General features: G+C 64.2%; 58 protein-coding genes (2 of these 58 cut by a window edge). 17 read left to right on the top strand and 41 right to left on the bottom strand.

Annotated features, from left to right (window positions below; all coding sequences use genetic code 11):
- The 22 genes from J3E64_RS16955 to J3E64_RS17060 all read right to left on the bottom strand — a co-directional run.
- On the bottom strand, positions 1 to 275 hold the beginning of the coding sequence (locus J3E64_RS16955) for a mycofactocin-coupled SDR family oxidoreductase (RefSeq protein WP_253344223.1). It extends 679 nt beyond the left edge of the window; 275 of the gene's 954 nt are visible here — the first part of the coding sequence; its start codon is at positions 273 to 275; the stop codon falls past the left edge of the window.
- 71 nt (positions 276 to 346) lie between these two features.
- On the bottom strand, positions 347 to 1282 hold the full coding sequence (locus J3E64_RS16960; protein WP_253344224.1) for an alpha/beta hydrolase: 936 nt from the start codon (positions 1280 to 1282) through the stop codon (positions 347 to 349).
- A gap of 6 nt (positions 1283 to 1288) precedes the next feature.
- Positions 1289 to 2848 (bottom strand): FadD3 family acyl-CoA ligase, encoded by a 1560-nt coding sequence (locus J3E64_RS16965; protein ID WP_253344225.1) that lies wholly within the window; start codon positions 2846 to 2848, stop codon positions 1289 to 1291.
- A gap of 9 nt (positions 2849 to 2857) precedes the next feature.
- Complete coding sequence (locus J3E64_RS16970) at positions 2858 to 4033, bottom strand: acyl-CoA dehydrogenase family protein (protein WP_253344226.1); 1176 nt, start codon at positions 4031 to 4033, stop codon at positions 2858 to 2860.
- Between the two features lie 3 nt (positions 4034 to 4036).
- Positions 4037 to 5239: an acetyl-CoA C-acyltransferase gene (locus tag J3E64_RS16975; RefSeq protein WP_253344227.1), complete on the bottom strand. Its 1203-nt coding sequence runs from the start codon at positions 5237 to 5239 to the stop codon at positions 4037 to 4039.
- 11 nt (positions 5240 to 5250) lie between these two features.
- The gene (locus J3E64_RS16980) at positions 5251 to 5625 is read right to left on the bottom strand and encodes a nuclear transport factor 2 family protein (RefSeq protein ID WP_253344228.1); all 375 of its coding nucleotides are present in this window, start codon (positions 5623 to 5625) and stop codon (positions 5251 to 5253) included.
- Positions 5626 to 5630: 5 nt separating this feature from the next.
- On the bottom strand, positions 5631 to 6092 hold the full coding sequence (locus J3E64_RS16985; RefSeq protein WP_253344229.1) for a MaoC family dehydratase: 462 nt from the start codon (positions 6090 to 6092) through the stop codon (positions 5631 to 5633).
- A gap of 1 nt (position 6093) precedes the next feature.
- The gene (locus J3E64_RS16990) at positions 6094 to 6888 is read right to left on the bottom strand and encodes an SDR family oxidoreductase (protein ID WP_253344230.1); all 795 of its coding nucleotides are present in this window, start codon (positions 6886 to 6888) and stop codon (positions 6094 to 6096) included.
- Positions 6885 to 7937, bottom strand: coding sequence for an NADP-dependent oxidoreductase (locus J3E64_RS16995; RefSeq protein WP_253344231.1), 1053 nt, complete (start codon positions 7935 to 7937; stop codon positions 6885 to 6887). The genes J3E64_RS16990 and J3E64_RS16995 overlap by 4 nt, the downstream gene beginning before the upstream one ends.
- Positions 7934 to 9022, bottom strand: coding sequence for an acyl-CoA dehydrogenase family protein (locus tag J3E64_RS17000; RefSeq protein ID WP_253344232.1), 1089 nt, complete (start codon positions 9020 to 9022; stop codon positions 7934 to 7936). Before J3E64_RS17000 ends, J3E64_RS16995 begins: the two co-directional genes overlap by 4 nt.
- 4 nt (positions 9023 to 9026) lie before the next feature.
- Positions 9027 to 9932, bottom strand: coding sequence for an SDR family oxidoreductase (locus J3E64_RS17005; RefSeq protein WP_253344233.1), 906 nt, complete (start codon positions 9930 to 9932; stop codon positions 9027 to 9029).
- 24 nt (positions 9933 to 9956) lie between these two features.
- Complete coding sequence (locus J3E64_RS17010; RefSeq protein WP_253344234.1) at positions 9957 to 10400, bottom strand: nuclear transport factor 2 family protein; 444 nt, start codon at positions 10398 to 10400, stop codon at positions 9957 to 9959.
- Positions 10397 to 11047, bottom strand: a complete 651-nt coding sequence (locus J3E64_RS17015) for a gamma carbonic anhydrase family protein (protein WP_253344235.1) — start codon at positions 11045 to 11047, stop codon at positions 10397 to 10399. Before J3E64_RS17015 ends, J3E64_RS17010 begins: the two co-directional genes overlap by 4 nt.
- A gap of 17 nt (positions 11048 to 11064) precedes the next feature.
- Complete coding sequence (locus J3E64_RS17020; RefSeq protein WP_253344236.1) at positions 11065 to 12219, bottom strand: acetyl-CoA C-acetyltransferase; 1155 nt, start codon at positions 12217 to 12219, stop codon at positions 11065 to 11067.
- Complete coding sequence (locus J3E64_RS17025) at positions 12212 to 13243, bottom strand: acyl-CoA dehydrogenase family protein (protein ID WP_253344237.1); 1032 nt, start codon at positions 13241 to 13243, stop codon at positions 12212 to 12214. The genes J3E64_RS17020 and J3E64_RS17025 overlap by 8 nt, the downstream gene beginning before the upstream one ends.
- Positions 13244 to 13257: 14 nt before the next feature.
- Positions 13258 to 14412 carry an acyl-CoA dehydrogenase gene (locus J3E64_RS17030; protein WP_253344238.1) on the bottom strand — a complete coding sequence of 385 codons (1155 nt, stop codon included), beginning with the start codon at positions 14410 to 14412 and terminating at the stop codon, positions 13258 to 13260.
- On the bottom strand, positions 14412 to 15161 hold the full coding sequence (locus tag J3E64_RS17035; protein WP_253344239.1) for an enoyl-CoA hydratase family protein: 750 nt from the start codon (positions 15159 to 15161) through the stop codon (positions 14412 to 14414). Before J3E64_RS17035 ends, J3E64_RS17030 begins: the two co-directional genes overlap by 1 nt.
- A gap of 11 nt (positions 15162 to 15172) precedes the next feature.
- The gene (locus J3E64_RS17040; protein ID WP_253344240.1) at positions 15173 to 16261 is read right to left on the bottom strand and encodes a nitronate monooxygenase family protein; all 1089 of its coding nucleotides are present in this window, start codon (positions 16259 to 16261) and stop codon (positions 15173 to 15175) included.
- Positions 16261 to 17163: an enoyl-CoA hydratase gene (locus J3E64_RS17045; RefSeq protein WP_253344241.1), complete on the bottom strand. Its 903-nt coding sequence runs from the start codon at positions 17161 to 17163 to the stop codon at positions 16261 to 16263. The genes J3E64_RS17040 and J3E64_RS17045 overlap by 1 nt, the downstream gene beginning before the upstream one ends.
- Position 17164: 1 nt before the next feature.
- Positions 17165 to 17962, bottom strand: a complete 798-nt coding sequence (locus J3E64_RS17050) for a CoA-transferase subunit beta (protein ID WP_253344242.1) — start codon at positions 17960 to 17962, stop codon at positions 17165 to 17167.
- A gap of 15 nt (positions 17963 to 17977) precedes the next feature.
- Positions 17978 to 18877 carry a CoA transferase subunit A gene (locus J3E64_RS17055; protein ID WP_253344243.1) on the bottom strand — a complete coding sequence of 300 codons (900 nt, stop codon included), beginning with the start codon at positions 18875 to 18877 and terminating at the stop codon, positions 17978 to 17980.
- A gap of 8 nt (positions 18878 to 18885) precedes the next feature.
- The gene (locus tag J3E64_RS17060) at positions 18886 to 19800 is read right to left on the bottom strand and encodes a VOC family protein (RefSeq protein ID WP_253344244.1); all 915 of its coding nucleotides are present in this window, start codon (positions 19798 to 19800) and stop codon (positions 18886 to 18888) included.
- A 272-nt stretch (positions 19801 to 20072) separates the two neighbouring features.
- On the opposite strand from J3E64_RS17060, the gene J3E64_RS17065 reads away from it, so the two are divergent.
- The 9 genes from J3E64_RS17065 (at position 20073) to J3E64_RS17105 (ending at position 28403) form a co-directional block, all read left to right on the top strand.
- Complete coding sequence (locus J3E64_RS17065) at positions 20073 to 21293, top strand: acyl-CoA dehydrogenase family protein (RefSeq protein ID WP_253344245.1); 1221 nt, start codon at positions 20073 to 20075, stop codon at positions 21291 to 21293.
- Positions 21294 to 21483: 190 nt separating this feature from the next.
- The gene (locus J3E64_RS17070) at positions 21484 to 21984 is read left to right on the top strand and encodes a flavin reductase family protein (RefSeq protein ID WP_253344246.1); all 501 of its coding nucleotides are present in this window, start codon (positions 21484 to 21486) and stop codon (positions 21982 to 21984) included.
- A 5-nt stretch (positions 21985 to 21989) separates the two neighbouring features.
- A complete protein-coding gene (locus J3E64_RS17075) occupies positions 21990 to 22775 on the top strand; it encodes a fumarylacetoacetate hydrolase family protein (protein ID WP_253344302.1) in 786 nt (261 codons plus the stop codon).
- A gap of 10 nt (positions 22776 to 22785) precedes the next feature.
- Positions 22786 to 23733 carry an acetaldehyde dehydrogenase (acetylating) gene (locus tag J3E64_RS17080; RefSeq protein ID WP_253344247.1) on the top strand — a complete coding sequence of 316 codons (948 nt, stop codon included), beginning with the start codon at positions 22786 to 22788 and terminating at the stop codon, positions 23731 to 23733.
- Entirely contained in the window at positions 23730 to 24788 is a 1059-nt protein-coding gene (gene dmpG, locus J3E64_RS17085; RefSeq protein WP_253344248.1) for a 4-hydroxy-2-oxovalerate aldolase, read from the top strand. The genes J3E64_RS17080 and dmpG overlap by 4 nt, the downstream gene beginning before the upstream one ends.
- A gap of 10 nt (positions 24789 to 24798) precedes the next feature.
- A complete protein-coding gene (locus J3E64_RS17090; RefSeq protein WP_253344249.1) occupies positions 24799 to 25602 on the top strand; it encodes a sugar phosphate isomerase/epimerase in 804 nt (267 codons plus the stop codon).
- A 31-nt stretch (positions 25603 to 25633) separates the two neighbouring features.
- Positions 25634 to 26452: an SDR family NAD(P)-dependent oxidoreductase gene (locus tag J3E64_RS17095; protein WP_253344250.1), complete on the top strand. Its 819-nt coding sequence runs from the start codon at positions 25634 to 25636 to the stop codon at positions 26450 to 26452.
- 102 nt (positions 26453 to 26554) lie between these two features.
- Positions 26555 to 27445, top strand: coding sequence for a sterol desaturase family protein (locus J3E64_RS17100; protein WP_253344251.1), 891 nt, complete (start codon positions 26555 to 26557; stop codon positions 27443 to 27445).
- 13 nt (positions 27446 to 27458) lie between these two features.
- Positions 27459 to 28403 carry an alpha/beta hydrolase gene (locus tag J3E64_RS17105; RefSeq protein ID WP_253344252.1) on the top strand — a complete coding sequence of 315 codons (945 nt, stop codon included), beginning with the start codon at positions 27459 to 27461 and terminating at the stop codon, positions 28401 to 28403.
- A 39-nt stretch (positions 28404 to 28442) separates the two neighbouring features.
- Here the strand turns inward: J3E64_RS17105 and J3E64_RS17110 are convergent, their stop codons facing one another.
- Complete coding sequence (locus J3E64_RS17110) at positions 28443 to 29411, bottom strand: aldo/keto reductase (protein ID WP_253344253.1); 969 nt, start codon at positions 29409 to 29411, stop codon at positions 28443 to 28445.
- 305 nt (positions 29412 to 29716) lie between these two features.
- Here J3E64_RS17110 and J3E64_RS17115 point away from each other — a divergent pair, with 305 nt between their 5' ends.
- On the top strand, positions 29717 to 30199 hold the full coding sequence (locus J3E64_RS17115; protein WP_253344254.1) for an Lrp/AsnC family transcriptional regulator: 483 nt from the start codon (positions 29717 to 29719) through the stop codon (positions 30197 to 30199).
- Positions 30196 to 30684 (top strand): Lrp/AsnC family transcriptional regulator, encoded by a 489-nt coding sequence (locus tag J3E64_RS17120; protein ID WP_253344255.1) that lies wholly within the window; start codon positions 30196 to 30198, stop codon positions 30682 to 30684. Before J3E64_RS17115 ends, J3E64_RS17120 begins: the two co-directional genes overlap by 4 nt.
- An 11-nt stretch (positions 30685 to 30695) precedes the next feature.
- Here J3E64_RS17120 and J3E64_RS17125 read toward each other — a convergent pair whose 3' ends face one another.
- The 7 genes from J3E64_RS17125 to J3E64_RS17155 all read right to left on the bottom strand — a co-directional run bounded on the left by J3E64_RS17125 (position 30696) and on the right by J3E64_RS17155 (position 37099).
- Complete coding sequence (locus J3E64_RS17125) at positions 30696 to 31370, bottom strand: SDR family oxidoreductase (protein ID WP_253344256.1); 675 nt, start codon at positions 31368 to 31370, stop codon at positions 30696 to 30698.
- A 117-nt stretch (positions 31371 to 31487) separates the two neighbouring features.
- The gene (locus J3E64_RS17130; RefSeq protein WP_253344257.1) at positions 31488 to 32423 is read right to left on the bottom strand and encodes an AEC family transporter; all 936 of its coding nucleotides are present in this window, start codon (positions 32421 to 32423) and stop codon (positions 31488 to 31490) included.
- A gap of 65 nt (positions 32424 to 32488) precedes the next feature.
- Positions 32489 to 33340, bottom strand: a complete 852-nt coding sequence (locus J3E64_RS17135) for a sugar phosphate isomerase/epimerase (protein ID WP_253344258.1) — start codon at positions 33338 to 33340, stop codon at positions 32489 to 32491.
- On the bottom strand, positions 33337 to 34092 hold the full coding sequence (locus J3E64_RS17140) for an SDR family NAD(P)-dependent oxidoreductase (RefSeq protein WP_253344259.1): 756 nt from the start codon (positions 34090 to 34092) through the stop codon (positions 33337 to 33339). The genes J3E64_RS17135 and J3E64_RS17140 overlap by 4 nt, the downstream gene beginning before the upstream one ends.
- Positions 34093 to 34107: 15 nt before the next feature.
- Entirely contained in the window at positions 34108 to 35007 is a 900-nt protein-coding gene (locus J3E64_RS17145) for an NAD(P)-dependent oxidoreductase (RefSeq protein WP_253344260.1), read from the bottom strand.
- Between the two features lie 47 nt (positions 35008 to 35054).
- Entirely contained in the window at positions 35055 to 36302 is a 1248-nt protein-coding gene (locus J3E64_RS17150) for a CaiB/BaiF CoA-transferase family protein (RefSeq protein WP_253344261.1), read from the bottom strand.
- A complete protein-coding gene (locus tag J3E64_RS17155) occupies positions 36299 to 37099 on the bottom strand; it encodes a crotonase/enoyl-CoA hydratase family protein (protein ID WP_253344262.1) in 801 nt (266 codons plus the stop codon). The genes J3E64_RS17150 and J3E64_RS17155 overlap by 4 nt, the downstream gene beginning before the upstream one ends.
- A gap of 106 nt (positions 37100 to 37205) precedes the next feature.
- Between J3E64_RS17155 and J3E64_RS17160 the strand changes: the two genes are divergently transcribed.
- From J3E64_RS17160 to J3E64_RS17175, 4 genes are all read left to right on the top strand, one after another.
- Positions 37206 to 38075 (top strand): LysR family transcriptional regulator, encoded by an 870-nt coding sequence (locus J3E64_RS17160; protein ID WP_253344263.1) that lies wholly within the window; start codon positions 37206 to 37208, stop codon positions 38073 to 38075.
- Between the two features lie 101 nt (positions 38076 to 38176).
- Positions 38177 to 39331: an acyl-CoA dehydrogenase family protein gene (locus J3E64_RS17165; protein WP_253344264.1), complete on the top strand. Its 1155-nt coding sequence runs from the start codon at positions 38177 to 38179 to the stop codon at positions 39329 to 39331.
- 13 nt (positions 39332 to 39344) lie between these two features.
- The gene (locus J3E64_RS17170) at positions 39345 to 40268 is read left to right on the top strand and encodes an acyl-CoA dehydrogenase family protein (RefSeq protein WP_253344265.1); all 924 of its coding nucleotides are present in this window, start codon (positions 39345 to 39347) and stop codon (positions 40266 to 40268) included.
- 124 nt (positions 40269 to 40392) lie between these two features.
- Positions 40393 to 41829 carry an NAD-dependent succinate-semialdehyde dehydrogenase gene (locus J3E64_RS17175; protein ID WP_253344266.1) on the top strand — a complete coding sequence of 479 codons (1437 nt, stop codon included), beginning with the start codon at positions 40393 to 40395 and terminating at the stop codon, positions 41827 to 41829.
- A gap of 88 nt (positions 41830 to 41917) precedes the next feature.
- On the opposite strand, the gene J3E64_RS17180 is transcribed toward J3E64_RS17175, so the two are convergent.
- From J3E64_RS17180 to J3E64_RS17190, 3 genes are all read right to left on the bottom strand, one after another.
- On the bottom strand, positions 41918 to 43060 hold the full coding sequence (locus J3E64_RS17180; RefSeq protein WP_253344267.1) for an LLM class flavin-dependent oxidoreductase: 1143 nt from the start codon (positions 43058 to 43060) through the stop codon (positions 41918 to 41920).
- A gap of 75 nt (positions 43061 to 43135) precedes the next feature.
- Complete coding sequence (locus J3E64_RS17185; protein ID WP_253344268.1) at positions 43136 to 44206, bottom strand: helix-turn-helix transcriptional regulator; 1071 nt, start codon at positions 44204 to 44206, stop codon at positions 43136 to 43138.
- Positions 44207 to 44243: 37 nt separating this feature from the next.
- Entirely contained in the window at positions 44244 to 44777 is a 534-nt protein-coding gene (locus J3E64_RS17190) for a nuclear transport factor 2 family protein (RefSeq protein ID WP_253344269.1), read from the bottom strand.
- A 191-nt stretch (positions 44778 to 44968) separates the two neighbouring features.
- Here J3E64_RS17190 and J3E64_RS17195 point away from each other — a divergent pair, with 191 nt between their 5' ends.
- Complete coding sequence (locus J3E64_RS17195) at positions 44969 to 45742, top strand: SDR family oxidoreductase (protein WP_253344270.1); 774 nt, start codon at positions 44969 to 44971, stop codon at positions 45740 to 45742.
- A gap of 41 nt (positions 45743 to 45783) precedes the next feature.
- On the opposite strand, the gene J3E64_RS17200 is transcribed toward J3E64_RS17195, so the two are convergent.
- From J3E64_RS17200 to J3E64_RS17220, 5 genes are all read right to left on the bottom strand, one after another.
- Positions 45784 to 46644: an SDR family oxidoreductase gene (locus J3E64_RS17200; RefSeq protein ID WP_253344271.1), complete on the bottom strand. Its 861-nt coding sequence runs from the start codon at positions 46642 to 46644 to the stop codon at positions 45784 to 45786.
- 31 nt (positions 46645 to 46675) lie between these two features.
- Positions 46676 to 47470 carry an SDR family NAD(P)-dependent oxidoreductase gene (locus tag J3E64_RS17205; protein WP_253344272.1) on the bottom strand — a complete coding sequence of 265 codons (795 nt, stop codon included), beginning with the start codon at positions 47468 to 47470 and terminating at the stop codon, positions 46676 to 46678.
- Positions 47471 to 47494: 24 nt separating this feature from the next.
- Positions 47495 to 48439, bottom strand: a complete 945-nt coding sequence (locus J3E64_RS17210) for an SDR family NAD(P)-dependent oxidoreductase (RefSeq protein ID WP_253344273.1) — start codon at positions 48437 to 48439, stop codon at positions 47495 to 47497.
- Between the two features lie 77 nt (positions 48440 to 48516).
- Entirely contained in the window at positions 48517 to 49830 is a 1314-nt protein-coding gene (locus J3E64_RS17215; RefSeq protein ID WP_253344274.1) for an MFS transporter, read from the bottom strand.
- A gap of 23 nt (positions 49831 to 49853) precedes the next feature.
- A complete protein-coding gene (locus J3E64_RS17220) occupies positions 49854 to 51446 on the bottom strand; it encodes a GMC family oxidoreductase (RefSeq protein WP_253344275.1) in 1593 nt (530 codons plus the stop codon).
- A gap of 284 nt (positions 51447 to 51730) precedes the next feature.
- Between J3E64_RS17220 and J3E64_RS17225 the strand changes: the two genes are divergently transcribed.
- Positions 51731 to 52243, top strand: a complete 513-nt coding sequence (locus J3E64_RS17225; protein ID WP_253344276.1) for an SRPBCC domain-containing protein — start codon at positions 51731 to 51733, stop codon at positions 52241 to 52243.
- A 62-nt stretch (positions 52244 to 52305) separates the two neighbouring features.
- On the opposite strand, the gene J3E64_RS17230 is transcribed toward J3E64_RS17225, so the two are convergent.
- The 3 genes from J3E64_RS17230 to J3E64_RS17240 all read right to left on the bottom strand — a co-directional run.
- Positions 52306 to 54252: an NAD(P)/FAD-dependent oxidoreductase gene (locus J3E64_RS17230; RefSeq protein WP_253344277.1), complete on the bottom strand. Its 1947-nt coding sequence runs from the start codon at positions 54250 to 54252 to the stop codon at positions 52306 to 52308.
- 184 nt (positions 54253 to 54436) lie between these two features.
- Positions 54437 to 55522, bottom strand: a complete 1086-nt coding sequence (locus J3E64_RS17235) for a Rieske 2Fe-2S domain-containing protein (protein ID WP_253344278.1) — start codon at positions 55520 to 55522, stop codon at positions 54437 to 54439.
- A gap of 24 nt (positions 55523 to 55546) precedes the next feature.
- Positions 55547 to 56132 carry the final stretch of a flavin-dependent monooxygenase gene (locus tag J3E64_RS17240; RefSeq protein ID WP_253344279.1) on the bottom strand. It continues 608 nt past the right edge of the window, so the window shows 586 of its 1194 coding nt (coding positions 609–1194); its start codon lies off the right edge, out of view; the stop codon is at positions 55547 to 55549.

Genomic DNA, 56132 nt, shown 5'->3' on the forward strand with positions numbered 1-56132 from the left:
ATGTCGGACTGCCGCGCCATCGGATAATCGATCGAACCTACATCCTTCAGGCTGTCGGACAGGATGATGTCGGCGCCTTCAGCCGCCAGCCTTTGCGCATGGCTGCGTCCCTGTCCGCGTGCGCCGCCGGTGATCCAGGCCACCTTGCCTGCGAACCGTCCGCGCCGTTCCCCGGACGATGCGGCGGACACCGAACTTGCCGCCCCTGCGGCGGCAACGGCCCCGGCGGCCCCTACGAAATGCCGGCGTGACATGACCTTGTCATCCATCGTCATAACATCCTCCTCACCTGTGGCGAACTTCGCGTCCGCGCAGAAGGAAGTGTCAAGGCGCAGGAGCCGTAGCGTCAAGCCTTTGCGAGATATTTCCGGGCAAAAGCGCAGGCGTCGCGCATCGATTCCTGGGCACCGGGGAGGAATCCGATCCAGGATACGAAGCCGTGAACCATGCCGGGGTAGCGCTTAACCTCCACCGGAACGCCGGCCTGTTGCAACACCGGTGCATAGGCCTCGACCGCGTCGCGGATCGGATCGCATTCGGCGCTGGCGATATAGGTGGGCGGCAAGGCTTCGTGGCTGGCCGCCTTCATCGGGCTGGCGCGCACATCGTCGAAATCGGACGCGTCGCGGATATGCAATTCCCAGAAATAATGCGCGTCGTCGAGCCGCAGCACCGGGCCATGCTCGAATTCCAGTGCTGATCCTTCTTCCGGAATCGGGTGGATACCCGGACCGTACCAGTTGATCACGACGGAAAGTTTCGGCGCGCCCGCCTCCTTTGCGAGCAGGGCGCAGGCGCTGGCAATCACGCCGCCGGCACTGTCACCCGCAACGCCGATCCTGTCAGGATCACCGCCCAGGTCGGCCGCGTGCGCGCCGACCCATTGTGTCACGGCCCAACCGTCTTCGAAGGCGGCGGGAAATTTATGTTCGGGGGCCAGGCGATAATCGACCGACACCACCAGCGACTGCGCGCCGCCTGCCAGCCCCCGCGCGATCATGTCTTGCGTATCGAGGTCGCCGACGACAAAGCCGCCGCCGTGGAAATAAACGATCACGGGGAAAGGGCCCGCGCCTTCCGGCGTGTAGACGCGAACGCCTATCTCGCCCGCCGGTCCCGGCACCACGCGGTCCTCCACCGATGCCAGCGTGACCGCTGGCGGCGGCAGCTGGAGCGAACTGGACCGTACCGCCTGCCGCAATGCGTCAACAGGGAAGTTTCGGACCGATGGCCATTCGGGCTGTCCGGCGAACATGGCTTCCAATTGGGGATCTAAAGGCATGGGTCGTTATTCCTTGTCGATTTCCCGCAGCGCCGTACGCAGCACCTTGCCGCCGGCGTTGCGGGGCAGAGCATCCACGAACGCCACTTTTCGCGGCGTCTTGTAATTGGCCATATGCTCGCGCGCCCAGCCGATGATGCCGCGCTCGTCCGCCTCGGCGCCGGGACGCAGCACGACGAAGGCCTTGCCGATCTCGCCCATGCGCTCGTCCGGAATGCCGATCACCGCCGCCGTTTCGATCGCCGGATGCGCCGCGAGCAGCTTTTCGATCTCGGCCGGATAGCAATTGAAGCCTCCCGAGATGTACATGTCCTTCTTGCGATCGGTGATCTTGAGGTAGCCGCGCGCGTCGATCGTGCCGATGTCGCCGGTATGCAGCCAGCCGTCCGGATCGATCGCTTCGGCCGTCGCCGTCGCATCATCCAGATAGCCCTTCATGACGGAATGACCCCGGACCCAGAACTCGCCCGCTTCGCCGATGGGGACGTCCTTCCCGTCATCATCGACGCAACGTATCTCCATGCCCGGCATCGGATAGCCGCAGGTATGCGCCACCGTCTCTGCATCATCCCCCTGGCACGTCATCGAAATGACGCCGCATTCGGTCATGCCATAGCCGTTGACGATGTTGGACATGCCCAGTTCCGTGCGCATGCGGTCGACCAGTGATGGCGCGACCGGGGCGGCACCGGTCACGGCCACGCGAAGGGATGAAAAGTCGCGCGGCTTGTCGCCGGCCAGCTCCTGCAACAGTGTCAGGTAGATTGTCGGCGGTCCCGGCAGGAAGCTGATGCGGTTCTGTTCGATCTGGCGCACCATTTCCGCGCCGTCGAACATTGCCATGGGCACGATGGTGGCCCCGCGCGTCAGGCAGTTCACCCATCCGGCCTTGTAGCCGAATGTGTGGAAGAAGGGATTGACGATCAGATATTTGTCGCCCTCGCGCAGGTCTACCCGCACTGCCCAGTCGCCGAAGGTCTGGACTACCTGCCGGTGGGTGGCGATCGCCCCCTTTGGGCGGCCGGTCGTTCCGGAGGTGAAGATGATATCGCTGATGTCGTCGCCAGACAGGCGGTCGAAGGCGGCATCGACGGCCGGATCGTCCGGCCCCTTGCCCCGCGCGAGAAAGGCCGCGAAACCGGTATCGGTATAGATTACTTCCTGCATGTCGGGCAGGTCTTCGGCGGAAAGCAGGGTCTTGTAATCGGTGTCCAGGAAATTCTGCGGCGCGAACACCAGCTTCGCGTGGCTGCGGCGTATGATGTCGGCCGCTTCCTGCCCCTTGAACCTGGTATTGAGCGGAACGATAGCGGCCCCCACGATGTGCGCGCCCAGAGCAGCGATGACCCACGCGCGGCAATTGGGTGCCCAGATGGCAACCCTGTCGCCATGGCCGATACCCATGCCCAGCAGTGCCGATGCGGACAGCCGCGCATCGGCCCAGATCTTCGCGAACGTCCAATGCCGGTCGCCCTCGATCAGTCCGACCGCATAAGGCCATTTTTCGGCGGCTGCCTTTGCGGAGGCCGGTATCGTCTCCGGCCATGTGCCCATTTGATCGGTCATTCGCCCGCCCTATTTGCCCCGCGGCTCGCGCGGCATGCCCAGCCCGCGTTCGGAGATGATGTTGCGCTGAATCTGGTCGGTCCCGGCATAGATGGTGTCGGACCGGCTCATCAGATACATGTTGGGCAGGCCGTCGAACCGTTCCTCACTGGCGCCGATCTCGCCTTCCTGTCCCAGCACGTCCATTGCGAGTTCGCCCAAGTCACGGTGCCATTGCGACCAGTAAAGCTTGTAAGTATAGGCCGCTCCCGACAGGTCGGCGCCGCCTTCCCCGTCTGACAACATGCGCAGGCCGTTGTAGCGCATGATCTTCAGGCCCGCGTGGGCTTGCGCGATCTTCTGGCGGATAATGGGGTCGTTCGCCTTGCCGTTGCGGCGGGCAATTGCGATCACCTCGTCCAGTTCGTTGCGGAAATGCATCTGCTGAGCCAGCGTCGAAACGCCGCGCTCGAACCCCAGCAGCGCCATCGCCACGCGCCATCCGTCGCCCTCGTTGCCGATGCGATCAATGGCGAGCGCCTCCGCGCCGTCGAAGAAAACCTCAGCGAATTCCGCCTCGCCCGTCATCTGGCGGATCGGGCGGGCGTCGACGCCCGGCTGGTCCATCGGCACCATCAGAAAGGACAGGCCCTTTCCGCCGACGCTGCCCGGCTCGGTCCGCGCGACGACGAAGCACCAGTCGGCGATCGTGCCCATCGACGTCCAGATCTTCTGCCCGTCGATGATGTATCGATCGCCTTCCAGCCGCGCCTTGGTCTTGACGTTGGCCAGATCGCTGCCCGCGCCGGGCTCCGAATAGCCCTGACACCAGATCGCCTTGCCGCCCGCGATGTCCGGCAGGAAGCGTTGCTTCTGGTCGTCATTGCCCATCGCGATCAGCGTCGGCCCCATCAACTCGACGCCCAGATGGCCAGCACGCGGCGGCCCCTTGGCCCGGGCATATTCCTCCGCGAAGATGATCTGCTGCGCGATGGATGCGTTGCGCCCGCCCCATTGTTCCGGCCAGCCGATAACGCTCCAGCGCGCCGCGCCCAGCGCGGCTTCCCATGCCCGGCGTTCCTCTACATTGTCGACCTGGTTGGTCTGGCTGCGGATCGCCTTGAAGGGGCCGTTGAGCTGGCTGTTCAGCCAGTCGGCGGCCTCTTCACGAAAGGCTTTCAGTTCAGGGGCGAAAGCGAGCTGCATGGGTCAGGCGACCTCGAACAGGCCGGCCGCGCCCATGCCGCCCGCGACGCACATCGATACGACGACATATTTGACGCCGCGGCGCTTGCCCTCGATCAGCGCGTGGCCGACCAGGCGGCTGCCGGTCATGCCGAACGGATGGCCGATGGCGATGCCGCCGCCGTTGACGTTGAGTTTTTCCGGATCGATGCCCAGTTCGCGTTGGCAGTAGATAGCCTGACTGGCGAACGCCTCGTTGATTTCGAACAGGCCGATATCGTCCATCGTCAGCCCGGCGCGCTTCAACAGCTTGGGAATGGCGAAGACCGGGCCGATGCCCATCTCCTCCGCCTTGCAGCCGGCGACCTGGAAGCCGCGATAGACGCCCAGGATGGGCAGGCCTTCCTTCTGCGCGGTGGCCAGGTCCATGACGACCTGCGCCGATGCGCCGTCCGACAGCTGGCTGGCGTTGCCCGCGGTGACATGCTTGCCTTCCTTGATGACGAGGCCATCCTTGAACACGGGCTTCAACGCGGAAAGCTTTTCAAAGGTCGTGTCGCCGCGCACGCCTTCGTCGCGGTCGAGCGTCACTTCCTCCTTGCCGCTTTCGGTCCCGTCCTTTTCGAACAGCGCCTTGGTGACGGTGATCGGCACGATCTCGTCGGCGAACTTGCCCGACGCCTGCGCCGCGCCGGCGCGCTGCTGGCTGAGCGCGGAAAAGCGGTCCTGGTCCTCGCGGCTGACGCCATAGCGTTCGGCTACGATCTCGGCCGTTTCGATCATCACCATATAGGCGTGAGGATCGGCCGCCTTGATGAATTCCGACCGGTTGCGGAAGGCGGGGGCATGCTTGTTGATGGTGAGCGAAATGCTTTCCATGCCGCCGGCGACCGCGACGTCGATCTCGTCGGCGATGATGCCGCGCGCTGCGAGGGCGATCGCGTTCAGGCCCGAGGAGCATTTGCGGTCGAGCGTGAATCCGCCGGTCGTGTCGGGCAGGACGGAACCGTGCACGGTCAGCCGGCCCAGATTGTAGCTCTGCGTGTTCCAGTGATTGCCGACGCCCAGATAGACATCGTCGACGCGCGCCGGATCGATCCCGGCGCGTTCGATGGCGGCGTTGACGACATGGCTGGACAGGACCGGCGCTTCGGTATCGTTGAACGCGCCGCGATAGGCTTTGCCGACGCCCGTCCGGGCGGTGGAGATGATGGCTGCTTCACGCATGGGTAATTCCTTCAAAAACCGGTCATGTTGGAGGGCCCCCAAAAGGCCCGCATTTCGGTTACTTCATTGGCTTCGTTGAAGCGGAACGTGTCGATCACATCGATGCGCTTGGCGCCGCCGTCAAAGTTGAGGTGAACCGCGAAGGGGAACACCGCATAATCGCCAGCGATGCGTACAGGCCCTTCCAGGGTCAGCTTCGCGCCCGTCTTCATGCTTTCGGCATAGAAGGCGCGAACCGCCTCCCGTCCGTGATGGATCGGCGCGCCGATCGGGTCTTCCACCGTTGCATCTTCGGCATATAGGGCGGCGACCTGGTCGGCGCTACCGGCCTCGAACGCGGCGACATAGGCGTGGACGGCGGCTTCCATCTTTTCTGGGTTGGGCATCGCTTCTACTCCGGGAAATAACGGGTGATGGCGTCGACCACGAGCGCCGGCTTGTCTGCACCCTCGATCTCGACGGTGATGCGGATGACGCACTGGATGGTGTCGCCCTTGGCCTCCTCGACCGACTGGATGACGCCGGTGCCGCGGATGCGCGATCCGACCGTCACCGGCATCAGGAAGCGGGTGCGGTCCATGCCGACATTGAGGCCGCTCTTGAACCCGCGCACCTCGATCATCTGCGGCATGAACAGGTTGGTGAGGCTGAGCGTCAGATAGCCGTGCGCGATGGTCGCACCGAACGGGCCGTCCTTCGCCTTGACCGGGTCCACATGAATCCACTGATGGTCGCCGGTGCAGTCGGCGAAGGCGTCGATGCGCGCCTGTTCGATCGTCAGCCACTCGCTGGGATGGAGCGGGGTGCCCTCCTGGCCCAGCAGGTCGCGCGGATGTTCGAAAATCAGCGGCATGTCAGGCCCTCTGGCTCGACACGGCGACGATCTCGCCCGTCATGTAAGAGGAAAGGTCGCTTGCCAGGAACATCATGACATTGGCGATTTCCCAGACCTCCGCCGGGCGCTTGAACGCTTCCTTCTCGACCAGCTTGTCGAGCGCTTCCTGCGTCGTCACCTTGGCGAGGAAGGGGTGCATCGCGAGAGACGGGGAGACCGCGTTGATCCGCACGCCATGTTCGGCCGCCTCTATCGCGGCGCAGCGGGTGAAGGCCATGACCCCCGCCTTGGCGGCGGCATAATGGGCCTGCCCCTTCTGCGCGCGCCAGCCAAGGACCGAGGCGTTGTTGACCATGACGCCCGCCTTGGCCGCATACATGGGCGGCAGGAAGGCGCGGGTCATGCGGAACAGGCTGGTCAGCGTCACGTCGAACACGCGGTTCCACTGGTCGTCGGTCATGTCGACGATGTCGGCCTCGCCGCCTAGGCCGGCGTTGTTGATGAGGACGTCGACCTGGCCGAGCGCCGCGATCGCCGCGTCGCGCAGGCCCTGCACCGCCTCCTCGCTGGTCACGTCGCACACGAACAGGCCGGGGCGTTCGCAGCCGACTTCGTCGGCGATCCGGTCAGCAGCTTCGTTCAGGCGGCGCTCGTGAAAATCGCTGATGAAGACCCTGGCGCCTTCCTCGGCCGCGCGCCGCGCGGCGGAAAAGCCGATGCCAGTGCCGGCCGCGGCGGTGATCACCACCGTCTTGCCCGTCAGCAGGCCGCGCGGCGTGGGATAGGGCGGAACGGGGGAGGTCGGGGTTATCATGCGAAGTCCTTCACTGTTGCCGGGGCGTTCGCGGCCCCTTCTTGATCTTCCTGCACGGTCAGCACGATCTTGCCACGGACATGACCGTCGCGGACACGGCCCATGGCCTTGGCGGCATCGGCCAGCGGCATGATTTCCACGGGCGGCACCTGCATCTTGCCGCTGGCTACCGCGTCGACCAGCGCGGCAAGGTGGGCACCGAGCCTGGGAAAGCTCGCCGACGCACGGATGGCGCGGATGCCCTTTGCGTCGAAGGCGTCGCTTCCCGGCGTCGTCTCATCCGGCAACATCGTCTCTATCGCGACATAACGACCGCCGGGACGGATCAGCGCTGCGGGATCGCCCAGGCTGCCCTGGCCCACCGTGTCGAGCAGCAGGTCGACGCCGCCGGGCGCCCAGTCCGCGACACGGGCGGCCACATCCTCGTTGCGATAGTCGATCGGACGAGCGACACCCAGAATGTTCAACAAATCCTGATTGGCGGGACCGGCCGTCGCGGCCACCTGCGCGCCCGCATTCCGGGCGATCTGGATGGCCCATATGCCGGTTCCGCCCGATCCGCCGTTGATCAGCACCTGCTCGCCAGCCTTCAGGCCACCCTGATCCAGCGCTTCGCGCGGGGAAATGCCCGCCACGGGGATGGTCGCCGCCGCCGTGAAGGACAGGGCGTCTGGCAGGCAAGCCGCAAGCCCTGCCGGGCAGATTGCATATTCGCTCCATGTACCGCCGCGCCCCAGTGGCAGTCCGGACATGAAGGCGACCCGGTCACCGATCTTCAGTTGCGTGACATCCTCGCCCAGGGATACGACGGTGCCGGTGCCGTCGAACCCAGGCACCAGCGGCAGCCAGCTTACGGGCAGGAAGGGCAGAAAGCCCGCGCAGGCTTTCCAGTCGGCCGGATTGACGCCGACCGCCGCTACCTTCACCAACACTTCGCCTGCCTGTGCCACGGGTACCGGCAGTTCGCGCAGGCGGATGGAGCCCGGACCGGCAAAGCCGTCGAGCGCCATCGCCTGCATGGTGGCGGGAAGGGCGGCCTGAACGGTCATGCGGCCACTGCATCTCCGCCCAGGATCAACGCGGCCAGCATTTCGCGATGCGAGTCCGGCGTGCCCAGCCAGCTGCTCGTCGCCCGCGCGCGTTTGAAATAGAGATGGGCATGATGTTCCCAGGTAAAGCCGATGCCGCCGTGCAACTGGATCGCGTCGCCGGTAAGCGAACGGTAGGCATCCGACACATAGGCGCGCGCCACGTGGCAGGCTTCGGCCAGTTCGGAGCCATTCTCATCGATCGCCGCGGCAGCGTAGTAGGCGGCGGAACGCGATGCCTCGACCAGCAGCATCATGTCCGCCACCATGTGCTTGTAGGCTTGAAACGACCCGATCAGCCGACCGAACTGCACGCGCTGCCCGGCATAATCGACCGTGGCATCCAGGCTGAACTGCATCCCGCCGGTCTGTTCCGCAGCCAGCAGTCCGGCGCCGATGGTCAGAATTCGCTCGATCGCCCCCTTCGCGCCGCCCGGAGCACCCAGCAGCATGTCGGGCGTGACCGCGCAATCGAAGGTCAGGGTGGCGAAGCGTCGGGTGCGATCCAGGCTCGGCAGCGCCTCGATCGTCAGGCCGGGCGTGTCTGCTTCCAGCACGATCAGGCTGTCGTCGGCGCTGGCAACGATGATGATGTCGGCCACATGGGCGAATGTGGCGAAATCGGCGATGCCTGTCAGCCGGCCATCCTTTAGCACCGGACGCGCCGCCGTACCGGCAAAGCTCGCTTTCGTGCCCGAAGCGAGGCGAGGCAGCAGTGCCGATTTCTGGTCGTCGTTCCCGGCGGCCAGCACCGCCTGCACCGTCAGCACGGCGGTCTCGAAGAAAGGCACGGGGGCCAGACACCGGCCCGTCTCTTCCAGCACGAGCGCCATTTCGACCGCGCCCAGCCCCAGACCGCCGAAATCCTCCGGCACCATCAGGCCGGTGAAGCCCATCTCACCCGCCAGGCTTTGCCACAGCGCCTCGTCAAAGCCGGTCGGGCCTTCCACCGCGGCGCGGATGACGTCGGGATTGGCCGCGTCGGTCAGGAAGTCGCGTGCGGCTTCCTGGATGGCGCGCTGGTCGTCGGTCAGGGCGAAGTTCATGGTGTCACTGCGCTCCGTAAACGGGCTTGGCGGGCTCGCGGTCGGTCAGCAGCTTGCGAACGATGGCGTCCATCTCGGCCGCTTCGAGCCGCGCGCCCTTGTCATAGGCGGGGCTGTCGGTCCATCCCTGCGACAGGAACACCTGACCGCCCTTCAGTTCGAATATCTGCCCGGTAACGCCCTTCGACTGTTCCGACACCAGATAGGCGACCAGCGGCGCCATATTCTCCGGCGCGAACAGGTCGAATTCGCCTTCCTTCGCGTCCATGTCGAACGCGCCGGTATTGGTCATGCGGGTGCGCGCGTTGGGTGCCAGCGCGTTGGCGGTGACGCCCAGACGTCCCAGTTCCGCAGCCTGCACCAGCGTCAGCCCGGCGATCCCGGCCTTCGCCGTGGAATAGGCGGACTGCCCGACCGATCCCTGGAGGCCCGCGCCGCTGGTCGTGTTGATGATGCGCGCGTCGACCGGGTTGCCCGCCTTGCTCTGCGCCCGCCAATATTCGGCGGCGTGGCGGCTGGTGCAGAAATGGCCGCGCAGATGGACGCGGATGACGGCGTCCCATTCTTCCGGGCTGCAGGTGAAGAACATGCGGTCGCGCACGAAGCCGGCGTTGTTGACCACCGCATGCAGCGCGCCGAAGCTGTCCAGCGCCTGTTCGACCATGCGCTTGCCCGCGTCCCAGTCGGCGACGTCGTCGGTGTTGGCGACAGCCTCCCCGCCCATCGCCCTGATCTCGTCCACCACCTTTTCGGCCGCGCCCTTGGTCTCGCCCGCCTCGCCATGGGTTCCTACGCCCAGATCGTTGACCACGACCTTGGCGCCTTCGGCAGTCAGACCCAGCGCATAGGCTTTGCCCAGGCCATTGCCGGCCCCGGTCACGATCGCAACACGTCCTTCGCAGATACCCACTATGCTCACTCCTTCAAAAGCCTGTCACGCGGCGACCGGGATCAGCAGATGCTGGCTGAGGTCGCCTACCAGATCGAGCATCGAATAATCGCGCTCTGAAAAATGCCATTGCCCGTCCGCGCGGACGAAGGCGTCATGGTAACGGCCCGCGCAGATCGCCTGCAAAGGCAGGTCGTCGGTCTGCTGCAACACCGTGTAATAGGACCGGCATGTTGCCGTCCCCGCCGCTTCGTCCACCTCGACGATCGGGTTGGTGATGACATGTTTGGTGCGCGGCGTGCCGTCGGGAAAAATGCGCACATGCGCGCGCCACAGCGCCAGCATCGGCGCCGATCCCTCGACCACCTCGCCCCCGCCGGTTTTGATCCGGGCGCGTTCGAACAACGCGGCGACCGCTTCCAGATCGCCCGCGTCCATCAGTTCGGCATAGCGATAAAGCAGGTTGGTGATCGCGGTTGCAGCGCTCATGATTTTGCCTCCGCCTGCGTGGTCTTCGCCTCGCGCGCGGCTGCGGTGTCGCCGCTCAGCCGCACCGCGATCGCTTCCGAAGCGACGCGCTGCGCCTGCCGACCGGCGTCGGCTGCGGCAAGCGGTGCCGCCTGGATCAAATCGGTCAGCGCGGCGCGGGCCAGCTTCTGATATTCGCCCTCGCCATTGTTGCGCCACGTCACCTGATGCGGCTCGAACGTCTTGACCACCTTGGCCGGATTGCCGACGACCAGACTGCGCGGCGGCGTTTCCATGTCCGACTTGACCAGACAGAGCGCGGCGACCAGATTTTCCGGTCCGATCACCGCATTGTCCAGAATGACGGCGTTCATGCCGATGAGCGCATTTTCGCCGATTTCGCAGCCATGGATGATCGATCCGTGGGCGATGGTCGCGCCGCGCCGGATGATCGTGTCGCGCAACTGGTTCGCATGGACCGACACATTATCCTGTATCGAGCTGTCGCCTTCCACCACGATCCGCCCGAAATCGCCGCGCAGCGACGCACCCGGCGCGATAAAGCATCCCGGCCCGACGATCACATCGCCGATCAGCGACGCCAGTGGATGGACGTAGCTGGTCGGATCGACGACGGGAACGATCCCCTGATAGGCGTAGCAGGGCATGGCCGGGCCTTCCTCGCTTACAGCCGCTCGATGATGGTAACGTTGGCCTGGCCGCCGCCTTCACACATCGTCTGGAGACCGTAGCGGCCGCCGGTGCGCTCCAGCGCATTGAGCAGCGTCGTCATGATGCGCGCGCCGGTGGCGCCGATGGGATGGCCGAGCGCGACGGCGCCGCCCTGCACATTGACCTTCTCATGCGGCACGCCCAGTTCCTTCATCCACGCCATCGGGATGGAAGCGAACGCTTCATTGCATTCGAACAGGTCGATGTCGTCGACGCTCATGCCTGCCTTGGCCAGCGCATGTTGCGTCGCCGGGATCGGCCCGGTCAGCATCCACACCGGATTGGCCGCCCGCACCGAGATATGGTGGATGCGCGCGCGCGGCTTCAGCCCATATTCCCTGACTGCGCGCTCGCCCGCGATCAGCAGCGCGGCGGCACCGTCGCAATTCTGGCTGGCGACCGCCGCCGTCACCTTGCCGCCCTCACGCACGGGGTTCAGGCTGGCCATCCCTTCCAGCGTACTGTTGGGACGGATCGTCTCGTCCTTCGCCAGCCCCTCGAAAGCCACAACTTCCTTGTCGAACCAGCCATTGTCCCAGGCGGCCTGCGCACGCAGATGGCTGGTGAGCGAGAATTGCTCCATCGCCTCGCGGCTGATGCCCCACTTGTCCGCGATCATTTCGGCTGAGCGGATCTGGTCGACCTCTTCGTCGCCATAGCGCGCGTCCCAGCCCTTCGAGCCGCGGAACGGCCCGTCGTTGAAACCGAATTGCGGGCCGACGATCATGGCGGAGGAGATGGGGATCTGGTTCATCGCCTGGCTGCCGCCGGCGACGACGATATCCTGCGTGCCGCTCATCACCGCCTGCGCCGCGAAATGCACCGACTGCTGGCTCGACCCGCACTGGCGATCGATGGTGACGCCCGGCACATGCTCTGGCAGGCCGGCAACCAGCCATGCGGTGCGGCCGATGTCGCCCGCCTGTCCGCCCAGCGTATCGTTGCAACCCCAGATGACGTCATCGACCAGATTGGCGTCGACGCCCGTGCGGCGGATCAGTTCGGCAATGGGAAAAGCGGCCAGATCGGCCGGGTGAACATGGGCCAGGCTGCCCTTCTTGCGGCCGATGGGCGCGCGGACGGCGTCGATGATATAGGCTTCAGGCATTCTGGGCTTCCCGTGCAAAGGTCTGGTCCGGCCCCATGGGCTGGGTGAAGATGCGCGCGGCGATGCGCGCGCGATGATAAGCGGGGGTTCCCCATGCCTGTGTCAGCGCAAGGGTCCGCTTCAGGAACAGATGGACATCCACTTCCCAGCTATAGCCCATGGCGCCATGCACCTGGATGGAGGCGCGGGCCGCCTTGTCCGCGGCTTCCAGAGCGATCAGCTTGGCGTGGCTGACGCGGGCGCGGGCCTGAACGTCGCGGGCGCCGATCTCGGCAGCAGCCGCCGCGACGACGGGCTTGGCGAATTCGATCGCGACCTGCGCGGAGGCAAGGTGATGCTTCACCGCCTGATAGCTGCCGATCGGCTTGCCGAACTGTTGCCGTTCCTTGGCATAGTCAACCGCCATGTCGACCGCGCGCTGCGCCAGGCCCAGTCCCATGGCGGCGTTGAAGACGCAGGCGCGATCCAGTGCAAGATCCCAGTCCGCCTTGCCGAGCGGCGCAGCATTCTCCGGGCTCCACTCCACCTTGAACAGGCGGCGGAAGGGATCGATGCTGGGCTGGGCTGTCAGCGTCACCTGATCGGGCGTGGCCAGATAGGCTTCGCCATCCTTTTCCAGCAGGATCGCCGCCGCGCTGTCGGCATTGGCGACGAAGGGATTGAGCGGGTGGGCGATGGCAATGGTTGCTGCCGGATCGCCCAGCAGGTCATGGCCTGGCGCCAGTGCGGCCAGCATCGGCATCGCCACGCCCGCGCTTTCCACCAGCGGTTCGGGCAGCGCGACATAGCCCGCTTCCTGCGCGATCAGCGCGAAGTCGGTTTCCGAAAGCCCGATGCCGCCTGCGTCTTCCGGCAGCAGAACCAGCGTCAGGCCGGTTTCCACGATGGAAGCCCAGCGCGCATCGTCCCGCACGACGCCCTGTTCCATCATCTTGCGCCAGTGATCGGGCGTGCAGCTGTCGGAAAACAGCGTCCGCGCCGTTTCCGCGAACATCATCTGTTCGTCGTTGAGGGTGAAGTCCATGTCCGTTCCTCCCCTTAACGCGGCAGGCCGAGCATGCGCTCGGCAATGATGTTGCGCTGAATCTCGTTCGACCCGGCATAGATGGGGCCCGCGAGCGCGAAGATATAATCGTCGATCCAGTCGACCGGGCAGGCGTCGGGCGCCTCGTGGGTCAGTTCCGCCGTGGGGCCGAGGATCGAAAGCGCCGTCTGCGTCAGGTGGATGTCCAGTTCCGACCAGAAGATCTTGTTGGTGCTCGCTTCCGGCCCGATTTTCGCGCCCGCGATCAGGCGCGAGGCCGTCTGGTAGATGTTGAGCGCATAGGCGTCCGCATTCATGTGCGCGCGCACCACATCGGCTTCCAGCGAAGGATCGGCGCTTTCCTTGTGCGCTTCCCAGAGTTCGGCGAGCTTCCTCGCGGCCACCTGATAGCGGGCAGGAGAGCGCAACATCAGCCCTCGCTCGAACCCGGCCGTCGCCATGCAGATATGCCAGCCCTGACCTTCATCGCCCAGCCGGTTGAACGCGGGCACGCGGACATTTTCCAGGAAGATTTCGGCAAAGCCGACATGGCCGTTGATCTTCTTGATCGGGTTCACCGTCACGCCCGGCGCGTCCAGCGGGAAGAATATGAGGGAGAGGCCCTTGTGCCGCTCCGTCCCCGGCGTGCGGAACAGGCCGAACGCCCAGTCGGCGAACACGGCGCGGCTCGACCAGATCTTGTGGCCGTTCAGCACATATTCGTCGCCCTCCAGAACGCAGGTCGACCGCACGCCCGCCAGATCGCTGCCCGCCATCGGCTCGGACCAGGCCTGGGCCCAGATTTCCTCGCCGCTCGCCATTTTGGGCAGGAAGCGCTGCTTCTGTTCATGCGTGCCGAATTCGATCAACGTCGGACCCAGCAGGAAGATGCCGTTCTGATTGACGCGCCCCGGCGCGCCCGCACGGTAATATTCCTCCTCGAAGATCAGCCACTGGATCAGGTCAAGCCCGCGCCCGCCATATTCCTTGGGCCAGGTGACCATGCCCCAGTCTCCGGACTTGAGCGTCTTTTCCCATGCACGATGCGCTTCGAACCCTTCGCGGGTCGCGTCGAAATGCTCCAGCGGCTCGCCGGGGACATGGGCTTCCAGCCATGCGCGCACTTCGGCGCGGAATGCCTGCTGCTCGGGAGTATAAGTCAGGTCCATCAGAACTTCGCCGTGCCCTTTCCTTCGGCAAAGGCGTCGCGCGCCTTCTGGCTGTCTTCATGCATATACATTTCCAGGGTGAAGCCCTGTTCGATGCGATAATGGTCGGACGGGTCGGTCGGCTCGATCAGGTTCAGCGCCTGCTTGGCGATGACCAGCGCGGCGCGGCTCTTCGACGCGATCACCTCGCAGAAGGCGTAGGCTTCTTCCTTCAGCTTTTCGAGCGGCACCACCTTGTGGATCGAACCGTGGCGATGCGCATCCTCGACCGAGATACGTCCGCCGGTGAAGAAATTGGCGCGCACCATCTGCACGGGCAGCATCCGGCTCATGAAGGCGGCGCCGCCCATGGCGCCACGATCGATCTCCGGCAGCGAGAAATAGGCGCCCTCCGCCGCGATCAGGCAGTCGCATGCGCCCGCGATATTGACGCCGCCACCGATCACGAAGCCGTGCAGCGCGCCGACAACCGGGATCTCGCAATCGCGGATCGCCTTGAAGGTCAGGTAATTATCCTTGTTCAGCTTCGCGATGCGTTCGGGATGGGCGGCCATCTCCTTGATGTCGACACCGCCGCAGAAGCCGCGCCCTTCCGCACGGATCAGGATGCAGCGCACGTCGGGATTGCGCGATGCCTCCCAAACCAAAGCGGGAATGGATTCCCATCCCGCCGTGTCGAAAGCATTGACCGGCGGATGATCGAACAGGATTTCGGCGATCTTGTCCTTGATGGTGAGCGTAATCGGCATGTTTTCTCTCCTCAGGCGACCGGGGCCGGTTCTTTGCCCAGCGCAGCCAGCGCGCTCAGCCGTTCGTGCGCTTCCGCCACAATGCGATCGACCAGTTCCTGACAGGTCGGGATCTCCCCGATCCGCCCGCCGACGACGCCCGTCGCCATCACGCCATGTTCGATGTCGCCGTCGACCACGGCCTTCTGGATCAGCATCGGCATGGTCGCGGCCATCATCGCCTGCTTCAGCGGCATCGCGCCATGCGCGGTCATGCCGCGCGCGGATTTCACGAAATCCATCCAGCTTGCGCCGGTCTGCTTCTTCATCGCTGCGCCCGCTTCGATCGCGCGCAGCCACATGCCCAGCTTCCCTGATTTCTCGATCTTGTCCATCAGCCGCGTGCGCACCATCCGCTGCGGGATGCCGTCCAGCTTGGTGGTGACGACGATGCGGTCGGTGCTGGCTTTCAGATATTCCGCCTTGGCACTGTCGGGCACCGGGCTTTCCTTCGTCAGCAGAAAGCGCGTCCCCATGGCGATGCCGACCGCGCCATAAGCGAGCGCGGCGGCCAGACCCCGGCCGTCGGCCATGCCGCCACTGGCGATCACCGGCACCTGTACCGCGTCTAGCACCTGCGGCAGCAGCACTGTGGTCGGCACCGATCCGGTATGGCCGCCGCCTTCGCCGCCCTGTACATTGACCATATCGACGCCCAGTTCGACCATCTTCTGCGCATGCTTGACCGCGCCGACGGTCGGCACGCACAGGATGCCCGCATCCTTGAAGCGGCCGATCATCTTGGCGTTCGGACCGCGTCCGAAGCTGACGGCGCGAACCTGCTCCCTGTTCTCCAGAATCAGTTCGACAATCTGGTCGGCGCCCGGCTGGAAACTGTGGAAATTGACGCCGAAGGGCTTGTCCGTGCCCTTACGGACCAGCAGGATTTTTTCGCGCGCCTCGTCGGGCGTCATGACCGCTGCGCCCAGAAAACCGAAGGCCCCCGCATTGCTGGAACCAATGACCAGCGAGGGTTCGGCCACCCAGCCCATCGCCGTCTGGATGATCGGCCAGCGACAACCCAGCCGCTCGACCATGATCGTGTGCAGCGGTTCGCCCATTATTCGCTCGCCTGCTTCTTGTTGGCTTCGGCCATCTTCTTGGCGTCGAGGCCCGCGATGGAGCTGCCCTGCGTCAGGTCGTTCTGCGCATGGGCGAAATGGTGCATATGATATTGCGCATCCATCGCGTTGCGCTTGCCCATCAGCTCCTCGACATGGTTGATCGCCTGCTTGGTCAGCCAGTTGCCCAGACGCGGCTGCGCCACCAGCTTGGCCGCCATCGCAGCGACTGTCTCGCGCAGCGCCTCGCGCGACACGACCTTGTTCACCATGCCGAACTGTTCGGCGCGCTGCGCGCTCATCCGCTCGCCCAGCAGCAGGAATTCCTTGGCAACACGCGGCGGCAGTTCATAGGCGTGGGCGAAATATTCGACGCCCGGAATGCCCATGCGATTGACCGGGTCCTGGAAAAAGGCGTCGTCGGTCGCGACGATCAGGTCGCACACCCATGCCAGCATCAGCCCGCCGGCGACGCAGGCGCCCTGGACCATGGCGATGGTCGGCTTGGGGGTGTCGCGCCAGCGTCGGCACATGCCGACATATTGCTCCTTCTCGCGGGTGTAGAGCAGCTCCGCGGCGGGCTTGTTGACATGGCCGGGAACCATCAGCCGGTTCTCGAAATGCTTGTGCACGTCGCGGCCGGGCGTGCCGATGTCATGCCCGGCCGAGAAATGCTTGCCGTTGCCGCCCAGCACGATGCAGCGGACGTCGTCGTCGTTCGTCGCCTTGATGAAGGCGTCGTCGAGCGCGTAGGTCATCTGGCCGTTCTGGGCGTTGTTGAAGCCCGGACGGTTCAGCATGATCCATGCGACATTGTCGATCACCTCATAGGTGACCGGCTCGTCGGTCTCGTAGACGATGTCGACCTTTTGCGGTTCGACCAGGCGATCGGCTTCGTTCATGTCAGGCTGCCTTCCTGTCGCCGGCCGGATTGTCCTTGAACACGGTGGCCCGCACATTGTTGGGGTCGAGCTTTGCGATGATCTCCAGCTGCTCGGCGGTCGGGGCGGGCGTTGTCGGGATATCGTCTGCGATCTTCGCCAGCGGGAAGCCGGTATTGTCCTGCACTTCATCGAATGTGACGCCCGGATGCAGCGACACGACGCGGATCTGATGGTCCGGCCCGCCGAAATCCATGACGCACAAATTGGTGACGATGATGCGCAGGTCGAGACCCTTGGGCGGCTGGCCGTTCAGGTAGCGGGCCGGGTTGTAACCCGCCATGCAGACGAAATCGACCTCCCCCTCGATGAAGGCCCGCTTGTTATGGTTGGGGAAGAAGAAACTGTTGGGATGGCTGATCGAATTGCCGGGGAAGCCGCGCGCGCCCAGCATCGCGATCTTGGGCTTCTTGTGGTCGCCGATGGAACTGATGTTCGCCTGGCCATAACGGTCGATCTGCACCGGGCCGACCAGAGCATGACGCTTGCCGCTCCACAGCGCGGAAAAGACCCGGTCATAATTGGCGATACCCTCGAACTCCGGTTCGGCGGTGCGCTTGCCGGGGCCGACGGGTTCGGTTGTGTACCAGCATTCGCCATCTGTGGTCTGGATCGCCGGTGCGAAGGTCAGCTTGGCGAGTCCCGCGCCGATACGGGGCAGGGGGCCGATGCCGGTCGCCATCACCTCGCCATTATCGCGCCACGCCTCTGCACAGGCGACGATGACCAGTTCGGCGAGCGAATAGGAAATGTCTGTCATGGTTGCGGTTCTCGCTCAGTAAATGGGGACGGGCAGGGCGGCGACAGCTTCGGCGCCGCCGATTGCGGCCTGATATTCGGCCTCCGGTACATCGACATATTTCGCCTTATATTCGGCCCAGGCTTCGGGCGAAGCGGCGCTGTCGACATAGGTTTTGATGTGCTTGAGATCGAGCTGATAGTCCGGGTCGGCGCTGCTGGGATGGGCGCCAAGCGGCGCTTCGGCGACGCCGGTGATCATCGCCCGCTCGACCAGATTGTAGCGGCTGTTATGCTTCATATCCAACTCTGCGGTCGGCACGATCTTCTCGACGGTGGCGAAGCTCCTGGTCGCAGCGCGGACCAGCAATTCGTCGAACAGCGCATCCTTGCTCTGCGTTAGCAGATTACCCTTCTCGTCGGATCGATGGGCGTGGATCAGCGCGACGTCGGGAACCAGCGCGGGCATGGCGACCAGTTGTTCGCCATCGCCATAGGGGCTGGTCACGAATTTGAAGTCGAAGCCGCTCTGCGTGATGATGTCGGTGCCGATGCCGACGCGAGTCGGCAGGAAGGGCAGCTTCATGGCCCCGGCGCGCAAGCCCCAGTGATACAGGCCCTCGTCCAGTTCCAGCACCTCGAACGCGCCGGCCTGGCGTGCGTTGCGGAAATGCGGTTCCAGCGGGAAATGATCGAGACTGGCGAAGGCAAAGACGAGCTTGCGGATCTTGCCCGTCGCCGCGAGCATCCCGATGTCCATGCCGCCATAGCCGGCCATCAGCGTCAGATCCTTCAGGCCGGACCGGGCGATCGCGCGGATCAGCGCCATCGGCTTGCGGCGGGTGGCCCAGCCGCCAACACCGATCGTCATCCCGTCGGAAAGTTGGTCGACGATGTCGTCGATCGTCATGCGCTTGTCGAGCATAGTGTCATTCATCCTTTGCGTCAGTCTTGCTCGTGGGCCCATTTATGGCCCCAGTCGCTTACGGCCAAGCTGGTCGTCGGCACCCAGGTCGCGGGGTCGATTACCAATCCGTTCCAGCCATATTCAATGTCGAACCCGCCCGGTGTCTGCATGTAGAAGGATGTCATCTTGTCATTGACATGCCGACCCAGCGTGGCCGAAAGGGGAATTTTCCCCTTGCTCCGCAGTACTCGGTCATACGCGCGCCCGACATCCTCCAGCGCGCCGACCTCGACCATCATATGCACCGCGCCATTGGGGCTTTCGGGCATCTGTCCCAGCGCCAGGCTGTGATGTCGGCTGTTGCAATGCAGGAATGCGAAGCCTACGCCCGGATCGTCGGGCCCGCCGCCCATAAGGTAGAAGCGGCCGAGGTCGGTGTCGCCGAACCCCAGCACATCCTTGTAGAACCGGTGGGTCTCGTCGAAATTGGGCGCGGTCAGCACGACATGTCCCAGGCCCATGTCGCCATTGTCGCCCGTGACGAAACGGCTGACCGCGGCGGGCGATACGAAGGGCGCATAATCGACGAACCGCCCGTAGAAGAGTTCCATGGCGTTGCCCGCCGGGTCGGACGAGCGTGCCAGTTCATAAACCTTCCGTGCGCGTGCCTCCATGATGTCGGCGCGTTCGACGGGGCGGCCCGCCGTTTCCAGCGCAGCAAGCGCCGATTCGAAATCTTCGCGAGTCGCAAACTCCCAGCCCGGCGCCACGAAGCGATTCTGTTCGCCCTGCTGCACCCACAGGCGGAAAGGGCGGTCGTCCATGCGAAAAAGCGCTACATCCTCCCGGTCCGAATCCGCGGGCATCAGCCCGGCAATGTCGCAGGCGAAGTCACGCCAAGCAGACAGGTCCTTCGCCTCTATGATCACATAGCCCAAGGATTTTACCGCCATTCCTGCTGCCTCGCCCTCATTGTCTTTGCCTCAACGAAGCCACCACCTGTTCGCTCGGTCAACCGCCAATAGGACTACGCGAATACAAAGACTGCGAGTATGTCCTTTCGGGCGGTCGGCCCGGTCGGCAATGGCAATTCGTTCGCAAATCGCCTATAAGCATCGTGCAAAATGCGCAAGCCCCGTTTGTCTTGACGTTTTGCGTAACGAAGAATTATATGTGCTACGCATATGGCAAGTTTCGCCAAACGCGGCCCGATATGGAGATGATGATGACCGGCGCTGTAGCTACCAAGTCGATCGGAATTGCGGAGGAGGCTATCCCCTCGCCCGAAACGCTCATCGAGCGTGCCCGCGCCATGATCCCCGTTTTGCGGGAACGCGCACGCGCCTGCACATTGGCGCACAATGTTCCGGACGAAACCGTGTCGGAAATGAAGGCGGCGGGGTTTTTCCGCGTTCTCCAGCCGAAACGCTGGGGCGGGTATGAAATGCACCCGAATGTCTTTTTCGAAGTTCAGAAGGCCTTGGCGGAAGGCTGCATGTCGACCGGCTGGATTTACGGCGTGCTCGGTTGCCATCCCTATGAGCTTGCCCTGTTCCATGACGAGGCGCAGCGCGAAGTCTGGGCAGACAATCCGGACATGCTGGTGTCGTCGACCTATCAGCCGGTGGGCAAGGTGGAAAAGGCCGAGGGCGGCTTTTATCTGTCGGGCCGCTGGGGGTTTTCGTCGGGGTCGACCCATTGCGGCTGGGTGTTGCTGGGCGCGATCAATTTCGACACGGACGGCGGCCCGCCCGATATGCGCACCTTCCTGCTGCCGCGATCCGATTATCAGGTGATCGAGGGCACGTGGGATACGTTCGGCCTTCAGGGTACGGGCAGTTTCGATATCGTCGTGGATCGCGTGTTCGTGCCCGACTATCGCACGCACAGGGCGATCGACGGTTTCCACTGCGCCAATCCGGGGCAGAAGGAAAATGACGGCCCGCTCTATCGCCTGCCCTGGGCGCAGGTGTTCATGCGTTCCGTGTCGACGGCGGCGTTCGGGGGCATCCGTGCCGCGACGCAGGCCGCGCTCGACATCATGGCGAGCCGCGTATCGACCAATACCGGCAAGGCGGCGAAGGCCGATCCGGTGCTGCATGCGGCGATCGCCCGTGCCATCGCCGAGACCAGCGAGATGGAAATGACGCATCGCGCGACATTCGATGAACTCATGGAATATGCCGAACGCGGCGAGGATATCCCCATGGCCCGCCGTGGCATGTTCGCCTACCAGTCCGCCAGCGTGGTGCGCCGGATGGCGGACCTTGCCGACGACATGATGAAATTGATGGGTGGCCGCGCGATCTACATGTCGAGCGCGATCATCCAGCCCTGGCTGGACCTGAATGCGGCCCGTGCGCATGTTGCCAACGATCCGGCGAACCGCACCAGCGACCTGATCGGCACGATGCAGGGCGAAGCGCCGTCCTTCACCTTCCTTTGATCTGGCGAGCGGGCCGGGCGCGCCTTATCGGGCGTGCCTGGCCCGCGTCGCAATGAAGGGTCGATTATCTTGACATCATGCGCGATGATGAGGCCATGGTGGCTGTCATTCACGTGGACAATTATATGGGGCATCGGGTGCAAATGGACCGGACATCGAAGCAGAACTCACGGCGGGCCGGGTCAGCCGCATGACCGACGCGTCTCTCCAGCCGGTTCCGGTCGACGATGTGGTCGTTGGCCTGAAGGGTGCGATGCGGCGCCTGGCATCCGGCGTCGCGATCATCGCGGCGCTGGGCGATGACGCGCCGGTAGGCATGGCGGCGACGTCTATCACGTCGCTGACCATGGACCCGCCGGCCATATTGGTGTGCGTCAACCGTTCGGCGAGCATTCACGCGCATCTGTCGGCGGGATGCCCGATCAGCATCAATCTGCTTTCGCGTCATCAGCGGGAAGTGTCTGCGGCTTTCGGCGGTGCGGTCGCGCGCGAACTGCGGTTCGGCGTCGGCAGCTGGTCCCGCGATCATCATGACTTGCCGATCCTGGAGGAGGCGCAGGCCAATCTGTCCTGCACCATCGACAGTCTCATTCCCTACGGCACGCACAGCATCGTCATCGCCCGTGTGGAGGCTGTCCGGATCGGCGAGGCGGTCGACCCTCTCATCTTCCAGGATGGAGCCTATTTGTGAACGATATGGTTGATCAATCCCTGAACGAAGCGCTTGCCGAAGAACTCTATCTTGCCCTGCGCGAGGGACGGACGGTAACGCCGCTCATGGCGCGTCATCCGCACCTGACCATCGACGACGCCTATGCGATCTCGCTCGGCGCTCTGGAACGGCGCAAGAGCGATGGCGAACGGGTTATCGGCAAGAAGATCGGCGTGACGTCGAAGGCCGTGCAGGACATGCTGGGCGTGCATCAGCCCGATTTCGGCTTCCTCACCGATCGCATGTTCGTGGAAGGCGCCATCGACGTGGCGGCCAACGGACTGATCCAGCCGCGTGCCGAAGCAGAGATCGGCTTCATCCTGAAGGACCGCCTCAAAGGGCCGGGCGTGACCGCCGATCAGGTGATCGCCGCGACCGAATCGATCGTCCCCTGCTTCGAAATCGTCGACAGCCGGATTCAGGACTGGAAGATCGGCATCGTCGACACCGTAGCCGACAACGCGTCCTGCGGCGTCTATGTGCTGGGTGAGGCGCGTGTCGATCCGCGCGCGCACGACCTGCCGAACCTGCATGTCACCGTCACCAAAAATGGCGAGCCGCTGTCCGAAGGCTATGGCCATGCGGTCCAGGGGTCGCCCGCCGAGGCTGTGGCCTGGCTCGCCAACACGCTGGGCGCCTATGGCGTCGTGCTGGAAGCGGGCGACGTGATCCTGTCGGGCAGCCTGGTGCCGCTCGAACCGGCAAAGGCCGGCGATGTTTTTGAAATGCAGTTGCATGGCGTGGGCGCCTGCACCGCGCGCTTCGTGTAAGGAGTAAATGATGGCTGACAAGGTCAAGGCGGCAATCATCGGATCGGGCAATATCGGCACCGACCTGATGATGAAGATGGTCAAATATCCGCAGAATATGGAACTGGCCGTCGTGGTCGGCATCGACGAGGCGTCGGAAGGGCTGGCCATGGCCCGCGAACGCGGCGTGGCGACCACGCATGAAGGGCTGGAAGGCCTGATGAAGATGGATGTCTACCCCGAGATCGGCATCGTCTTCGACGCGACGTCCGCCTACGCGCACAAGGTGCATGACGAAGCGCTGCGCAAGGACGGCAAGCAGGTGGTCGACCTGACCCCCGCCGCGATCGGCCCGTTCACCGTGCCCCCGGTCAACATGGAGGAAAATCTCGCTGCCGGTAACGTCAACATGGTGACGTGCGGCGGCCAGGCGACGATCCCCATGGTCGCTGCCGTCAGCCAGGTAGCCAAGGTCCATTATGCCGAAATCGTCGCCTCCGTCTCGTCGCGTTCCGCCGGGCCGGGCACGCGCGCCAATATCGACGAATTCACCCGCACCACGGCCAACGCGATCGAAAAGGTCGGCGGAGCCGACAAGGGCAAGGCGATCATCATCCTCAATCCCGCCGAGCCGCCGATGATCATGCGCGATACGGTCTTCACCCTGTCAGAAGGCGCCGACGAAGACGCCATCCGCGCTTCTGTGGAAGCGATGGTGAAGAAGGTCCAGGCCTATGTTCCGGGCTATCGCCTGAAGCAGGAAGTGCAGTTCGAACGCTTCGGCGACAACAACAAGTTGAAGATTCCCGGACGCGGCGAGTTCACCGGCATCAAGACGATGGTCCTGCTCGAAGTCGAAGGGGCGGGCGATTATCTGCCCAGCTATTCGGGCAATCTGGACATCATGACCGCCGCCGCCAAGGCGACCGGCGAATTGTTGGCAAAGAAGATTCTCGAAGGAAAGAAGGTGGCAGCATGAGCGCCCAGAACACCGTGGGATTCAACGTCGAGGCGGGTGACAAGCTCTACATTCAGGACGTGACGCTGCGCGACGGTATGCACGCTGTCCGCCACATGTATGGGGTCGATCATGTCGCCGCCATCGCCAAGGCGCTGGATGACGCGGGCGTCGATGCGATCGAGGTCGCCCATGGCGATGGCCTGTCGGGTGCCAGCTTCAACTACGGCTTTGGCGCGCACACCGACTGGGAATGGCTGGAGGCGGTGGCTGCGGTGCTCACCAAGTCCGTGCTGACCACGCTGATTTTGCCGGGCGTCGGCACGGTGGAGGAATTGCGCCGCGCCTATGACATCGGCGTGCGCTCGGTTCGCGTCGCGACGCACTGCACCGAGGCGGATGTTTCCAAGCAGCATATCGGCATCGCCCGTGACCTGGGCATGGACGTGTCGGGCTTCCTGATGATGAGCCATATGATCGAGCCGGAAAAGCTGGCCGAGCAGGCCTTGCTGATGGAAAGCTATGGCGCGCAGTGCGTCTATGTGACCGACAGCGGCGGCGCGCTCGACATGGATGGCGTGAAGGCGCGACTGGAAGCCTATGACCGCGTTCTCAAGCCCGAGACGCAGCGCGGCATCCATGCACACCACAATCTCTCGCTCGGCGTCGCCAACTCGATCGTCGCGGCCCAGTGCGGCGCGGTGCGCATCGACGCCAGTCTGACCGGCATGGGTGCGGGCGCGGGCAACGCGCCGCTCGAAGTGTTCATCGCCGCCGCCGAGCGCAAGGGCTGGAACCACGGCTGCGACGTCAATGCGCTGATGGACGCGGCGGAGGATCTGGTGCGTCCGTTGCAGGACCGCCCGGTGCGCGTCGACCGCGAAACGCTCGCGCTCGGCTATGCCGGCGTCTATTCTTCATTTCTCCGCCATGCTGAAAAGGCGGCTGAAACCTACGGGATTGATACCCGTGCGATCCTGGTAGAACTGGGCCGGCGCAAGATGGTGGGCGGTCAGGAGGACATGATCGTCGACGTCGCGCTTGACATGGTGAAGGAGCGCGAGGCAGCAGCCTGACGATAAAGTCATGCAGCTGTCCCTCGATCATATCACCGTAACCGATGTTACCCCCGCGCGGCTGGCGGAAATCGCTGCCGCGACGGGGTGTAGCGGTATCTGCCCATTCCTCCATTCGATGGAGGTGCTGCCGGCGATGCCGGTGTATGATCTGGTCCGCGATGCGGTGGCCCGTCGCGAAACGAAGGCGGCGCTTTCGGCCAACGGGGTTACCGTCGACCTCTTCTATCCCTTCACCGTGGCGGGACGTACTGTCGTCGCTGATTTTGCGCCAGTTCTGGAAACGGGCGCGGAACTCGGCGGCTCGCTGGCCAATGTTCTCTGTTATGACCGCGATCCGGTGCGGCGCACCGAGAAGCTGATCGAGCTTGCCGATCTGGCGGCGTCCTTCGGCGTCAGGCTGGCCATCGAATTCTATCCGCCCGCCCAAGTCCGAACGCTCGCGGAAACATTGGCGGAGATCGAACGGACGGGCCGCGCGGATATCGGCGTGACGCTCGATCTGCTGCACGTGATGCGCGGCGGCGAGACGGAGGCGAGCATGGCCCTGCTTGGCGATCCGCGGGTCTGGATCGGCCAGGTCTCTGACGGACCGGCATCCGTGCCCGTCGAGATGATCGACCATGAAGCAGGCATCCAGCGCCTGCTGCCGGGCCAGGGCGTGTTCGATATCGCCGGCTTTGCCCATGCGCTGGCGCCCGGTGTCCCGATCAGCGTGGAAGTGCCCCAGCAATCCGCGATCGATGCCGGCCTGTCGCCGCTGGATCGCGCGCGGGCGGCCGTGGACGCGATGTGCGCCTGCCTTGGGGAATGAAGAAATAAAATCATTGCAGGAGAGATAGGCCATGGCTGGAAGGTTGAACGGCAAGGTCGCGATAGTCACGGGTGCAGGGCGCGACGGTAATATCGGGGTCGCGATCTGCGAAGCCTTTTTGCGCGAAGGCGCAAAGGCGGTGATCGGAACCGATTTCCGTCAGGAAGAGGCGGCGGAGATCTCCGCGCGCATGGCCAGACTGGGCGTTGGCGGCGCCTTCGAACTGGTTGAGCAGGATGTCACCAGCCAAGCCGACTGGGCCCGGGTCGCCGACCATGCCACGTCCGCGCATGGCGGCATCGACGTGCTGGTCAACAATGCCGGCATCGCCATCCACAGCGGGATCGAACATTCGTCGCTCGATGATCTGCGCAAGGTGATGGCGGTCAATCACGACGCGCTGTTCATGGGCATGAAAGCCTGCCTGCCCGCGCTCAAGGACAGCGTGAACCGCTTCCCCGGCGGCGGATCGATCATCAACAATCTCTCCATGGCCTCCTACATGCCGAGCGGGATCAATATCGGCTATCACACATCGAAGGCGGCTGGGCGGATGCTGACCCTGTGCGCGGCGGTCGAATTCGGGCCGATGAAGATCCGGGTCAACAGCGTACATCCCGGCCTCACCATGACGCCGCTGATCCGCGAAGGGCTCGCCGATTATGTGAAGCTCGGCCGCTATGAGACGGTCGAGGCCGCGGAAGCCAGCATCGCCGGGCTGGGCGCGCTCGGCGTGTCGAGCCAGCCCGAAGACACTGCCCACGCCTTCGTTTACCTGGCGTCGGATGAGGCGCGGTTCGTGACCGGCGCGTCCATCTATCATGACGGCGCGATCGGCCAGCGTTACTGACGACGCCTGCCCGCCAGTTATCGAACGATGTAGTTCTTTTAGCTTTCTCTTCCCGACGACTCTGCGCATAATGGCGGCGTCAATCGGTCGGGGAGAGGGCGAATGGACTTTTGGGCCAGCATGACGGCGGCCTTGCAGGATATCCTGCCGGCGGTCATCGCTTTGCCGCTGATGCTGATACCCTTCATCGTCGCCGAGCAGATCTGGCCGGTGGGTGATCGCCCGGGATGGCGGGACTATGGGCTGAACATTCTGGTCGCCATGTCGACACTGTTCCTCGCACTGCCGGCGGGGGTCGCAGCCGCGGCTCTCAGCGCCGCGCTGCGTCAGTGGCTGCCGTGGCGGCCGCTGGCCTTCACCTTTTCCGACATCGGCGCGCTGCCGTGGGTAGGCGGCGTGCTGGAAATCGCCGTCATGATATTCCTGCCGCTGCTGCTGCACGACATGTGGTTCTACTGGGCGCACCGGATCGAACATCGCGTGCCGGTCCTCTGGGAATTCCACAAGCTCCATCACAGCGACGAGCGAATGAACTGCTCGACCTGGGCGCGGGACCATTTCCTGCAGGCGTCCTGGATCGCGATCTTCCCCGCCTTCACCCTGGGCCTGATCTTCGACCTGGACGCTGTGCAGGCCGGCCAGTCCGCGCTGCTCGCGACGCTGTTCCTCAGCCTCTGGTCGATGTTCTACCATAGCGCGATCAGGATCAGCCTCCCCTGGCTCGACCGCGTGCTGGTGACGCCGCAGGTGCATCGCATCCATCATTCGCGCCTTGCCGCACATCATGATCGCAATTTCGCCGATATTTTCCCCTTGTTCGACATCATGTTCGGCACCTATCACCGTCCCCGATCCGACGAGCGCCTCGACACAGGGCTCGGCGATGGCGAACCATCGCCACGCGGGCTCATTGGGGCGCAGTGCGTTCCGGCGTGGCGCGGATTGAGACGGCTTGGCCCGCGCGCCAACAAGGATGCGATGCGGGCGTCATGAGGAGAGAAGACACGTGCGCCATTTCGTAGACCCCGCCCTGTTGCCCGGCCTCGATCTGATGCCGCCGTTCGATTTCTCGCCCGAGGCGCTACCCGTGATCCGCCAGGGCATGGATCAGGCGGTCGCCGCCGCGCCCGAGCCGGATGCCCAGGGCGTAGCGTGGCGCGACGACCACGCCCCTTCGCCCGCCGGCCATGACGTGCCCGTGCGGGTCTACACCCCGGCCGGCGCGGCCGGACCGTTGCCGCTGATCGTTCAGATCCATGGCGGCGGTTATGTCATGGGCTCGCACCGCATCAGCCACGCGGCGAACCTGGCGACGGCGGCGGCGGTGGATGCGGTGATCGTCGCCGTCGACTATCGGCTGGCGCCCGAGACCGTGGCGCCCGGTTCTGTCGAGGATTGCTATGCTGCGCTGAACTGGGCCGTCGAGCGGGCGGAAGCGCTGGGTATCGACGGAGCGCGTATCGCGGTGCGCGGGGAAAGCGCGGGCGGCGGGCTGGCGGCGGCGCTGTGCCAGCTGGCGCGCGACCGGGGCGGCCCGGCCATCATTCACCAAAACCTCATCTACCCGATGCTCGACGACCGCACCTGCATCACCCGCCAGCCGGACCATCTGGGCGCGTTCGTGTGGACGCCGCAGGCCAATAGCTTCGGCTGGCGGTCGCTGCTGGGGACGGAACCGGGCGGGGCGAGCGTGCCGCCCTATGCGGTGCCGGCGCGCGCCGAGTCGCTGGCAGGATTGCCGCCCGCTTTCATCGCGGTCGGCGCGCTCGACCTGTTTCTGGCGGAGGACATGGACTATGCCCGACGCCTGATCGAAGCCGGCGTTGCCGCCGAACTGCACGTCTATGCGGGTGCCTATCACGGCTTCGACATGCTGCCCGACGCCGAACCGGTGCTGCGCATGAAGCGCGACGCCACCGCCGCGCTGCGCCGCGCGTTGCACGCGGCGTGAGAGCAGACGGGGCGCCCGACCGGCGCCCCGTCCGAATGTTCAGCCGACCTGGAGTTCCGCCAGTTCGTCGGCGCTGAGCTTCAGGCTCGCGGCCTTCACGCTCTCCTCGATCCGCGCCGGGCTCGACGCGCCGAAGATCGGGATCACCTGACCCGGCTGGTTGACCAGATAGGCGAGCGCGACTTCCGACACCGAAACGCCATGGCGCGCTGCGACCGTCTTGGCCGCTTCGAAGCGCGACTTGTTTGCGGGATTGTCATAGAAGCTCTTGAGCGCGTCGGACACGGCGTCCTCGCCCTTTTCGAGCATGCCGAAATAGCCGCGGCTCTGGCTGCAATAGGGAATGACGGCAAGGCCGGCATCCTTGAGCGCGCTGCCATGATCCTCGAAATAGAGCTGATAGCCCTGCTGGCCGGCATTCGCTTCGTTCGGCTTGCCCAGGCCCCAGAAAGGTTCGATCGCTACGAAGCCGGTCTTGTCGTTCGCCTGGGCATAGGCATTGGCTTCCAGCACGCGCGTGTCGGTCCAGTTGGACGCGCCGAACCAGCGGATCTTGCCCGAATCCTTGGCAGCGTTCAGAAAATCGATGAGTTCGGCGACGGGCGTTTCCGGATTGTCCATGTGCAGCCAGTAAAGGTCGATCGTATCGACGCCCAGATGATCCAGGCTCTCGTTCAGATCGCTTTCGACATCCTTGGGGTTGACGCGGTTGCGATAATCGCCGGCGCGCATGTCGAAATGGCCGCCCTTGGTCGCGATCACGAAATCCTCGCGGGCCTTGCCCTTCAGCCAGGCGCCGATAGCACGTTCGCTCGCACCCTTGGGCGCGTCCGGCATCCAGTCGCCATAGGACCGCGCCGTATCGATGAAGTTGCCGCCCAGTCCGGCGAAGGTGTCGAGGATCGCGTTCGACCGCTCCTGATCGATGTTCCAGCCGAGCATGTTGGTGCCGTAGCAAAGGGTGCTGACGGACATATCGGTATTGGCGAGCGTCACTTTCGAAAGCATGGCTGTCTCCTGCTGGGGTTCGTCCCGGACGGGCGAACCGTTGTCCATTTCACCTGTCTGAAGGGCGCCTGGCGCGGTCGGCGCATATCGCCATCGTCACGACGGCCCCTTCCATGGGTGCCCCTAGGCGTTACGCATTGCGATGATGAAAGAAAAGTACCTTATCCGATTCACGGTTTTTTTCGTGCAATCATCTCCATATTTCGTGGATTGAAACCGAGTTGTCACCCTGCCGGTGCATAGTGTCTGGTGCTCTCCGACTCCCCGCGCTATGTCTCTTCGACCAGCAGGGAGGCGGGGGCGGAATGCAGATCAGAAGTGGGCGGCCGATGGCGGCTCCGTCATTGGATGCTCTTGACGCGAGCATTATCGAGATATTGCGGACCGACGGGCGAGCGACCAATCAGGATATCGCCAAGAAATTGTCGGTTACCGCCGCGACGGTTTCGGCGCGCCTCCAGAAAATGGAGGATGCTCGTGCGATGCGGGTCGTTGCGGTCACCGACTTTGCAGCGCTGGGATATAATGTGATTATCGCCCTTGGCGTGAAGGTGCAGGGGCGCGGATTGTCGGACGTCGGCCGAGATCTCGCCGCACTGCCGGAGGTGCTGAGCGTCAATGTCATGAACGGCAGGACCGATCTGGAATTGCTGGTCGCCCTGCACGATTTTTCCGATATTCAGCATTTTCTTTACGATCATATCGCGCGCGTCGACGGTGTCGCCCATATCGAGGCAGGGATCGCCGCCGACATCCTGAAATTCGAATTCAATGTGGCACCGCTATGAGCAGTACGAAGAGCAAGCGGCTGGATCAGCTCGACCAGAAAATCGTCGAGAAACTCGCCCGCGACGCGCGCATCTCCAACCGAGCCATCGCCGCGGACCTGGGCGTCACCGAAGGCACCATTCGGACGCGCATCAAGCGGCTCCAGGGGGAAGGCCTGATACAGTTTACCGTGGTCAGGGATTTCCGCATGGCGGGATCGCCCAACCTGTGCATGCTCGGCATCGATGCCGACCCCGCGCACGTCCCGGCGCTGGCCGAAGCATTGCGCGAGATGCCGGAAATCAACTGCGTCGTCGTGCTGCTCGGCCGCTTCAGTCTTCTGGCCATGGGATTGTTCACCAATATCGAACAGCTCAACGACATTATCGCCAATCAGATTCGCACTTTGCCTGGCGTGCAGCGCGTCGAAACCGGCATATCGGTCCATAACCTCAAATATGAGCCTGGCGTGGCCAAGATCACGCCCTGCACCGACGAAGGCTGAACGGCGGTCGGTCAGCAACGACCGGTGACCGGCACGCAGGCGCCAGTGACCGCTGACGCGCCGTCGGACAGCAGGAAAGCCACGACGCTCGCAACGGCGTCGGGGGTCACCCAGCGACTGAAATCGGCATCTGCCATGTCAGTGCGGTTCGCCGGCGTGTCTATGATCGATGGCAGCACTGCGTTGACGCGTACGCCCCTGTCCTTTTCCTCCTCGGCCAGGGCTTCGGTCAGCTTGGCGACGCCGGCCTTGCTCGCGGCATAGGCGCCCATCCCCGCAGCTGCCTTGATCGCACCGGCTGCGCCGATATTGACGATGGCGCCGCCACCGTCGCGCAAGGATGGCAAGGCGGCGCGCACGGCGTTGACGGCGGTGCGCAGATTGACGTCGAACAATAGGGACCAAGTCGCGACATCCCCGTCGCCCACGGTTTCCCAACGAAATGTACCCGCGACATTTACCAGCGCCGCGGCCGGTCCGTTTTCCGCGACCGCCGCTTCGATGGCAGCGCGTGCGGCATGCGGGTCGGTCAGGTCGACATCGCCCCGATAGGAGCCGCCGTCGCTGGCGCCGGCGTCGGGGGCGCGGTCGATGCCGGTCACGACATAACCTGCCGCCCGTAAGGTCCTGGTAACGGCCTGGCCGAGTATGCCGGCGGCGCCTGTCACAATTGCGTGGGATGTCACATCTGTCTCCTAATGCCCCGCCAGCCGGCGGGCGCGTTTCGATGCGGACAGTAAGACGATTTGACAAAACGGGGAACAGGTCTTCGACCGGATATGCAGAATCTCGTGAAAAGCCGGTCAGCCCAGACTCCACAGCACGCCGATGAGTGTCAGCGACGCGAGGCTGGTCGTCAGCGTCACCGCCCAGGCGCTCAGTTCCATCGCCCACCGCCCGGCCTTGCCGGCAAGGACGAAACTGGACGCGCCGCATGGCATCGCCGCCATCAGGATGGCGACTTTCGCCCATAGCGGCGGAATGGGCGGCAGCAACAGCAGGAAGCCGGCGGTGATGAGCGGCTGGCCGATCAGCTTCAGCGTAACGACCCGCCCGATCGGCCCGGGCGCGGCGTTGCGGCGGGGCAGGGCGATGAAGATGCCGATGGCGGTCAGCGCGCAGGGCGCGGTCGCCTGCGCCAGTGTCGCCAGCAGCATGTCGGCCGGGCCGGACAGCGGCAGGCCCAGGACCGACCAGGCGACGCCCGCCAGGGCCAGCAGGATGAGAGGGCTGCGGATCACCGAACGTGCGGCCAGCTTCACCCCGGTCGTCGTGCCATGCGCCTGCGCCAGGCTCACTTCGCTCATGATAAGGCCGACGGTAAAGACGATGGCGGAATAGATCAGCATCGTCACGGCCACGGGTGCCGCGCTATCGCGCCCGAAGGCAAGCATGGCAACGGGCAGGCCAATGAAGCCGGTATTGCTGAAACAGGCGCACAGCGCAGCGATGTTCGCCTCGCCGGTCGGACGCCCGAACCGCCGTTCGACCGCAAAACCAAGCGCATAGGTTGTGAGTGCTCCGGCGGTCACGGCCAGGATCATCACCGGCACCGCCAGGCTGCGCGGGTCCATATGGGCGATGGACCGGAAGGTCAGGATCGGAAGGGTGATAGCGATGACAAAGCGGTTCAGCACCTCGAACGCGCGGTCACCCAATATGTCGTACCGCCCGCACACATAGCCGGTCAGGATCAGCCCGAAAACCGGGAACAGCGCGCCAATAATCGTCATTGCCATGCCGGAGTCATTCCAAGGGGAGCGCCGCCATGACGGTCCAGGGCAGGCCGGTCAACAACAGGCTCTCAGAACTGGGCGCTGCTTGTCGAAAAACTGCGCAGTGCCGCATCGTCCAGCGGCAATGTACGGAACTCGTCCGACAGGATTTCGACGCCATAGGGTCCGTCATAGCCTGCCCGGCCGAGCGCGGCGATAAAGCCGGGTACGTCGAACTCTCCCTCCCCGCACAGGCGGCGATGACACATCGTGTCTTCGGTGATGCTGCCCCGCATGACGGTCATCGCGTCGCACAGTTCGACTGATATGATGAATTGCGCCGGCACATTCGCCACTTCGTTGACCGCACTGCCCGATCGTACCACATGCCATATGTCGATGAGCAGCCCGCCATTGGGCGTGTCGGCCGCCGCGACCATGGCGAGCGCGCTGGCAAGGTTCGGCATGGTCGAAAAGGGCAGCATCTCCAGGCCGATCTTCAGGCCGTGGCCGCCCGCCTCTTCGCACAGGGCGGCGAAGGCGTCGGCGAGGGCAGGGCCTTGCGGATCGCCCGGCAGGAAGGGAGGCATCACCTTGATATGGCGTGCGCCCAGCGCGTCCGCCGCCTCGAACAATGCAGCGCGGGCTGCGTCCGATCGCGCGCGCCGTTCGCCTGTGGCATACCAGTCGGACAGGAACTCCAGTTCCACCAGCGATTGCCCCGCATCGCGCAGATGACGGCGCAGTACTGCATAATCCTTGCCGCCCTCACGCCAGGCCAGCAGGTCGCCCAGCCAGAAGCCGCTGCCGGTATAGCCCGCCCGGGCCGCCGCCTCGATCCGCTGCTCCAGCGGGAAGCGGCCAAGATTGTCCGGCCGATCGGGACGGACGTTACCGGCGGTGGTCCAGCAGGTGGCGATCAGCGCGGGCGTCGTCGTCACAGCATCTGCCCGCCATTGACATGATAGACCTGTCCGGTGATCCAGCGCCCGTCGCTCGAAAGAAGGTGGGCCACCATCGCGGCCTGATCCTCCGCCTCGCCGACACGGGGGCTGTGCCCCAGGCCCAGGAAATGGTCCATGGTCAGGTCGGTGATCCCATGGTCTGCCATTTCCGGCGTCACGGTAAAGCCGGGGGCAATGCAATTGGCGGTGATGCCCTGCTTGCCATAGGCGGCCGATACATGGCGCATCAGGGCGTTCAGGCCGCTTTTGGCCATGGCATAGCAGGGGCGGACCGGCTCACCCCAGTCGGCCGCGTCCGAACTGGTGTAAACGATCGCGCCCGATCCGCCGGCAAGCAGGTGAGGCAAGACGGCGCGGGTGCAGAGCAGATGCCCGCGCAGATTGACCGCGATGGTGCGGTCGAACACGGCCAGGTCGACGTCAATGGCGGTGCTGTCATGCAATAGCTGGCGCATGTCGGCGGCATTGACGTGCACGCCGTCCAGCCCGCCCAGTCGTTGCACCGCTTCGGTGATCGCGGCGGTGACCGATGCTTCATCGGCGATGTCGATGTGCAAGGCGAAAATGTTGCCGCCAATCTCCTGCGCCAGCGCCTCTGCCCGCTTGACGTTGATGTCGGCCGCGCAGACATGCGCACCTTCCGACATCAGACGCCGGACGGTGGCAGCACCGATCCCGGTCGCCGATCCGATGACGATGATCCGTCTGCGCGCCAGCCGATCGGTCATTTGCTCTCCTGATGGTCAATCCATTCGTGGAGGTTCTACTCCGGCATTGTGGCAGGCATAGTCAAGCAGCGCGGAATAATCCTTGGTCGCATAGTCGCCCGCGCGCGCGCCGCCGAACACGGCATGGGCGGCCGACCCCATCGGCAATCCGACGCGGTTTTCCGCCGCCGCGTTCATGGCGAGCGTCAGGTCCTTGAATGCCAGGTCGATAGTGAAGCCCGGTTCCACGTCGCCCTTCAGCACCTTGTTGACCATCAGCACGTGAAACTGGCCGTTGCGCGCGGTGGTGCCGCCGGTCACGTCGTGGATGGTCTGGATGTCGAGCCCCAGTTTCGTCCCGAGCGCGATCGATTCCGCCACGATCTGCGAAGTCGACAGCAGCATGAAATTGTTGATCACCTTCATCCGGCTGCCCATGCCGGGCTTGCCGCAACGGTAGATGGTGGTGCCCATGGCGTTAAGCGCGGGTTCGACGCGGGCGAAATCCTCGTCCTCGGCGCCGACCATGAACAGGGATTCGCCCTTTTCCGCGTGCAGCGCCAGCCGCCCGATCGGCGCGTCGACGAAAGCGATGCCCTTGGCCTTGCAGGCTGCCGCGACGCGATCGGTGCCCTTGGCGTCGATGGTGGAAAGGTCCATCAACAAGGCGCCGTCGTCGATATTCGCCAGCACTCCGTCCTCGCCCAGCACCACCGCCTCGACATGCTGGGTGGCGGGCAGCACGGTGATGACGATGTCCTGGCCGCGGCTCGCTTCGGCGACGCTTCCGGCCTTGGTCGCGCCCAGCGCGGCGACCTTGTCCATCTTCGCGTCGTCGATGTCATAGACGGTAACGGCAAAACCCTTGCGCTGCATGTTCGAGGACATGGGCAGACCCATGGCGCCCAGTCCGATGAAGCCGACTTTCTTGGTCATGCTCTTTTCCTCTCAATTCCTCTGGCCCGGCCGGACCGAAACAAAATTCAATGCAGTTTTTCCGCGACGACGCCAGCGTCGACCAGTGCCGCCACTTCCGCCTCGTCCAGGTGTAGCAGATCGCCCAGCACGGCGCGGGTATCTTCGCCGGACCGGGGCGGCGCGCGGCGATAATCGGCCGGCGTGCGGGAGAATTTGCCCGGATAGCCCAGCACCTTGACCGGCGTTCCGTCGGACCGGACCATATCGCGGACAACGCCGCGCGCGGCGATCTGCGGGTCGGCAAGAATATCGGGAATCTCATTCACCCGGCCACCGGGGAGTTTTGCCGCCTCCATCGCGGCGATCAGATCATCCGACTTCCATCGGGCGATCGCCGGCCGCAATTCATCCTGCAACGCCTGACGGTTGGGGGAACGGTGCCCATTGTCGACGAAGCGCGGGTCGTCGGGCAGGTCGGGCCGGCCGATCAGGTCGCAAAAACTTCGGAACTGGCGGTCGTTGCCAAGCGCCACCAATATGTCGCCGTCGGCGCAGGCAAAATCCTGATAGGGAACGGTATTGGGATGCTCGTTGCCCAGGCGGCGGGGGATCATGCCGCCGTTCAGATAATTGGACGCCTGATTGGCCAGCAGCGACACCTGCGTGTCGAGCAGGGCCATGTCGATATGCTGTCCTTCGCCGCAACGGTCACGATGCGCCAGCGCCGCGAGGATGGAGATGGACGCATACAGGCCGGTCACCAGATCGCTGATCGGGATGCCGACCTTCATCGGGCCTTCGCCCGGCTCGCCATCCTTGCGCCCGTTGATCGACATGAGCCCGCTCATGCCCTGGATCAGGAAATCATATCCGCCACGGTCCTTGTACGGGCCATCCTGCCCGAAGCCGGTGATCGAGCAATAGATGAGCTTCGGATTGATCGCTGAGAGCGACGCATAGTCCAAGCCATATTTGTCCAGCCCGCCGACGCGGAAATTTTCGACCACTATGTCCGATTCCAGTGCGATCCGGCGGATCAGTTCGGCACCGCGCGGGTCCGCGAGATTGATCGCCACCGACTGCTTGTTGCGGTTGGCGCACAGATAATAGGCCGCGTCCTTCGACCCGTCATCCAGGAAGGGCGGTCCCCATCGGCGTGTGTCGTCGCCCTGCCCGGGCTGCTCGACCTTGATCACCTCGGCGCCCAGGTCGCCCAGTATCTGCGTCGACCATGGACCGGCGAGCACGCGCGACAGGTCCAGGACGCGAAGGCCTGCCAGCGGTCCGGTCGGCTTGGTCGGCGTATCGCTCACTTGTCCTTGAACTCCGGCGGGCGCTTGCCCAGGAAGGCGGCGATGGCTTCGTGATGATCCTCCGTGTGATGTGCCGCCGCCTGATAAGCGGCCGCCATTTCCAGCAGGGTCGGCAGGGACATGCGTGCGCCCTCGCGCATCAGCCGCTTCGCCATGCGGGTGGCATGACCCGGATTGGCGGCGATCTTCGTCGCCAGTTCCACCGCGCGGGGCATCAGCGCGTCGGCGGGCAGCACTTCGGCGACCAGCCCGTAGTCCAGCGCGGTCGCAGCATTGATCGCGTCGCCCGTCAGCGTCATCAGGTTCGCCCGTTGCGGTCCGATGAGCCGGGGCAGCAACCAGCCGCCGCCGCCGCCCGGAATGATGCCCAGTTTGACATAGCTTTCCGCTACCACGGCGTTGTCCGCCATCAGGCGGATGTCGCACATGCACGCGATGTCAAGGCCAAGACCGATGGCCGGACCATTGATAGCCGCGACGACCGGCACTTCCAGTTCGTTGATGGCGGGGCCTATCATCTGCACGCTGGTGCGATACGCGTTGCGGATTTCATAGGGCGTGCCGCTGAACATCCCGCTGCGTTCGGCCATATATTTGACGTTGCCGCCTGCGCTGAACGCCTTGCCATTGCCGGTCAGCACGATCGCGCGAACCGACGTGTCGCGCGCCATGGCCTTGCAGAAATCGACGATTTCCTCGCTCTGGGCGACCTCAGTAATGGTGTTGCGCTCATCGGGGCGATTGAAACGGGCAATGACGACGGGGCCGTCGCGCTCGACGAGAAGGAATGGGTCCAAACCGGAATCTCCATTGGCTAGGGCATGGATGCGGCTGAGGACCCTAGGCGCGGCGACCCGGGTGCGCTAATATCGTTTTAGGTTCAATTGATACACAGGAACTATCATGGAGCTGCGACAGCTACGCTATTTCGTGACGCTTGCCGAAACCCGGAACTTCCACCGCGCGGCGGAACGGCTGAACATGTCGCAACCTCCGCTCACGGTTGCGATCCGCAAGCTGGAGGATGAGCTGGGCACCCTGCTGTTCGTGCGCGGGACCCGTGGCGTGACGCTGACGCCCGCGGGACAGGCTTCGCTGGAGGCCGCCGCCGCGACGCTGGCCCAGGCGGAGCGGTTCCGCGAATCCGCGCGAGAGGGGGCGACCGGCGAGCGAGGCCGGCTGCGCGTCGGCTTCGTGGGATCGGCGACCTTCGAACTCCTGCCCCGCATCATTCCCGAATATCGCCGCCGTTATCCGGCGGTCGAACTGGTGCTGGAAGAGGCAACCAGCGTGGACATCGCCCGCCAGCTGGTGGCCGGAACGCTGGATGTCGGGCTCGTCCGCCTGCCGCTGACCGAGATGGCGGCGGTCGATACGACAGTGATCGATCCGGATGAAATGCACGTGGCCGTGCACGACGCCAGCCCGCTGGCGAGTGCGGACAGCGTGTCGTTGCGGGCCTTGGCCGACGAACCCTTCATCCTGCAAAGCGGCATCAGTGTGTTGCATTCGGTGACGCTCAACGCCTGCCACGCAGCGGGATTTGTTCCCACGGTCGCCCAGGAAGCCGCCCAGCTCAATGCGGTGCTCGCGCTGGTGCGATCCGGTCTGGGCGTGGCACTGGTGCCATCGCGCGCGGCGGGATCGATGCCCCAGGGCGTGCGGCTGGTTCGACTGGCAGATCGCGTCGCGATCGAAACCGGCGTCGCGCTTCCGCGCGGGTCTGACAGTCCGCTCGCCCGCAATTTCGCGTCCATCGCTTCCGATAGTTGATTTGTATCGATTAAAGTCAATTCGATATTGGACACGCAATGGGATAGGCGACAGACAGCTCGCTTCATTGGTTCGAATGTATCAGATTTGCGAGGTTCGGTTTGTTCGAGACCCTGACCCTGTCCACCCTGCCTCCCGAGGATGAAGCGCTGCGCCCGGCGTTGCGCGCACTGATCCACGAGGCGATTGCCGACACGCCTGTCCATCGCCGGGCCCGTTCCTGGCAGGGCTTCGACGCGGCCTTCAGCCGCAAGCTGGGACAGGCGGGATATCTCGGCCTGTCGTTGCCCAAGGAATATGGCGGCGTTGGGCGCGGACCCTTCACCCGCTTCGTGGTGGTCGAGGAATTGCTGTCGGCCGGCGCTCCGGTCGCCGGGCACTGGATCGCCGACCGCCAGAGCGGTCCGCTGATCCTGCATTATGGTACCGAGGAACAGCGCCAATTCTACCTGCCGCGCATCTCGAAGGGCGAGGCGCTGTTCTGCATCGGCATGAGCGAGCCGGGTTCGGGGTCCGACCTTGCCTCCGTCCGTTCCCGTGCCGAACGGCAGGACGACGGCGGCTGGCTGCTCAACGGGCAGAAGATCTGGACCACCAACGCGATGCACAGCGACTACATGATCGCGCTGGTCCGCACGTCCGGCACCACCGCCGACCGGCAACAGGGCCTGTCGCAGCTGATCGTGGACCTCAAGCTGCCCGGCATCACCATCCGCCCGATCGTCGACTTGACCGGCGACGCGCATTTCGCCGAAGTATTCTTCGAGGACGTCCGTCTCGCGCCGGACGCATTGATCGGTCAGGAAGGGCAGGGCTGGAAGCAGGTTACCGCCGAACTCGCGTTTGAGCGGTCGGGCCCCGAACGCGTTTATTCCTCGGTCGTTCTGCTCGATGCATGGGTGCGCCATCTCGATGCAGTCGGTCGCAAGGACAGCGCGACGCTCCGCCTGCTGGGATCGCTGACGGCGCGGCACGCGGTCCTGCGCGAAATGTCGCTCGCCGTCACCGCGCGGCTGGTGGCGGGCGAAAGCCCGGTGGTCGAAGCGTCGCTGATGAAGGATCTCGGCACCAGCCTGGAACAGGATGTGCCGGTGCTGATCGGCGACGATCTGGCCGCCCATCCGGACGAACCGATCGACCCTGAACTCTATCGCACGCTGCTCTACGTGACCCATATCGCACCCAGCTTTTCACTGCGTGGCGGTACGCGCGAGATTTTGCGCGGCATCATCGCCCGTGGTCTTGGTTTGCGCTGAAGGGAGATTTTCCATGGACATGTCCGAACTGATCGATCCCTTCGCCCGCCTGATCGAGGATGTCTGCACGCCCGCCGCCATCCGCGCCATCGAGGAAGGCGGTAACACCGCCCCGATGTGGGCTGCCTTCACCGACTCCGGTTTTCTGGATGCGCTGGTTGCCGAGGAATTGGGTGGCGCCAGCCTGTCGCTGGCCGATGTCGCGCCGCTGATAGCGCTGCTGGGCGCCCATGCCGTTCCCTTGCCAGTGGCCGACACGATGGTCGCCCGTGCCATTCTGGCCGGCGCAGGCCTCGAAATTCCCGCCGGCCCCGTCGCGATCGCGACGGGCACCGGCCCGGCGCCTTTCGGTGCAGTGGCCGCGCACATCCTGTCGGGCACACCACAGGCCCCCGTGCTGACCGATGCCCGGGGACAGGCGACCGGCGTGCATCATGATGTCGACGCCTATATATCCGGCTTGGACGGTGCGGTGTTGCGTCCTGTCGCCGCGATCATCCGAGCGCTTCTGATTTCCGGCGCTGCCGGGCGCGTGATGGATATGACCGTCGCCTATGCCAACGAACGCACGCAGTTCGGCAAGCCTATCGGCAAGCAGCAGGCGGTGCAGCAGCAGCTTTCCGTGCTCGCCGAGCAGGCGGTGGCGGCCCGCATTGCCGCTGCCATCGGTGCGCGATCCGGCCTGTTCCCGCGCATGCTGGATGCGGCCATCGCCAAGCATGGCGCCAGCCTTGCCGCAGGCCAGGTTTCCGCCATCGCCCACGCGGTCCATGGCGCGATCGGCATCAGCGAGGAATATGACCTGCAATTGCTGACCCGGCGGCTGCATGGCTGGCGGCTGTCCGACGGTTCGGAAAGCTATTGGGCGGACGTGCTCGGCGGCCTGCGCATCGCAGATCGGCACGCCCCGACCGTAGATTTCATCCGCGCCGCCTGAACTGCATGGCGATAGCAGTCAAGAATCGGTTGCCCGCCCCCGGTCGTCGCCGCTAAGTCGATCAGCTACAACATGTGCGCGCATTATAGCGCCGCTCCCGCCAGAGCAGAGGATACCCAAAGCCATGACCCAGACGATGCCCCGTCCGATCATCGACGGTGTGGAACGCGATACCGCCTCGCTGGGTAGGCGTGCGTTGGTGAACCCCGCGACCGGCGAGACCATCTGCGAGCCGCCCAGTTGCGGCGCGGAAGAAGCGAGCGAAGCGGCCCGCCTGTCGGTCGAGGGTTTCGAACTGTGGTCGGCCATGTCCGCCTTCGACCGCAGCAAGATCATGCGTCGTGCGGCCGAGCAGATGCGTGCGGAGGCCGACGAGGCCGCCGTGGAGATGACGCGGGAGGGTGGCAAGCCGCTGGTGCAGGCGCGTGCGGAATGGATGGCGTCCGCCGATCTGCTCGACTGGTATGCGGAGGAGGGAAGGCGCGCCTACGGCCGACTGATTCCGACCCGCGCGCCGGACATGCGCTGGGCCGTCCATCGTCGCCCGGTCGGACCCGTCGCGGCATTCACGCCGTGGAACTTCCCTGCGTGGACACCGATGCAGAAAGTCGCTCCGGCTCTGGCCGCAGGCTGTTCGGTGGTGCTCAAGCCCGCCGAGGAAACGCCGAGCGCGGGCTGGCGCATCGTGCGCGCGCTGCTGGCGGCGGGCGTGCCGGGCAAGGCATTGAGCGTTATCTGGGGCGACCCGGCAGCGATTTCATCGACACTGTGCGCAGCGCCGGAAATTCACAAGGTGACATTGACCGGGTCGACGCGGGTCGGGCGCATTCTGGCAAGCGCGGCGGGCCAGCATCTTAAGAAGGTGACCATGGAACTGGGCGGCCACAATCCGGTGATCGTTGCGCGCGACGCCGATCTGGACACGGTCGTTCCCCTTTCGGCCGAATTCAAGTTTCGCAACGCAGGGCAGGTGTGCGTCTCGCCCACACGCTTCCTGGTCGAACGGCCGCTCTATGCCGATTTCGTCGCGGGGGTCGCGGAAGCGGCGAAAAAGCTCAAGGTGGGTGATGGTATGGACGCCGCCACGCAAATGGGCCCGCTGTCGACCGCCGGACAATTGTCGAAGATCGAATCCCTTGCGGCCGACGCGGTCCAGCACGGCGCCAAGGTTGAAACCGGCGGTTCGAGGATCGGCAATGCCGGCTATTTCTTCGAGCCGACAATCCTTTCGGGCATGAACCCGACGATGGCTGCGATGAACGAGGAACCCTTCGGCCCGCTGATGCTGGTTATGCCGGTCGACGACATCGACGCGGCGCTGGTGGAAGCGAACCGGCTTCCCTACGGCCTTGCCGCCTATGCCTTCACCAACAGCATGAGCACGGAACGCAAGATCGTCGCCGGCATCGAATCCGGAATGCTGGGCATCAACCATTTCGCGATGGCCATGCCGGAAACGCCGTTCGGAGGCGTGGGCGACAGCGGTATGGGATCGGAAGGCGGCATTGAAGGCATGGACGCCTATCTGCGCCCGTTCCTGGTGACCGCAAAGGTCGCCTGACCGCATTCCTGAGCGGCGATCGTCCGGGCAGAACCCGGGAAAAGAGACCGGGCGGGACACATGTTCCTCGCCCGGCCAGCCCCCTTATCTATTCGGCTGCCATGGCGGCCTGATTGCGAAAGTGCGGGATCACCTTTTCTCCGATATTTCGGATCGTCTCCATGATGATCTCATGGGGAATGTCACCCATCTGGAACATGAAGAGGATTTCGTCGGCACCGGCGTCGAACAGCTGCGTCACATAGTTGATGCAGTCGTCCGCCGTGCCATAGGCATCGGGCGCGACATTGAAGATATTGGTCGACGCATCGGTCACCGCGATCTTCTCGGAGGAGAGGTAGGCGACAATCTGTTCCTTGCCTTGCTGTAGCGCAGCCTCATTCTCTTCCGGCGTCAGGTCCTGCGCGGTGGGCTTTTCGCCGCCGGAATACCAGTAGCCGATCGACTCGACGAAGAAGCGCTGGCCGCGCAGGCCGATCTGCCGCGCCTTGCGCCGGTCGTCCAGCACCACGGCCGGGCACAGGGCGGCCAGATGCTCTGTGGGACGGAAGCCGACCTGCGTTTCGGGCGAGCGCGTCCGGAAGGCCTCGCGATAGGCGGCGTTCTTTTCCGCGATATTTTCCGGACCCGCAAAGCCCATGACGAGCGCGCCGATGCCGCGCGATCCGGCGGCGACCAGCGTCTCCGGCTTCGTGCAGGCCATGTAGAGGGGCGGGTGAGGGTCCTGAAGCGGGCTGGGATGGATGGGCCGCTTGGGGATTTTCACGAATCGGCCGTCATGTTCGACCTCCCCGTCCTTCAGGATCTTGGGGATGAGATACATGCTCTCCTCGATCATCGGGGGCAGGTCGGCCATGTCGTAGCCGAAGGTGCCCGCTTCTTGCTGGGTGCCGCCCTTGCCCATGCCGAAATGGACCCGGCCGTCGGACAATATATCGAGCATCGCGATACGTTCGGCGACCTTGACGGGGTGGTTCATCGCCGGCGGCAGGCACACGACGCCATGGCCGATGCCGATCCGGCTCGTCCTGCCGGCGATGAAGGCCAGGAAGGTTTCCGGCGCGGACATGTGGGCATATTGGGTGAGCGCGGTATGTTCGACCGCCCAGATGGTGTCGAAGCCCATCTTTTCGGCGTAAAGGCATTGTTCCACCATGTCGCGGAACACCTGCTGCTCATGTTCGCGCGATGTGTCCACCATCTGCGCTTCGTAAATGATCGAGAATTTCACGTCGGCCTCTCCTGCTCCTTATCGGAATAGCTTGAGGCTAGAACCACCTATGATGCCCCACATCCTCCAATTGGATCAGATGATGGCGGTGGTCCCGGCCGACCGAAGCAAGGTGACGAGTTCCACCTGACGATGGGTTCCGGTCTTAGCGAAGATCGCGCGCAGATGCGATCGCGCCGTATTATAGGCGATGTCCAGCGCCTTGGCCGCGTCCGTCAGCGCACGGCCCTGCGCAAGCAGCAGTGCCAGCGCTGCCTCCGCCCGTGTAAGCTGGAATCGGTCGCGCAGCATGTCCGCGCTGGGACCGGGGGGCGGGGCACCGTCCGCCAGAAACAGGGCGAGCCATGCGCCATCACCGTAAGCAGACGAGGGAACGGCTTTCGCCCTGGCGTGGAGCGGAGGACCTTGTGCCCCTGCCAGTTCGATCTGGCATTCCTCGCCCGGCGCGGGAGGCGTGGCCAGCAGGCGCGCGATCAGCGCGGTGGCACCCTGCGTCGTGAATTCGATCTTGCCGCCCCGTTCATACAGGGTCCCGTCCTCCTTCATCATGCGTTCGGCCATCGCATTGCGACGCAGGATGCGCCCTTCGCGATCGAGGATAAGGGTTGCGACGGCAAGGTCGGCCATCGCGCTGCCGAACAACTGGCTTTCGGCCTGGGTGGTGGTCAGCCGCGCGTGCAGATCCAGCGCGATCCGCAGATGCGGAATCAGTCGTTCGATCAGGGCGGTTTCGCCGTCGGCGAAGTCAGGCCTGCTATGATCGCGGGTGACGCGCAGGCGCACATAGATGTCCGGTTCCCGCTGAAGGTCGACGCCCAGGATTTGTCCGGTGCGCGACAGGTCCATGAAGTCCCGGAAACGCGCAGGGACGTGCTGCACGAAATCGCGGAACGACACGACCCGTCCTTCGGGCAGGCCGACGAACGGATCGGTCTGCGACAGCTGGCGATAGGCCTGCACGCGTCCGGGATCGACGCCCGGCGTAACATGGGCATCGATCCTTCGGCCGCGCCCGATGATCAGCGTCGCGAATGTCGCTCCGGTGGCATCGGCAAGCGCCCGGAGGAAATCTTCCCACGGCGGCGTATGCGTCAGGCCGCCGTAGAGCCGTTCGACCAGGTCCAGAAAAGGCGCGTCGCTGGTCATCCGGGTCGTGCTACGCCGTGTCGCGGGGAGCGACCGTTCAGGCGGCCTCCCATTCGATCAGATGATCGATCGCCGTTCGCTGGTCAGGTTTGCGCCCGACTTTCGCCAGATGATGGGACGTGATCTGCGCATTGTCCGCCAGCGGGCGGATCATTTCGAACACGCGGTCATATTCCGTCCTCGCGATTCGCCAGGCGCCATCTTCCCGGAGATACTGGTCACGATAGATGGCGCTTCCGATCGTGTGGGTGCGCCCTTCCAGATTGATGAAGATATCCTCCAGATACCAGATGCCCTCGGCCGTATCGTCACCGGTCAGCGTAATTTCCGGCATGTGGCCGTGATGCATGGCAACGGCGCCGGAATGGAAGCTGTTGGCGAGGAATTCGAGCATATCGTCGCGCCCGGCAAGGCGAACCCGATAGTTGCCGCCCCGGTAATCGACGGTGACGTCCTGGGTGAACAGCGTGTCCAGCAAGGCCATGTCGGCAGTATCGATGCCCCGGAAATAGCGATGCTTGAGCGTGCGGATATCTTCCATGTCGCTCAATTGCTGAAGGGTGTAGCTCATCCATCTCTCTCCTTGGGATTTACGCAAATTTGCCTATTTAACTCACATTATGCGCTCGTCGCGCAGGAATCCACAATATTACTGCGAAAAGCCGTAAAGCCCCATCAGCGCGGTGGACTTCGCCCCCGTTCCGCGCGATGGGCGATCCATGATCCGCTGTGCGCGGGTGATCTAGCAGGAAAGGATCGGGAGTGAGCAAGACAGGGTCGGGCAAGGTCGCACTGGTCACGGGTGGCACGCGAGGCATCGGCGCGGCAATTGCGCGGCGCCTGCTGGAAGACGGCTATGCGGTCGAAACCTGCGGTCGCACACCGCCCGAGCGCGCGATCGAGGCAGGCGGCCGCAAGGTGGGATTCGAGGCGTGCGATATTCGCGACCCGGCTGCGGTGGCTGCCTGGATCGAAGGGATTGCCGCGCGCAACGGACGGATCGATCTGGTGGTGAACAATGCCGGTGGTTCGCCCCAGGCGGATGCCGCAACCGCCAGCCCGCGATTTTCCGAACGCATCCTGCAACTCAACCTGCTCGCGCCGTTGTATGTTTCGCAGGCCGCCTATCCGCATCTGAAGGCCAATCGAGGATCCATCGTCAACATCGCCAGCGTTTCGGGTATGCGTCCCTCGCCCGACACCGCAATCTATGGCGCCGCGAAGGCGGGCCTGCTCAGCCTGACCACCAGCCTTGCCCAGGAATGGGGACCGGACGTGCGCGTCAATGCGATCATCGTCGGGCTGATCGAGACCGAACAGTCGGAAATGACATATGGCAGCGCCACGGCACAGGACCGTATCGCCGCGTCGCTGCCGCTTGCCCGCATGGGGCGCGGCACGGATATCGCGGCGGCGGTCGCCTTCCTGGGATCGGACGACGCCGCCTATGTCAGCGGCGCGCGGCTGGAAGTACATGGCGGCGGGGAACGGCCGCTATTCCTGGAAATCGTCAAGGAAGAGGCGGCCAGAGCCTGACCGTCCGGCGGTGGAGGCTAGCCTCCGCCGCCGGCAGGGTTTCAGTCGGCCAGGCCCAGTAGTGACTTCGCCGCGTCATGGAGCACGGGCGCTTCCTGGCTCTGGAAAAAGGCGATGCGCCCCGCAACGGACTGGTCGGTCATGTCGGGCTGGCTTGAAATCCAGAATTTGCGCGCTGCCAGACCCTCGACGAAGCGGCGGCAGCCTTCGTCCAGATCCATGCCATAGCTTGCCATCATATGCGCCATCGTGGCGCGATGCTGGGCCGAACTGTCGGGTTCGCCTTCGCCCTGGTCGGCGTCGAAGATGCTGGTCTTGAGCATGCCCGGGATGATCGAGCAGACGTTGATGGGCGCCTTTTTCACCTGCATTTCCAGATAGAGGCATTCGCTGAACGACTGGATCGCGTGCTTGCTGATCATGTAGGCGGTCTGGGTCGGCATGATGCCGAACGACCCGATGGACGCGAGGTTGGCGATCCATGCCTCCTTGCCGACGCGCAGCATGTGCGGCACGAAAGCGCGCACGCCGTGGACGACGCCGTGGATATTGACGTTCAGCGTCTTTTCCCAGCGGTCTACCGGAATTTCCCAGACATAGCCGATGGTTTCGATGCCGGCATTGTTGATCAGCAGGCGGACCTCGCCATGGCGATCAAACACGTCCTGCGCCAGCGCGTCGAGTGCCTCGGGCTTGGACACGTCGACATGGATCGACTCGGCTTTTCCGCCCTTCGCGACGATTTCAGCGGCTACCTTGTCTGCCTTGGCCTTGTCGATGTCGGTAACGACCACCGTCATGCCGATCTCGCCGCAGCGTCGCGCCAGGCCCATGCCGATACCGGCACCCGCGCCGGTGATGACGGCGACGCCGCCGGAAAAGATCTTTTCTTCTTCAGTCATCCTGTGATCTCCGCAAAAAGGATGGGGCGTGTCAGATCGACGTCAGCGAAGCGGGCGCGCCGGGCAGGTAATGATGATAATAGCCCGCAGCCCAGCCGCCATCGACGGACAATTCGGCGCCGGCGATGTAGCTTGCCTCGTCGGAACACAGGAACAGGCTTGCCGCCGCGATTTCCTCGGGCTCGCCGATCCGTTGCAGGGGAACCCGCTCGTAACCGACATTCTTGGCCGTCCCCTCCAGATTCTGTGGATTGCCCATGACGGTGTTGACGCCGCCGGGATGCACGGAGTTGACGCGGACGCCCAGAGGACCGAATTCCAGCGCCGCGCTCTTGGTCAGGCCGCGCACGGCCCATTTGGAGCTGCTGTAGAGCGAGAGCGAATTGACGCCGCGCATCCCGTCGACCGAAGAGATATTGACGATGGCGCCGCGCCCGGCAGCACACATTTTTCCGCCGACATGCTTCAGGCCGAGCATTGCGCCCTTGACGTTGACCGCAAGGACCCGGTCGATCAGGTCGGCGGACAATTCCACGATGGGGGCGAAGGCGACGATCGCGGCATTGTTCACCAGTGCGTCGATCCGGCCGTGACGCGACATGACGGTTTCGACCAGCGCTATCCAGCTTGCCTCGTCGGCAACGTCCAGCCGCTGATACAGCGCGTTATCGCCCAGTTCCTGCGCAAGCGCGGTGCCTTCTTCCTCCAGCAGGTCGGCAATGACGACCCTGGCGCCTTCGCGGGCGAAAAGTCGGCTGGTTGCCGCACCCATGCCGCGCGCGCCGCCCGTCACGATGGCGACCTTATCCTCTAAACGTCCGGTCATTTTGCTGATATTCTCCATTTGCGTTTATTGAATGAAGGCTTTGAACGCCGACCACGGCACCTCCGACTGGTAAAGTGCCGCTTCATCCATGGACCCTTCCGGGATGTGGAAACCGGTCGTGTCCATGACGGTATCGAACTGGCCCAACGCCGCTTCGGGCGTCCAGTCCTTGTCGGCCGCGCGATAGCCCCGGGTTACGCCGGCGAAGACGCGCGTATAGCCTCCGCCGCCTGCGGTGAACATCTCGCCATTGCAGGGCGCATCCTCATGCGCCAGCATCGCAACCACCGGTGCGACCGCGCGGGCGGGGAAATCGCGTTCCATAAGGCCGTGAATCTCCGGCCCCATCAATTGTGTCATGCGGCTGCCGGCGATCGGCATCACCGCATTGATCCTGACGTTGCGGCCCGATGCCCGGGTCGCGGATGCCAGGCCGCGGGTCATGGCCCAGACGGCTCCTTTGGCCGCGGGATAGGGAACGGCGCTTCCCATTCCGAACCAGGATCCGGACGAGATATTGACGATGCGGCCATAGTCGCGTTGCAGCATCCCGTCCCACACCGCCCGGCAAAGATAGAATGTGCCGCCGGCCGAAACCGCCATGTCGTTGGTCCATTGTTCGTCGGTCACGGTCGACACCGTGCCCGATGCACTGACGATCCCGGCATTGTTGACCAGGATGTCGACCCGGCCCCAGCGATGCATCGCGTCGGCGACGATTGCGCGCGCGCCTTCCGCCGTGGCGACCGTGTCGCCATTTGCCTCGGCAATGCCGCCAGCGTCGCGTATCTCCTGCGCTGCGGCCTGCGCGTAACCGGCGTCCCGGCCTTCGCCCTGGAAAGAGCCGCCCAGGTCGTTCACCAGCACCTTCGCGCCACGTGCGGCCAGAAGCGTTGCGTAGGCCTTGCCCAGGCCTCCGCCGGCTCCCGTCACGATTGCCACCCTGTCGTCGAACCGCATTTCCGTCATTCGCCTCTCCGCCTGTTCCCGCGCGCCGGATTCGTATTGTTCGTCAGCGAACACTTACTCGTGCCGGACGCCGCTGCCTAGCCGGCTTGCCGGGCCAGCAGGTCGCGCGGGTAATGCACCGCCGCCCGCCAGAACAGCAGGCCGCCGGCCACGGTCAGGATCGACATGGCCATCAGGGCCATGCGCAGCGATTCCTGGCCGAATTGTCCCATCAGCAGATCGCTCACGCCGCCGCCCAGCACAGGCCCGAGTGCACTGCCGATGACGTTGATGATGACGACCAGCATGGCGACTGCCTGCGCTCTCTGATCGGGTGCCACCAGGCGGGCCGCCGCGCCGAACGACGGGCCGGCCCACATCGCCGACATCATGCCCGTCAGCACCGACAACAGGGCAACCCCCGGAACGCGAAAGCCGCCGATGGTTACGGCCGCGCCGCCGGGCAGAAGATACATGATCATGAAGAGGGGGAAGGCGAGCAGGAAAGCAATTGCGGGCACCCGCAACTGCCACACCTCGCCCCTTTGGCGCAGCGTGTCGACGATGAAGCCGCTCAGCATGCTGCCGGTGATCCCGCCGATTGCCGCGCCGATGCCGAGCCATGCACCAGCTTCCACCATCGTCATGCCATGCGACCGCATGAAGAAGGCCGGTTTCCACACGGCGGCGGCATAGCCGAAGATGTTGAAAGTGCCCACGGCCACGGCCAGAAGCCGCAACGACGGGATCGCCCAGAACCGCCGCATGGCGACGATCATGCTTTCGCGGTCTTTTCCATTTTCGCTCGAGGGAGGTGCCGGCGCCGCGGCCTTCGCCCTGCGCGGGCCGGTTGCCCACAGCAGCAGCGCAAGCGGGAAGCCGGGCAGGGCAAGCGTGTAGAACGCCGCGCGCCATCCCCAAAGGGCGCCGACCGCGGCGCCGCCCGTAAGCCCCAGCACGACGCCGAAATATGTTGCAGACGACAATATGCCCATCGCGCCGGATCGACGGCGTTCGTCATAAAGGTCGGACAGCATCGACTGTCCCGGCGGCAGGCCGCCAGCCTCGCCTACGCCGACGACCAGCCGCGCCATGCCCAGCTGTACCAGGCTGCCGGCAGCGCCGCATGCGGCCGTAGCCGCGCTCCATAGGGTTGCCGATAGCGCGAGCACGCCGCGCCGGGACCAGCGGTCCGCGAGCCGGGCGAGCGGCATGCTGAAGAGCACGTAGCTTACGATGAAACCGGGTCCGCCGATCAGGCCGAGAAGGGAATCGGTCGCGCCAAATTCCGCCTTTATCGACGGAATAAGGACGGAAAACACATGCCGGTCCGCATAGCTGAGCGCGTTGATCGCAAGCAGCAGCAGCAGGATGTAAAGCGCATAGGCGGGGCTGGCCTTCGAGAACGACATGCTCTCTCCTTTATTTATATGTCTCAATTGCGCAGGATCATGTCCGCTGCCTTTTCCGCAACCATCATTGTGGGGACATTGGTATTGCCGCCCGGAACACGCGGCATGACGGAGGCATCGACCACACGCAGGCCGGCGATCCCGTGAACCCGCAGCTGCGGATCGACCACCGCCATCGGATCATGGCCCATGCGGCAGGTGCCGACCGCATGGATGTCCGATATTGCGGTCGCGCGCAGATAGGCGTCCAGTTCGTCGTCCGACTGAATGGCGGCGCCCGGCGCCAGTTCCTCGCCGCGGAAAGGATCGAACGGAGCCTGCGCGAATATATTGCGGACCGCGCGGATCGCGGCCCGGCCCATGGCCATGTCGTTGGCGGTCGACAGGATATTAGGGTCAATCGACAGCGGCGCGGACGGATCGGCCCCGGTCAGCTTGATTTCCCCGACGCTTTCCGGGTTCAGCAGGTCGATATGCGCGAAATAGCCGTGATCCATGATCAGCTTGCGACCCATCGCCTCATAAAGTGCCATCGCGAAATGCACCTTCACATCGGGCGTTTCCGCGCCGGGCATGGTGCGCAGATAGGCGCCGATCTCGGCGGGCGGGCGCGCGAGCGGACCTTTGCTGAAAAGCAGGAAGTTGGCGACTGCCTTGGTCGCCACCCATGGATGGAACACGTTGAAGAGCGACACCGGCTGGGTGCAATATTGCTTGACGCTGATCGCCACATGATCGCGGTAATTTTGCCCGACGCCCGGCAGGTGATGGACCAGCGGCACACCGACCTCGCCAAGATGGTCGCCGGCGCCGATGCCTGACAGCATCAAAATCCACGGGGAATGGATGGCCCCGGCGGAAACGATGACCTCGCGAGTCGCGCCGGCCTGTTCCAGTCGCCCGCCGCGCCGCCAGGCAACGCCGGTTGCGCGCCCATTCTCGACGATGACCCGTTCGACATGCGCGCCGGTTATAACCTTCAGGTTCGACCGACCGCGCGCAGGCTTGAGATAGGCGCGCGCCGCGCTCCATCGGCGGCCCCGCGACGCCGTGACGTCGGCCGGCATCACGCCTTCGCGCTTCGACCCGCTAGGATCGTCATTATAGGGCACGCCCGCCGCTATCGCGGAATCGCGAAACGCCATCGCCAGCGGATTTTCGATCCCGGGGCGCGTGACCAGCACGGGGCCGCCCTTGCCATGATAGCCCTCCTCGCCGCCCGGCTGAAAATCCTCCAGCTTCTTGAAATAGGGGAGCACGTCGTCATAGCTCCAGCCTTCATTGCCCAGCTGGCGCCAGCCGTCATAGTCTGCGGCGGCACCGCGATCGTAGACCATGCCGTTGATGGAGGAGGAGCCGCCCAGAACCTTGCCCCGTGGCGTGTACATCGGCCGGTCTCCGGCATGTTTCTGGGGCACGCTGACATGCATCCACTGGAACATGCCGCGATACATGATGGGCAACAGGCCCCCGGGCGCCTGGATGAAAACGCTCCGGTCGCTGCCGCCCGCCTCGATCAACAGGACGCGATGGGCGGGATTTTCGGAAAGTCGGCCGGCCAGGACACATCCGGCAGAACCCGCGCCAATGATAATGAAATCGAAATTCTCTGTCATGCTCTCTCCCGCCCCGGTCTGTCGCCAGATAGGCAAGTGCGTATCCACGCAATTTCCAGACGCTGCATTGGCCAAGAGCGCACCGGGGTCAAGCCGATATATGCGGATTTGAAATTCAATCGTCCTGCTCACCTTGGTTGACGTGAGCGGGTGGAATGATAGGTTTTCGACAATGGCGGATCACGCCCGTTGTCGCAAGTTCCGCATGGGCGGGACGAGGGGGCGTGTAGGCCGCATCATGTGGCGCTGGACGATCGATCCGGCGCAAGGAGAGGAGAATTATCATGGAAGCCGCCGTTGCAGACCGGTATGACCCGTTCGCGATCTATGATCGCGACATTCTGGTCGCATCCGACCCGATTGAGATCGACGCGCCGGCTATGGTCGTTTGGAATATCCTGACTGACATGCCGCGTTACGGCGAATGGAATCCCTTTTGCGTTTGGGCGCAATCAACGCTGGAGATGGGCGCCCCCGTTTACATGCGCCTGGTAAATTACGCCAACCCCGGGTCACTGGCTCCAAATTGCGAATATGTCTGCGCCTTCGAGCCGGGACGTTTGCTGTCGTGGGAATTGCCCGACAATGAAGCCTGGCCCTATCCCGCGCGGCGCGACCAGATGATCGACCCGCTCGGCCCGGACAAATGCCGGTATCAGTCGACCGATGCCTTCACCGGCCCCAATGGCATCCACGTCATGCGTTTCTGCGGCCCCTGGGTGACGCGGGCGTTCAACGACAGCGCGCGGGCACTCAAGGCGCGGGCCGAAGCGATGCACCGGGGCGAACTGGCCTGATAGCGACCGGTCACAGCGTAGGGGCGGGCCGGACATAGCATGCCGGCCCGCGCCGTGTAGCGTCAGGAAATCTGCATCGCCTTCGTATCGGGCGTACGGGTCCAGTTCCAATAGTCGGCCAGCTTGAAGGGGCATGACACGAAGTTGCGCCCCTTGCTGTTGAGATAATAGCTCTTCGCCTTGGGATGCGACCAGATCATGTGCTGCATCTGGTGTTCGACCTTGGCGTTCCAGTCCAGATAGGCCCGGGTGGTCGGCTCGATCGCACTGGCCCCGGATGCGACCACCATGTCCATCGCCTCGATGATGAAATGGATCTGGGCTTCCAGCACCATGTTGACACCCGCCGCGTGGTTGGGTGCGCTGTTGGGCCCCAATGTCAGGAAGAAATTGGGATAGTCGGGCGCCATCACGCCCAGATAGGCGCGCGCGTCGTCCTTGCCCCACGCCGCCGCCAGGTCTGCGCCGTTCCGGCCATAGACCTTGAGCGGTCCGAGCGCGGGCGTCAGTTCGAAGCCGGTGGCCAGCGCGATCACGTCGACCTCATAGCGATCGCCATTCTTCATCACGATCGCATGATCATCGACATGGTCGATCGCCCCGGTTTCCAGCGTCACATTCGGCTTGAGCAGCGTATCGAGCCAGCCGCCCTCGGCGTCCAGAACGATGCGCTTGCCGAAAATCGGATAGTCGGGAACCATCTTTTCCAGAAGGTCGGGCCGGTTCTTCAGCTTGTCCTGGATGTAGGAGAGGGCGTAGCTGCGCGCCGCATCATTCTGGGCGGAAATGGACACATCCTTGTTGCCCCAGTTCTCGTCCATCAGCACATTGCCATAGAGGCCGTCGCCGGTGAACCAGTAGACGCGGAAGCGATACCATTCCTTGTAATGCGGAATATGGCGCAGGGCGAAGCGGATGCCGTCGGTCACCGTGTCGGCATTGCGTTCGGGGCTGTTGAGCACCCAATGCTTGGACCGCTGGAAGATCACCAGGTCCGACACCGTATCGGCGATCGCCGGAGCGAGCTGGGCGGCGCTGGCGCCAGTACCGATGACGGCGACGCGCTTTCCCTTCAGGTCGACGTCCGGATCCCACCCGGCAGTGTGCATCTTGATACCCTTGAAACCGTCGAGCCCAGGAATGGCCGGCATGGACCAGCGGTTGAGCACGCCATGGGCGAGGATGACGGCGCGGGCGGTTTCGACCGTTTCCGCGCCGGTCCTGACGTCGCGCAGCGTGACTGACCATTGGCCTTGGGCATCGTCCCACCGTGCTTCCACGACCGACGTGCCGAAGCGGACATGATCGCGGACGCCATGCTTGTCAGCCACGCCTGTCAGGTAATTCTGCACCTCGCCGCCCTTGGGGTGATAGGTGCTCCAGTCCGGGTTCAGTTCGAAGGAATAGGAATAGAAATGGCTCGGCGTGTCGACGCCGACGCCGGGATAGCGGTTTTCATACCAGGTGCCGCCCAGCTCGTCATTCTTCTCTATGATGGAATAATCGTAGCCCGCCTCGGCCAGCTTGATCCCGGCGGCGATGCCGGTCATGCCGCCGCCGATGACGAGCACGCGGAAACCGGCGGGTGGCAAGGGGCGGCCGGGCTGCTCCTTGCGCGGCACGGCCTGTTCGAAACCCATCTGGTCATAGAGGACGGGGACGATGGTCGGGTCGACCTGTTCGCCGACGCTGACGCTCATCATGGTGCGCAGCAGGTCATGATCCATGGGCTGTTCGACCGGCGGGTGCGGATCGGTGAGCAATGCGAACAGCCGGTCGCGCAGATCCTGCGCCATGGCTTCGGGCACATCGCAGGGCGCGCCCGCCGTATAGGCGCCGGTCAGATAGGGCGCGAAACCTTCCAGATAGGCACGGTCCTGCCGGATGGTGGTGTATACCATGAGCAAAGTCGGCAGGTTCGCCTCCGCCAGCGCGGTGCGCAGGGCATCCTTTTCGGTAATGGGTAGGGTGTAGGCGGCGGCAGCCCGGATCGGCGTCTGCTTGGTCATGTCCTTCTCCTGCATTTGACCGGCCATTGCGGCACAAAGTAAGTATATGCTTACTTGCGGATCTGCGATTTGACGGAAATCAAAAAATCAGCGGAAAACGGATGGGCCCATGAGTGCAGGGACCAAAGGGCGGGCGTCTGACAGCGCCCGCCCCGCAATAGTCAGTGGAAACGGATATATGCAGTTACGCCGGCACCAACGGGGCGTCGGCCCTTTTGTCGAGCGTCGTGCAAATTCCGTTCACCCGCGCTTGCAATTCCGCCACCCTCGTGCGGGGGTTGTAGAATTGGCGATACCATTGCCGCTCCTTGTGGAACGGGCCGTCATCCTGGATCTGGAGGATGGTGATCGCCGGTTCCTTATATTTCCACAGTTCGAAATCTTGCGAGAAGGCCGCCAGCCCTGCTTCATGATAGGCGCGGGCCATAGCCTTTTCCTCCGCGGTCGGCTCGTGATCTTCGGCGGTCTTCGCCATCACGGCGAACCACACCCGCACTTCGCCGTCATCGACCGGTGTGTTGCAGATCATCATCAGTGAAGGATGCTTGCCTGCCATGTGGGAGAGCAGGATGCCGGGCCCGGTATACCAGGTGTCGGTTTGCAGCATCGCGCTGCTGTCCACCAATGTGCGGTGGCCCGATGCGAAACGCTGGCGCATGATATGTGCTTCGAATTCATTTTCGAAATAGACATTCCCGGTCGATCCGTGGACCGGCATGAAATGCGCGTAGTCGGTCATGTTGTCGACGATTTCCTGGGGATGGATAGGCAGGGTACCAAGACTGTCGACCGTCCACCGCACCCAGCCATCGCCGGTCATGTCCCATTCGGCGAAGTCGGGCAGGTCATAATCGGGCGCGCCGCCTTCCATGTCGTGCCACATCCAGATGCAGCCGGCCTTTTCCTCCACCTTGTGCGACTTGATGCACGCGGCCTTGGGAATTTTGTGTGTGGAATAGGGGATGTCGTCGCATTCGCCATCGGGGTTGAAGCGCCAGCCATGGGCAGGACAGCGAATCGAATCGCCCTCCACCTGATGGCCGTCGCGCACGACATAGGACGTCGTGTTGCGGGCGATGTTGACGCGCATGTGCGGGCAATAGGCGTCGAGCAGCACGACACGGCCACTCTTTCCGCGATACAGCGCCATTTCCTTCCCGAAGAAGCGGATGGGCTGGGGCTGTCGGGTGACGTCGTCCGCGACTGCCACCATGAACCATCCACGTGGGAAGGCCAGCGGGCCCAGGCCATATTCAGCCGTTGTCGCCATGATGTCTCTCCTGTGTCCGCCGGTTCAGATGAAGCTGTCGGTGTTGGGCTGGCCCAGCGCGACCTTGCCGTAATTGCGGCCGACGCTGTTGGGATTGTTGGCGACGTGCGTCCGCCCGGTGTGGATGTCGCAGAACGCCCGCGCGATCGGATTGCCGCGATAGATGCCGTCGGCGCCGCCCGAATAATAGATGCGGCTGATCAGTTCGCAGCAGCGCGTCGCAATCTGCGCCGACTGGAAGCGGAAGCGCAGGCGCGTTTCCAGGTCGGCCTGTTCGCCACGACGCGCGCGGTCGTTGAGATGGGCGAAATTGCGGAACAGCATCGTCTTCATCTCGTCTATTGCCGACTGGGTTTCCGCGATCAGCATCTGCACGTCGGGATCGCCCGTCGCGCTGGCACCGCTATTGTTGCTGACGCGGCGCGCGCCGATCTCGAGAAACAGGTCGAGCGCGCCCTGCAATGCCCCGATGGACGAGGAGGACACGGCCCGCACGAACACCTGACCGAAGGGCAGCTTGTAGAGCGCGCCGGGATTGACCTTCGCGCCCGGATTGGTGGCGGCAAAGCCATCTTTCGAACGGTGCGTGCGATAGGCCGGGACGAAGGCG

It is taken from the genome of Sphingobium sp. OAS761 (genome assembly GCF_024168485.1).
Classification (GTDB): Bacteria; Pseudomonadota; Alphaproteobacteria; order Sphingomonadales; family Sphingomonadaceae; genus Sphingobium.

Bases quoted from the DNA above. Each gene is read 5' to 3' on its own strand.
- J3E64_RS16960 (WP_253344224.1), bottom strand. From the start codon at position 1,282: ATGCCTTTAGATCCCCAATTGGAAGCCATGTTCGCCGGACAGCCCGAA.
- J3E64_RS16965 (WP_253344225.1), bottom strand. From the start codon at position 2,848: ATGACCGATCAAATGGGCACATGGCCGGAGACGATACCGGCCTCCGCA.
- J3E64_RS16970 (WP_253344226.1), bottom strand. From the start codon at position 4,033: ATGCAGCTCGCTTTCGCCCCTGAACTGAAAGCCTTTCGTGAAGAGGCC.
- J3E64_RS16975 (WP_253344227.1), bottom strand. From the start codon at position 5,239: ATGCGTGAAGCAGCCATCATCTCCACCGCCCGGACGGGCGTCGGCAAA.
- J3E64_RS16980 (WP_253344228.1), bottom strand. From the start codon at position 5,625: ATGCCCAACCCAGAAAAGATGGAAGCCGCCGTCCACGCCTATGTCGCC.
- J3E64_RS16985 (WP_253344229.1), bottom strand. From the start codon at position 6,092: ATGCCGCTGATTTTCGAACATCCGCGCGACCTGCTGGGCCAGGAGGGC.
- J3E64_RS16990 (WP_253344230.1), bottom strand. From the start codon at position 6,888: ATGATAACCCCGACCTCCCCCGTTCCGCCCTATCCCACGCCGCGCGGC.
- J3E64_RS16995 (WP_253344231.1), bottom strand. From the start codon at position 7,937: ATGACCGTTCAGGCCGCCCTTCCCGCCACCATGCAGGCGATGGCGCTC.
- J3E64_RS17000 (WP_253344232.1), bottom strand. From the start codon at position 9,022: ATGAACTTCGCCCTGACCGACGACCAGCGCGCCATCCAGGAAGCCGCA.
- J3E64_RS17010 (WP_253344234.1), bottom strand. From the start codon at position 10,400: ATGAGCGCTGCAACCGCGATCACCAACCTGCTTTATCGCTATGCCGAA.
- J3E64_RS17015 (WP_253344235.1), bottom strand. From the start codon at position 11,047: ATGCCCTGCTACGCCTATCAGGGGATCGTTCCCGTCGTCGATCCGACC.
- J3E64_RS17020 (WP_253344236.1), bottom strand. From the start codon at position 12,219: ATGCCTGAAGCCTATATCATCGACGCCGTCCGCGCGCCCATCGGCCGC.
- J3E64_RS17025 (WP_253344237.1), bottom strand. From the start codon at position 13,243: ATGGACTTCACCCTCAACGACGAACAGATGATGTTCGCGGAAACGGCG.
- J3E64_RS17030 (WP_253344238.1), bottom strand. From the start codon at position 14,412: ATGGACCTGACTTATACTCCCGAGCAGCAGGCATTCCGCGCCGAAGTG.
- J3E64_RS17035 (WP_253344239.1), bottom strand. From the start codon at position 15,161: ATGCCGATTACGCTCACCATCAAGGACAAGATCGCCGAAATCCTGTTC.
- J3E64_RS17040 (WP_253344240.1), bottom strand. From the start codon at position 16,261: ATGGGCGAACCGCTGCACACGATCATGGTCGAGCGGCTGGGTTGTCGC.
- J3E64_RS17045 (WP_253344241.1), bottom strand. From the start codon at position 17,163: ATGAACGAAGCCGATCGCCTGGTCGAACCGCAAAAGGTCGACATCGTC.
- J3E64_RS17050 (WP_253344242.1), bottom strand. From the start codon at position 17,962: ATGACAGACATTTCCTATTCGCTCGCCGAACTGGTCATCGTCGCCTGT.
- J3E64_RS17055 (WP_253344243.1), bottom strand. From the start codon at position 18,877: ATGAATGACACTATGCTCGACAAGCGCATGACGATCGACGACATCGTC.
- J3E64_RS17060 (WP_253344244.1), bottom strand. From the start codon at position 19,800: ATGGCGGTAAAATCCTTGGGCTATGTGATCATAGAGGCGAAGGACCTG.
- J3E64_RS17065 (WP_253344245.1), top strand. From the start codon at position 20,073: ATGACCGGCGCTGTAGCTACCAAGTCGATCGGAATTGCGGAGGAGGCT.
- J3E64_RS17070 (WP_253344246.1), top strand. From the start codon at position 21,484: ATGACCGACGCGTCTCTCCAGCCGGTTCCGGTCGACGATGTGGTCGTT.
- J3E64_RS17075 (WP_253344302.1), top strand. From the start codon at position 21,990: ATGGTTGATCAATCCCTGAACGAAGCGCTTGCCGAAGAACTCTATCTT.
- J3E64_RS17080 (WP_253344247.1), top strand. From the start codon at position 22,786: ATGGCTGACAAGGTCAAGGCGGCAATCATCGGATCGGGCAATATCGGC.
- dmpG (WP_253344248.1), top strand. From the start codon at position 23,730: ATGAGCGCCCAGAACACCGTGGGATTCAACGTCGAGGCGGGTGACAAG.
- J3E64_RS17090 (WP_253344249.1), top strand. From the start codon at position 24,799: ATGCAGCTGTCCCTCGATCATATCACCGTAACCGATGTTACCCCCGCG.
- J3E64_RS17095 (WP_253344250.1), top strand. From the start codon at position 25,634: ATGGCTGGAAGGTTGAACGGCAAGGTCGCGATAGTCACGGGTGCAGGG.
- J3E64_RS17100 (WP_253344251.1), top strand. From the start codon at position 26,555: ATGGACTTTTGGGCCAGCATGACGGCGGCCTTGCAGGATATCCTGCCG.
- J3E64_RS17110 (WP_253344253.1), bottom strand. From the start codon at position 29,411: ATGCTTTCGAAAGTGACGCTCGCCAATACCGATATGTCCGTCAGCACC.
- J3E64_RS17115 (WP_253344254.1), top strand. From the start codon at position 29,717: ATGCAGATCAGAAGTGGGCGGCCGATGGCGGCTCCGTCATTGGATGCT.
- J3E64_RS17120 (WP_253344255.1), top strand. From the start codon at position 30,196: ATGAGCAGTACGAAGAGCAAGCGGCTGGATCAGCTCGACCAGAAAATC.
- J3E64_RS17130 (WP_253344257.1), bottom strand. From the start codon at position 32,423: ATGGCAATGACGATTATTGGCGCGCTGTTCCCGGTTTTCGGGCTGATC.
- J3E64_RS17140 (WP_253344259.1), bottom strand. From the start codon at position 34,092: ATGACCGATCGGCTGGCGCGCAGACGGATCATCGTCATCGGATCGGCG.
- J3E64_RS17145 (WP_253344260.1), bottom strand. From the start codon at position 35,007: ATGACCAAGAAAGTCGGCTTCATCGGACTGGGCGCCATGGGTCTGCCC.
- J3E64_RS17160 (WP_253344263.1), top strand. From the start codon at position 37,206: ATGGAGCTGCGACAGCTACGCTATTTCGTGACGCTTGCCGAAACCCGG.
- J3E64_RS17170 (WP_253344265.1), top strand. From the start codon at position 39,345: ATGGACATGTCCGAACTGATCGATCCCTTCGCCCGCCTGATCGAGGAT.
- J3E64_RS17175 (WP_253344266.1), top strand. From the start codon at position 40,393: ATGACCCAGACGATGCCCCGTCCGATCATCGACGGTGTGGAACGCGAT.
- J3E64_RS17185 (WP_253344268.1), bottom strand. From the start codon at position 44,206: ATGACCAGCGACGCGCCTTTTCTGGACCTGGTCGAACGGCTCTACGGC.
- J3E64_RS17190 (WP_253344269.1), bottom strand. From the start codon at position 44,777: ATGAGCTACACCCTTCAGCAATTGAGCGACATGGAAGATATCCGCACG.
- J3E64_RS17200 (WP_253344271.1), bottom strand. From the start codon at position 46,644: ATGACTGAAGAAGAAAAGATCTTTTCCGGCGGCGTCGCCGTCATCACC.
- J3E64_RS17205 (WP_253344272.1), bottom strand. From the start codon at position 47,470: ATGACCGGACGTTTAGAGGATAAGGTCGCCATCGTGACGGGCGGCGCG.
- J3E64_RS17210 (WP_253344273.1), bottom strand. From the start codon at position 48,439: ATGACGGAAATGCGGTTCGACGACAGGGTGGCAATCGTGACGGGAGCC.
- J3E64_RS17215 (WP_253344274.1), bottom strand. From the start codon at position 49,830: ATGTCGTTCTCGAAGGCCAGCCCCGCCTATGCGCTTTACATCCTGCTG.
- J3E64_RS17220 (WP_253344275.1), bottom strand. From the start codon at position 51,446: ATGACAGAGAATTTCGATTTCATTATCATTGGCGCGGGTTCTGCCGGA.
- J3E64_RS17225 (WP_253344276.1), top strand. From the start codon at position 51,731: ATGGAAGCCGCCGTTGCAGACCGGTATGACCCGTTCGCGATCTATGAT.
- J3E64_RS17230 (WP_253344277.1), bottom strand. From the start codon at position 54,252: ATGACCAAGCAGACGCCGATCCGGGCTGCCGCCGCCTACACCCTACCC.
- J3E64_RS17235 (WP_253344278.1), bottom strand. From the start codon at position 55,522: ATGGCGACAACGGCTGAATATGGCCTGGGCCCGCTGGCCTTCCCACGT.